The sequence below is a fragment of the Amycolatopsis sp. NPDC043885 genome (assembly GCF_056435685.1).
Genome location: NZ_JBWKEA010000001.1, coordinates 1,683,662 through 1,738,390, shown reverse-complemented (window position 1 = coordinate 1,738,390; position 54,729 = coordinate 1,683,662). Strand labels below are relative to the sequence as shown.

At 68.5% G+C, this 54,729-nt stretch carries 58 protein-coding genes and 1 tRNA gene (2 of these 59 only partly in view); 20 read left to right on the top strand and 39 right to left on the bottom strand.

All coding sequences use genetic code 11. The features are described from left to right. Together AC069I_RS08750 and dnaN are read left to right on the top strand one after the other, a co-directional pair. On the top strand, window positions 1–990 hold the 3' portion of the coding sequence (locus AC069I_RS08750; RefSeq protein WP_425342027.1) for an MFS transporter. Its footprint begins 273 nt before the window's first position; 990 of the gene's 1,263 nt are visible here — the last part of the coding sequence; its start codon lies off the left edge, out of view; the stop codon is at window positions 988–990. A gap of 9 nt (window positions 991–999) precedes the next feature. Next, a complete protein-coding gene (dnaN, locus tag AC069I_RS08745; protein ID WP_478234223.1) occupies window positions 1,000–2,064 on the top strand; it encodes a DNA polymerase III subunit beta in 1,065 nt (354 codons plus the stop codon). A gap of 136 nt (window positions 2,065–2,200) precedes the next feature. On the opposite strand, the gene AC069I_RS08740 is transcribed toward dnaN, so the two are convergent. The 7 genes from AC069I_RS08740 to AC069I_RS08710 all read right to left on the bottom strand — a co-directional run bounded on the left by AC069I_RS08740 (window position 2,201) and on the right by AC069I_RS08710 (window position 6,563). Then, window positions 2,201–2,452, bottom strand: a complete 252-nt coding sequence (locus AC069I_RS08740) for a glutaredoxin family protein (RefSeq protein ID WP_034314716.1) — start codon at window positions 2,450–2,452, stop codon at window positions 2,201–2,203. Continuing rightward, window positions 2,449–3,219, bottom strand: a complete 771-nt coding sequence (locus AC069I_RS08735; RefSeq protein ID WP_478224351.1) for an MBL fold metallo-hydrolase — start codon at window positions 3,217–3,219, stop codon at window positions 2,449–2,451. The genes AC069I_RS08740 and AC069I_RS08735 overlap by 4 nt, the downstream gene beginning before the upstream one ends. Further along, window positions 3,216–4,028 carry an NUDIX hydrolase gene (locus tag AC069I_RS08730; RefSeq protein WP_478265088.1) on the bottom strand — a complete coding sequence of 271 codons (813 nt, stop codon included), beginning with the start codon at window positions 4,026–4,028 and terminating at the stop codon, window positions 3,216–3,218. The genes AC069I_RS08735 and AC069I_RS08730 overlap by 4 nt, the downstream gene beginning before the upstream one ends. Window positions 4,029–4,117: 89 nt before the next feature. Beyond that, the gene (locus AC069I_RS08725; RefSeq protein ID WP_478234225.1) at window positions 4,118–5,266 is read right to left on the bottom strand and encodes a hypothetical protein; all 1,149 of its coding nucleotides are present in this window, start codon (window positions 5,264–5,266) and stop codon (window positions 4,118–4,120) included. Between the two features lie 38 nt (window positions 5,267–5,304). Then, complete coding sequence (locus AC069I_RS08720; protein WP_016337887.1) at window positions 5,305–5,934, bottom strand: hypothetical protein; 630 nt, start codon at window positions 5,932–5,934, stop codon at window positions 5,305–5,307. Continuing rightward, a complete protein-coding gene (locus tag AC069I_RS08715; RefSeq protein WP_125679755.1) occupies window positions 5,934–6,389 on the bottom strand; it encodes a RidA family protein in 456 nt (151 codons plus the stop codon). The genes AC069I_RS08720 and AC069I_RS08715 overlap by 1 nt, the downstream gene beginning before the upstream one ends. 12 nt (window positions 6,390–6,401) lie before the next feature. Beyond that, window positions 6,402–6,563 carry a Sp36 family protein gene (locus AC069I_RS08710; RefSeq protein WP_005166970.1) on the bottom strand — a complete coding sequence of 54 codons (162 nt, stop codon included), beginning with the start codon at window positions 6,561–6,563 and terminating at the stop codon, window positions 6,402–6,404. A gap of 129 nt (window positions 6,564–6,692) precedes the next feature. Between AC069I_RS08710 and AC069I_RS08705 the strand changes: the two genes are divergently transcribed. The 4 genes from AC069I_RS08705 to bagB all read left to right on the top strand — a co-directional run bounded on the left by AC069I_RS08705 (window position 6,693) and on the right by bagB (window position 10,204). Then, window positions 6,693–7,637: an esterase/lipase family protein gene (locus AC069I_RS08705; RefSeq protein ID WP_478265087.1), complete on the top strand. Its 945-nt coding sequence runs from the start codon at window positions 6,693–6,695 to the stop codon at window positions 7,635–7,637. Window positions 7,638–7,798: 161 nt separating this feature from the next. Continuing rightward, entirely contained in the window at window positions 7,799–8,047 is a 249-nt protein-coding gene (locus AC069I_RS08700) for a hypothetical protein (RefSeq protein WP_478224347.1), read from the top strand. Between the two features lie 22 nt (window positions 8,048–8,069). Then, on the top strand, window positions 8,070–9,074 hold the full coding sequence (gene bagA, locus AC069I_RS08695; protein WP_005166973.1) for an ATPase BagA: 1,005 nt from the start codon (window positions 8,070–8,072) through the stop codon (window positions 9,072–9,074). Beyond that, window positions 9,074–10,204: an ATPase BagB gene (gene bagB, locus AC069I_RS08690; RefSeq protein ID WP_478234228.1), complete on the top strand. Its 1,131-nt coding sequence runs from the start codon at window positions 9,074–9,076 to the stop codon at window positions 10,202–10,204. The genes bagA and bagB overlap by 1 nt, the downstream gene beginning before the upstream one ends. Before the next feature lie 63 nt (window positions 10,205–10,267). Here bagB and AC069I_RS08685 read toward each other — a convergent pair whose 3' ends face one another. Then, the gene (locus AC069I_RS08685; protein WP_005166974.1) at window positions 10,268–10,585 is read right to left on the bottom strand and encodes a WhiB family transcriptional regulator; all 318 of its coding nucleotides are present in this window, start codon (window positions 10,583–10,585) and stop codon (window positions 10,268–10,270) included. A gap of 350 nt (window positions 10,586–10,935) precedes the next feature. Here AC069I_RS08685 and AC069I_RS08680 point away from each other — a divergent pair, with 350 nt between their 5' ends. The 3 genes from AC069I_RS08680 (at window position 10,936) to AC069I_RS08670 (ending at window position 14,425) form a co-directional block, all read left to right on the top strand. Then, window positions 10,936–13,110, top strand: a complete 2,175-nt coding sequence (locus AC069I_RS08680; RefSeq protein WP_478224345.1) for a transglycosylase domain-containing protein — start codon at window positions 10,936–10,938, stop codon at window positions 13,108–13,110. A gap of 285 nt (window positions 13,111–13,395) precedes the next feature. Further along, window positions 13,396–14,322 carry a metallophosphoesterase gene (locus AC069I_RS08675; RefSeq protein WP_478265172.1) on the top strand — a complete coding sequence of 309 codons (927 nt, stop codon included), beginning with the start codon at window positions 13,396–13,398 and terminating at the stop codon, window positions 14,320–14,322. A gap of 29 nt (window positions 14,323–14,351) precedes the next feature. Continuing rightward, window positions 14,352–14,425, top strand: a tRNA-Pro gene (locus tag AC069I_RS08670). A 395-nt stretch (window positions 14,426–14,820) separates the two neighbouring features. Here AC069I_RS08670 and AC069I_RS08665 read toward each other — a convergent pair. Then, the gene (locus AC069I_RS08665) at window positions 14,821–15,513 is read right to left on the bottom strand and encodes a class I SAM-dependent methyltransferase (RefSeq protein WP_478265086.1); all 693 of its coding nucleotides are present in this window, start codon (window positions 15,511–15,513) and stop codon (window positions 14,821–14,823) included. Window positions 15,514–15,552: 39 nt separating this feature from the next. Here AC069I_RS08665 and AC069I_RS08660 point away from each other — a divergent pair, with 39 nt between their 5' ends. Then, window positions 15,553–17,397 carry a S9 family peptidase gene (locus AC069I_RS08660; protein ID WP_478265085.1) on the top strand — a complete coding sequence of 615 codons (1,845 nt, stop codon included), beginning with the start codon at window positions 15,553–15,555 and terminating at the stop codon, window positions 17,395–17,397. A 15-nt stretch (window positions 17,398–17,412) separates the two neighbouring features. On the opposite strand, the gene AC069I_RS08655 is transcribed toward AC069I_RS08660, so the two are convergent. From AC069I_RS08655 to AC069I_RS08630, 6 genes are all read right to left on the bottom strand, one after another. Next, window positions 17,413–17,598 carry a 2-hydroxymuconate tautomerase gene (locus AC069I_RS08655; protein ID WP_101611157.1) on the bottom strand — a complete coding sequence of 62 codons (186 nt, stop codon included), beginning with the start codon at window positions 17,596–17,598 and terminating at the stop codon, window positions 17,413–17,415. 9 nt (window positions 17,599–17,607) lie between these two features. After that, window positions 17,608–18,234 carry a TIGR03085 family metal-binding protein gene (locus tag AC069I_RS08650; RefSeq protein WP_478265084.1) on the bottom strand — a complete coding sequence of 209 codons (627 nt, stop codon included), beginning with the start codon at window positions 18,232–18,234 and terminating at the stop codon, window positions 17,608–17,610. 62 nt (window positions 18,235–18,296) lie between these two features. Then, complete coding sequence (gene gad / locus AC069I_RS08645; protein ID WP_478265083.1) at window positions 18,297–19,670, bottom strand: glutamate decarboxylase; 1,374 nt, start codon at window positions 19,668–19,670, stop codon at window positions 18,297–18,299. Between the two features lie 129 nt (window positions 19,671–19,799). Continuing rightward, a complete protein-coding gene (locus AC069I_RS08640) occupies window positions 19,800–20,276 on the bottom strand; it encodes a Dps family protein (RefSeq protein ID WP_034314675.1) in 477 nt (158 codons plus the stop codon). 59 nt (window positions 20,277–20,335) lie between these two features. Further along, on the bottom strand, window positions 20,336–20,758 hold the full coding sequence (locus AC069I_RS08635; protein WP_478224340.1) for an organic hydroperoxide resistance protein: 423 nt from the start codon (window positions 20,756–20,758) through the stop codon (window positions 20,336–20,338). A 138-nt stretch (window positions 20,759–20,896) separates the two neighbouring features. Beyond that, complete coding sequence (locus AC069I_RS08630; protein WP_478234234.1) at window positions 20,897–21,472, bottom strand: NADPH-dependent FMN reductase; 576 nt, start codon at window positions 21,470–21,472, stop codon at window positions 20,897–20,899. Window positions 21,473–21,620: 148 nt separating this feature from the next. Between AC069I_RS08630 and AC069I_RS08625 the strand changes: the two genes are divergently transcribed. Next, on the top strand, window positions 21,621–22,667 hold the full coding sequence (locus AC069I_RS08625) for an alpha/beta hydrolase (RefSeq protein WP_478224338.1): 1,047 nt from the start codon (window positions 21,621–21,623) through the stop codon (window positions 22,665–22,667). Window positions 22,668–22,770: 103 nt separating this feature from the next. Here the strand turns inward: AC069I_RS08625 and AC069I_RS08620 are convergent, their stop codons facing one another. Further along, on the bottom strand, window positions 22,771–23,301 hold the full coding sequence (locus tag AC069I_RS08620; RefSeq protein WP_478234236.1) for a hypothetical protein: 531 nt from the start codon (window positions 23,299–23,301) through the stop codon (window positions 22,771–22,773). 434 nt (window positions 23,302–23,735) lie between these two features. After that, window positions 23,736–25,178 carry a catalase gene (locus tag AC069I_RS08615; RefSeq protein ID WP_478224337.1) on the bottom strand — a complete coding sequence of 481 codons (1,443 nt, stop codon included), beginning with the start codon at window positions 25,176–25,178 and terminating at the stop codon, window positions 23,736–23,738. A gap of 207 nt (window positions 25,179–25,385) precedes the next feature. Here AC069I_RS08615 and AC069I_RS08610 point away from each other — a divergent pair, with 207 nt between their 5' ends. Beyond that, window positions 25,386–26,528, top strand: coding sequence for an MFS transporter (locus AC069I_RS08610; protein ID WP_478265171.1), 1,143 nt, complete (start codon window positions 25,386–25,388; stop codon window positions 26,526–26,528). A gap of 73 nt (window positions 26,529–26,601) precedes the next feature. Here AC069I_RS08610 and AC069I_RS08605 read toward each other — a convergent pair whose 3' ends face one another. The 4 genes from AC069I_RS08605 to AC069I_RS08590 form a co-directional block, all read right to left on the bottom strand. Further along, the gene (locus AC069I_RS08605) at window positions 26,602–26,973 is read right to left on the bottom strand and encodes a hypothetical protein (protein WP_478224336.1); all 372 of its coding nucleotides are present in this window, start codon (window positions 26,971–26,973) and stop codon (window positions 26,602–26,604) included. A gap of 74 nt (window positions 26,974–27,047) precedes the next feature. Continuing rightward, window positions 27,048–28,238 (bottom strand): RtcB family protein, encoded by a 1,191-nt coding sequence (locus AC069I_RS08600; protein WP_478224335.1) that lies wholly within the window; start codon window positions 28,236–28,238, stop codon window positions 27,048–27,050. Between the two features lie 135 nt (window positions 28,239–28,373). Then, window positions 28,374–29,414: an aspartate-semialdehyde dehydrogenase gene (locus tag AC069I_RS08595; RefSeq protein WP_478224334.1), complete on the bottom strand. Its 1,041-nt coding sequence runs from the start codon at window positions 29,412–29,414 to the stop codon at window positions 28,374–28,376. Further along, the gene (locus tag AC069I_RS08590; protein ID WP_478224333.1) at window positions 29,414–30,679 is read right to left on the bottom strand and encodes an aspartate kinase; all 1,266 of its coding nucleotides are present in this window, start codon (window positions 30,677–30,679) and stop codon (window positions 29,414–29,416) included. Before AC069I_RS08590 ends, AC069I_RS08595 begins: the two co-directional genes overlap by 1 nt. A 281-nt stretch (window positions 30,680–30,960) precedes the next feature. Between AC069I_RS08590 and AC069I_RS08585 the strand changes: the two genes are divergently transcribed. Continuing rightward, on the top strand, window positions 30,961–31,557 hold the full coding sequence (locus AC069I_RS08585; protein WP_478224332.1) for a nitroreductase family protein: 597 nt from the start codon (window positions 30,961–30,963) through the stop codon (window positions 31,555–31,557). Here the strand turns inward: AC069I_RS08585 and AC069I_RS08580 are convergent. Further along, window positions 31,518–32,978 carry an MFS transporter gene (locus AC069I_RS08580; protein WP_478224331.1) on the bottom strand — a complete coding sequence of 487 codons (1,461 nt, stop codon included), beginning with the start codon at window positions 32,976–32,978 and terminating at the stop codon, window positions 31,518–31,520. The genes AC069I_RS08585 and AC069I_RS08580 overlap by 40 nt on opposite strands. Before the next feature lie 103 nt (window positions 32,979–33,081). On the opposite strand from AC069I_RS08580, the gene AC069I_RS08575 reads away from it, so the two are divergent. Both AC069I_RS08575 and AC069I_RS08570 read left to right on the top strand, forming a co-directional pair. Next, on the top strand, window positions 33,082–33,921 hold the full coding sequence (locus tag AC069I_RS08575) for a helix-turn-helix transcriptional regulator (RefSeq protein ID WP_478224330.1): 840 nt from the start codon (window positions 33,082–33,084) through the stop codon (window positions 33,919–33,921). 9 nt (window positions 33,922–33,930) lie between these two features. Beyond that, on the top strand, window positions 33,931–34,524 hold the full coding sequence (locus tag AC069I_RS08570) for a hypothetical protein (protein ID WP_478224329.1): 594 nt from the start codon (window positions 33,931–33,933) through the stop codon (window positions 34,522–34,524). Here AC069I_RS08570 and AC069I_RS08565 read toward each other — a convergent pair. Continuing rightward, window positions 34,517–35,410 carry an ANTAR domain-containing protein gene (locus tag AC069I_RS08565; protein ID WP_478234241.1) on the bottom strand — a complete coding sequence of 298 codons (894 nt, stop codon included), beginning with the start codon at window positions 35,408–35,410 and terminating at the stop codon, window positions 34,517–34,519. The genes AC069I_RS08570 and AC069I_RS08565 overlap by 8 nt on opposite strands. Before the next feature lie 139 nt (window positions 35,411–35,549). Here AC069I_RS08565 and AC069I_RS08560 point away from each other — a divergent pair, with 139 nt between their 5' ends. Next, window positions 35,550–36,293, top strand: coding sequence for an ANTAR domain-containing protein (locus AC069I_RS08560; protein WP_478265082.1), 744 nt, complete (start codon window positions 35,550–35,552; stop codon window positions 36,291–36,293). Window position 36,294: 1 nt separating this feature from the next. On the opposite strand, the gene AC069I_RS08555 is transcribed toward AC069I_RS08560, so the two are convergent. The 3 genes from AC069I_RS08555 to AC069I_RS08545 are packed head-to-tail and all read right to left on the bottom strand — an operon-like array spanning window position 36,295 to window position 39,132. Beyond that, window positions 36,295–38,139 (bottom strand): CheR family methyltransferase, encoded by a 1,845-nt coding sequence (locus AC069I_RS08555; protein ID WP_478224326.1) that lies wholly within the window; start codon window positions 38,137–38,139, stop codon window positions 36,295–36,297. Further along, a complete protein-coding gene (locus AC069I_RS08550; RefSeq protein ID WP_478224325.1) occupies window positions 38,136–38,741 on the bottom strand; it encodes a chemotaxis protein CheB in 606 nt (201 codons plus the stop codon). The genes AC069I_RS08555 and AC069I_RS08550 overlap by 4 nt, the downstream gene beginning before the upstream one ends. Before the next feature lie 25 nt (window positions 38,742–38,766). Next, window positions 38,767–39,132 carry a hypothetical protein gene (locus AC069I_RS08545; RefSeq protein WP_478224324.1) on the bottom strand — a complete coding sequence of 122 codons (366 nt, stop codon included), beginning with the start codon at window positions 39,130–39,132 and terminating at the stop codon, window positions 38,767–38,769. Between the two features lie 244 nt (window positions 39,133–39,376). On the opposite strand from AC069I_RS08545, the gene leuA reads away from it, so the two are divergent. Next, window positions 39,377–41,134 (top strand): 2-isopropylmalate synthase, encoded by a 1,758-nt coding sequence (leuA, locus tag AC069I_RS08540; protein ID WP_478224323.1) that lies wholly within the window; start codon window positions 39,377–39,379, stop codon window positions 41,132–41,134. 64 nt (window positions 41,135–41,198) lie between these two features. Here the strand turns inward: leuA and AC069I_RS08535 are convergent, their stop codons facing one another. After that, complete coding sequence (locus AC069I_RS08535; protein ID WP_478265081.1) at window positions 41,199–41,825, bottom strand: peroxiredoxin-like family protein; 627 nt, start codon at window positions 41,823–41,825, stop codon at window positions 41,199–41,201. Between the two features lie 58 nt (window positions 41,826–41,883). On the opposite strand from AC069I_RS08535, the gene AC069I_RS08530 reads away from it, so the two are divergent. After that, window positions 41,884–42,489 carry a TetR/AcrR family transcriptional regulator gene (locus AC069I_RS08530; protein WP_478265080.1) on the top strand — a complete coding sequence of 202 codons (606 nt, stop codon included), beginning with the start codon at window positions 41,884–41,886 and terminating at the stop codon, window positions 42,487–42,489. On the opposite strand, the gene AC069I_RS08525 is transcribed toward AC069I_RS08530, so the two are convergent. Beyond that, window positions 42,446–43,384, bottom strand: coding sequence for a LysR family transcriptional regulator (locus AC069I_RS08525; RefSeq protein ID WP_478234248.1), 939 nt, complete (start codon window positions 43,382–43,384; stop codon window positions 42,446–42,448). The two genes, AC069I_RS08530 and AC069I_RS08525, sit on opposite strands and share 44 nt — an antisense overlap. An 87-nt stretch (window positions 43,385–43,471) precedes the next feature. On the opposite strand from AC069I_RS08525, the gene AC069I_RS08520 reads away from it, so the two are divergent. Further along, a complete protein-coding gene (locus AC069I_RS08520) occupies window positions 43,472–44,395 on the top strand; it encodes an EamA family transporter (protein WP_478265079.1) in 924 nt (307 codons plus the stop codon). Here the strand turns inward: AC069I_RS08520 and erm are convergent. Both erm and AC069I_RS08510 read right to left on the bottom strand, forming a co-directional pair. Next, window positions 44,298–45,032, bottom strand: a complete 735-nt coding sequence (gene erm / locus AC069I_RS08515) for a 23S ribosomal RNA methyltransferase Erm (protein ID WP_478265078.1) — start codon at window positions 45,030–45,032, stop codon at window positions 44,298–44,300. The genes AC069I_RS08520 and erm overlap by 98 nt on opposite strands. 183 nt (window positions 45,033–45,215) lie before the next feature. Beyond that, entirely contained in the window at window positions 45,216–45,914 is a 699-nt protein-coding gene (locus AC069I_RS08510; protein ID WP_478224317.1) for an SDR family oxidoreductase, read from the bottom strand. An 88-nt stretch (window positions 45,915–46,002) separates the two neighbouring features. On the opposite strand from AC069I_RS08510, the gene AC069I_RS08505 reads away from it, so the two are divergent. Further along, window positions 46,003–46,566: a CGNR zinc finger domain-containing protein gene (locus AC069I_RS08505; protein ID WP_478224316.1), complete on the top strand. Its 564-nt coding sequence runs from the start codon at window positions 46,003–46,005 to the stop codon at window positions 46,564–46,566. Here the strand turns inward: AC069I_RS08505 and AC069I_RS08500 are convergent. From AC069I_RS08500 to AC069I_RS08460, 9 genes are all read right to left on the bottom strand, one after another. Then, window positions 46,559–47,200, bottom strand: a complete 642-nt coding sequence (locus AC069I_RS08500; protein WP_478224315.1) for an SDR family oxidoreductase — start codon at window positions 47,198–47,200, stop codon at window positions 46,559–46,561. The genes AC069I_RS08505 and AC069I_RS08500 overlap by 8 nt on opposite strands. Before the next feature lie 140 nt (window positions 47,201–47,340). Continuing rightward, window positions 47,341–48,459 (bottom strand): ABC transporter ATP-binding protein, encoded by a 1,119-nt coding sequence (locus AC069I_RS08495; protein WP_478224314.1) that lies wholly within the window; start codon window positions 48,457–48,459, stop codon window positions 47,341–47,343. Continuing rightward, window positions 48,456–49,451, bottom strand: a complete 996-nt coding sequence (locus AC069I_RS08490) for an ABC transporter ATP-binding protein (RefSeq protein WP_340686321.1) — start codon at window positions 49,449–49,451, stop codon at window positions 48,456–48,458. The genes AC069I_RS08495 and AC069I_RS08490 overlap by 4 nt, the downstream gene beginning before the upstream one ends. A gap of 7 nt (window positions 49,452–49,458) precedes the next feature. Beyond that, window positions 49,459–50,394, bottom strand: a complete 936-nt coding sequence (locus AC069I_RS08485; protein ID WP_034314615.1) for an ABC transporter permease — start codon at window positions 50,392–50,394, stop codon at window positions 49,459–49,461. Then, a complete protein-coding gene (locus AC069I_RS08480) occupies window positions 50,391–51,392 on the bottom strand; it encodes an ABC transporter permease (RefSeq protein WP_063275656.1) in 1,002 nt (333 codons plus the stop codon). The genes AC069I_RS08485 and AC069I_RS08480 overlap by 4 nt, the downstream gene beginning before the upstream one ends. A gap of 87 nt (window positions 51,393–51,479) precedes the next feature. After that, on the bottom strand, window positions 51,480–53,153 hold the full coding sequence (locus AC069I_RS08475) for an ABC transporter substrate-binding protein (RefSeq protein ID WP_478224313.1): 1,674 nt from the start codon (window positions 53,151–53,153) through the stop codon (window positions 51,480–51,482). Window positions 53,154–53,538: 385 nt separating this feature from the next. Further along, window positions 53,539–54,054, bottom strand: a complete 516-nt coding sequence (locus AC069I_RS08470; protein ID WP_478224466.1) for a uridine kinase family protein — start codon at window positions 54,052–54,054, stop codon at window positions 53,539–53,541. 29 nt (window positions 54,055–54,083) lie between these two features. Then, entirely contained in the window at window positions 54,084–54,521 is a 438-nt protein-coding gene (locus AC069I_RS08465) for a DUF2304 domain-containing protein (protein ID WP_016337936.1), read from the bottom strand. A gap of 12 nt (window positions 54,522–54,533) precedes the next feature. Further along, window positions 54,534–54,729 carry the 3' end of a glycosyltransferase family 2 protein gene (locus tag AC069I_RS08460; protein WP_257489823.1) on the bottom strand. It continues 506 nt past the right edge of the window, so only the last 196 of its 702 coding nucleotides appear in the window; the start codon falls outside the window, past its right edge — the gene reads right to left on this strand; the stop codon is at window positions 54,534–54,536.

The window sequence follows — 54,729 nt, the reverse complement described above, 5'->3', positions numbered from 1 at the left end:
ACCACCACGGTGTTTTTCGCGCTGGCGATGACCGCGCTGGTGCTCGCGATCGAGGCGCACGCGCCGACTCTCGTGCTGGTCCCGCTCGCCTTCGGCACCGGGATCACGGAACCGATGGTCGGTTCGGCCTCGCGCGCGCTGTGGACACGGCTGCTGCCCGCCGGGCCGACGCGGAACGCCGCGTTCTCCTACGAGGCCATCAGCATGGAGGTCTTCTTCATCCTCGGACCCGGGTTCGCGGGGCTGCTGATCGCCGCGCCGTGGGCGGGCACCGGGATCGTGACCGGCTCGCTGACCATGATCGCGGGCGCGGTGCTGTTCGCGCTGAGCCCGACCGTGCGCGCCTGGGGTCCGTCGCCTTCGTCGGGCGGCAAACTGCTCGGCGCGCTGGCCAGCCCCGGAATGCGCACGCTCGCGGTCGCCGCGCTGGGCTTCGGTGCCGTGATCGGATTCGTCGAGGTCGCCGTCCCGGCGGCCGCCACCGAGGCGGGGAACACCTCCATCGGCGGCCTGCTGCTCTCGGCCTGGTCGGTCAGTTCGGTCGCGTTCGGGGTCGCGTACAGCCTGCGCCCATGGCCACGTCAGATGGGCTTGCGGCTGCCGGTGCTGCTGGCCGGATTCGGCGCGCTGGTGGCGCTGCTCGCGCTGCCCGGCTCGCTCTGGGGCCTCGCGCTCGCCATGCTCGCCGCGGGCGCGCTCATCACGCCGCAGTCGACGACGCATTCGGCGGCCATCGAGATCGCCGCGCCGAAGGGCACGGCGGCCGAGGCGTTCGGCTGGGTGCTCACCGCGGTGACCCTCGGTCTCGCGTTCGGGCAGTCGATCAGCGGCTACCTCGTCGAGCACGCCGGGCACGAAGCGGCGTTCCTCGCCGCCGGCGGTGTCGGGTTCGCGCTCGCCGCGGTGGTGTGGCTGCTGCGCGGCACCTTCCGCCCGCAGCCGGCCGGAGCCGTCGCCGAGGCCCCCGAACTTGTCGGTGCCGCCCGCTAGCTTGCGGGCATGGACCTGACTGCCGCCACCCGCTCCCTCTCGTCCGCCGTTTCCGCCGCCGCCCGGCTGCTCACGGCCCGCTCCGGCCTGCTCCTGCGCGCCGGGAAGGATGGGCTGACCGTCTGCGGCAGCGACGGTGAACGGGCGGTCCGCCTGACCAGTGACGCCATGGTCCACACCGACGGCGAGGTCCTCGTCCCGGCCGGGCCGCTCGCGGAAACGCTGCGGATGCTCGAAGACGACCTGGTACGCCTGGTCGTCGAGGGTTCGCGGCTGGCCGTGCGGGTCGAGGGCGGCCGTTACGCGCTTCCGCTGCTGAGCCGCGAACTGAACCTCCCGGACATGCCGCCCAAAGTGTCCGAAGTGGACGGTCACGCACTGGTGACCGCGTTGCGCACCGTCGCGGGCACGGCGGCCAAGGACGACGCGCTGCCCATGTTCACCGGTGTCCGCGTGCAGAGCTTCAGCCGCGAGCTGCGGCTGACGGCGTCCGACCGGTACCGGATGGCCGTGGCCACCCTTCCGCTGCGGTCCGAAGGCGAGCCGATCGACGCGCTTGTCCCGGCAGGCCTGCTCGCGGAGACGGGGAAGCAGGCACGCGGCGTCGTCGGCCTGCACGGCGACAAGACCCGCTTCGGGCTGAGCTGGGCGGGAGTCACCGTCACCACCGCCGTACTCGACGCGGGATTCCTGTCGGAGAAGCTGATCGACTCGTCCACTGTGGATACAACGGTCGAGGTCGCCGCCGACGCGCTGGCCGCCGCCGTGCGCCGGGTTGGTGTCTACGCGGACGATCGCCGGGTGCTGACGCTGGAGGTCGGCGACTCACATCTGCGGCTGGCCAGCTCGAAGCAGGACACCGGGGAGGCCGAGGAGACGTTGAAGGCCGAGGTTTCGGGCGGCCGGACGTCACCGTCGTTCCAGGCGCGCTACCTGCTGGACGCGCTGCAGGGTTTCGCCGGGGAACGGGTGCGGCTCGAGATCCAGCCCGGGATGCGGGCCTGCGTCATCCGGGCGGTGGAGCCTGGCGATGTGGAGCTGACGTACTACGTGATGCCGATGCTGGCGCGCTGACACTGTCCACAAGGGACCTATGCCGCAACGCCACCTCGGCGCCCCAAACTCGACGCGGTCACCCCTGCCGAACGCCATGAAAGGTCCTTTCCTTGCGAATTTTGCAAGGAAAGGACCTTTCATGGCATTTGGCGACCTAGGCGGACGCGGCCTTCACGGCGGCCTCGATCTCACCGAACGAAGGATTCACCATCGCCTTCGAGCCCACGAAGACCGTCGGCACGACCTCGTTCCCGTTCGCCACCGAACGCACCCGCGCGGCGGCGTCCGGGTCCTCCCAGATGTTGACCCGCTTCACCTTGAAGCCGCTCTTCGACAGCGGCCGTTCCAGCGCGGCGCAGAACCCGCATCCGGGGCGCCAGTAGAACTCGACCTCGACGTCACTCATTCGCCGTCCTCCGACCTCAGGTAGTCCAACTGTGCCTGCACACTCCACTCCGCGGGCGCCCACAGAGCCTTGTCGACGTCGGCGTAGACGACCTCGACCACCTGGCGCGGGGTGGCGTCCGCGCCGAGCTTCTCCAGTGCCGAACGCACCTGGTCCAGCCGTTCTTCCCGGTGTGCCAGGTATTCGCGCGCGGTCGCGGCCAGGTCGGGCAGTTCGGGGCCGTGCCCCGGCAGACCGGTGGTGCCGCCGGGCAGGCCGATGAGTTTCCGCAGCGAGCGCAGGTAGTCGCCGAGGTCGTGCAGCACGGTGGTGCCGCGGCCGAGGATGGTGTCACCGGTCAGGATCTGCCCGTCGGACACCAAGCAGATCGAGTCGCCGGTGTGGCCGGGCGTGTGCAGCACCGACAGCCGGAGACCGGCGGCCTCGATCACCTCACCGTCAACAAGGGACTTCCCGCCGACGCAGAGCGACTCGTCGAAGGCCCGCACCGGGGCGCCGACGCGCTCGGCGAACCAGGGCGCGCCCTCGGCGTGGTCGGGGTGGTGGTGGGTCAGGACGATCAGCGCGACGGCGCCGGTTTCCGCCAGCAGCGTCAGATGTTCGATGTCCTCGTGCCCGGGGTCGACGACCACGGAACCGGCCGCACCCGGTCCGCGCAGCACCCAGGAATTGGTGCCCTCCAAGGTCATCGACGACGGGTTGTGCTCCAGCAGCACGGAAGCCGTCGGCGTCACCTGGCGCAGCACGCCGTACGCGGGGGCGCTCATGCCGGGTCCAGGACGACGCGGACCTTGTCGCCTTCGCGCACCAGCGTCGGCATGATCTTCGAAATCTCGCGCTCGACGGCCTGCGCCGCGGCCGCCGAGTCGAATTCGCCCAGTTCCGCGAGCGTGATCCAGGTCGGTGGCATGAGCATGCGGCGCCCTTCCTTGGCATCGGCGATGGCCTCGGCGGGCCGCTGCCAGCCGGAGCTGACGGCCTCGGAGGTGGCGCCGTCCGCCTCCTGTCCCTCGGGCAGCACGGCGACGAAGAAGCAGGTGTCGTAGCGGCGCGGTTCCTGCGGCGGGGTGACCCAGTTCGCCCACGGGCGCAGGAGATCCGCGCGCAGCGTCAGGCCGTTGGCTTCGAGGAACGCGGCGAGTGAGAGTTCCCGGGAGATCAGCTTCGCGCGGGCGCCGTGGTAGGGCGTCGTGTCGGTGACGACGGTGTCCCCGAGGCTCGCGAGCAGCACGCCCGACTCCTCGAACGTCTCCCGCACGGCCGCGCACACCAGGGCGCGGGCGAGCGATTCGTCGCAGCCGAAGCGTTCAGCCCACCACGCCGGCTCCGGGCCCGCCCAGCTGACGGAGGTGTCGACATCGCGGGAATCCACGCCACCGCCGGGGAAGACGGTCATCCCGCCGGCGAACGGCATGCCCTTCACCCGGTGCTGCAGGAAGACCTCGACGCCGTCGGCGCTGTCCCGGAGGAGGATCACGGTCGCCGCGTCCTTGGGCGTCACGGGCTCGCCGTCGGCGTTGGCGCGGGTGCCCACCCCGGCCCCCACCGGGATGTCGAATGTCAGTTCTTCAGCCACCCTCGCAACCTAACATCGCAATTCGTCCTCTGGATGCGGTAGTTGCGCGTGCAACCACCGCATCCAGAGGACGAAATGCTCAGAACATGTCAGGAAGACCAGCCGCTGCTGCGCGAAGCACCGTTCAGCCGGATCTTCGCCGCTTCGGCGCGCTCCCGTTCGGCGAGCTCGGCGTGCAGCTCGCGCAGGAGCGCGCGGTCGCGCTCGCTCAGGCTGGGGTCGTCGAGGTCGAGAGCGGGCAGCTCGACGACCTCGTGCATGCTCGGCTTGCCCGTGGCGATCTCGCGGCCCTTTTCGGGGTCCTCCTTGAGCGCCTGGCGCAGCTGCGCCACCTCGGCGGGCGTCAGGTCGGCCGTGCGCTCGGCGCGGGTCTCCGCCCGCGACTTGCGCGGCGGTGCCGACTCCGACGAAGACGAGGACGACGGCGTCGCCGAGGGCGCCTGCTGCACGATCGGCACCACCGGCGCGATCGGCTCGACCGGTTCGTGAGTACTGCTGCTGACCGGCCGCAGCCCGTGCCTGCTCGGCTGCTCCTTGACCGGCTCGGGAGCCGGGCTGGGAGCGGGCGGCGGGGTCACCGGCTCGGACCGAAAGTCACTGGAGTGAGTACTCCCGGTGACCCAGACAGGACTCGCGGCCGACGACGCGGCCTGGTGGTACGCGGACCGCGCGACGCCGGGCCCCGCGACCTCGACGACCGAACGGATCCCCGCGCGGCGAAGCGCGGTGTCCACGCGGAACGCGACCGCGGGCGGGTTGCCCTCCGGGCCGATCTCGACCAGGACCACCCGCTGCGGCAGCGCGCCGGGCACGCTGCCCGCCGGCGTGTTCCGCCACACCGCGTGCACCGACCGGACGTCCGGCAGCACCTGCAGGGTGCGGTCGAGCGCCTCGGCGAGGCCGAATTCGGGCTGGTTCTCGCCGGTGAACCGGTGGGTGAGCACCGGCTCGTCCTCCTCGACGACCAGCAGGTCGTTCGCCAGGGTGGCGTCGGACCTGCTCATCTCGAGGACGAGCGCGAGTTCACGCTGTTCGGCCGAGCTCACCGGGATCTTCCCCGCGATCAGGGTGCCGGTGGTGAGCTCCACCGCTTCGTCGATGTGCGCACGCGCGATCAGCTCACGCGCTTCGGTCAAAGCACTGTCGTCGATCCGACCCGCCAGGGCCAGTAACAGGTTGTGCAGGCGCAGGGGCACCGAGAACCCGTCCATGGGCGGGCCGTCGTGGACCTCCACCATTGCTCTGCTCCCTCCCGGCTCGCCTGGTGGAGCGAGCGTTAAGCGGCGACCAGCCGACTTCCGGTGTCCACCGCGCCCACACAGACCAGCTCGGAGTTGGCGAGCGCGGTGCGGTGATAGCCGGTGAGGTCGATGCTCGGCGGGAGAACCTCGACGCCGGGCTCCTCGTCACCGAGCACGCGCAGGACGCGCTGCAGCTCGCCGGTCAGCCTCGGCAGGCCGTTCGTCGCCGTGACCAGGAGGACTCGTTTCGCCCCACCCTCGCCGACCACACCGAGGTGTCGCCAGCTTTGCCGCACTTCACCCACATCCGGCCGTCCCCGCAACGTCGCGTGGATCAATACGGACACAGAGTCGACGGAGTTCACCCATTCGGGCGCACTCTGCGTGAATGTGTACCTGGTCTCGGTGACGTCGTCTACCCCCAGGGTGGAACTCACCTGATGCCAGTCGGCTCCGTGCGGGATGAGTCCGGCGACTAGCAGGCGATACTCCGTCTGATCCAGGTCGATCCTGTGCTTAAGCAAAGACCTGGGCAGGGTGCGCGCGAGCGTGCCCATCGCGCCCTCGCCCAGCCAGTCACGGAACCGCCACAAGAGCTGGTCCGGCAGCCGTCCGGCCAGCCGGAGCAGGAGCTCGTGCGAGGACCGTTCGATGTCCGGGTCCATCACTTCACCTCCACGATCAGTTCGATCTCGACCGGCGCCCCGATCGGCAGCTCGGCGACCCCGACGGCCGAGCGGGCGTGGATACCCGCCTCGCCGAAGATCTCGCCGAGCAGCTCGGACGCCCCGTTGATCACCGCGGGCTGACCGGTGAAGCCCTCCGCGGACGCCACGAACCCGACGACCTTGACCACCCGCACGACGTTGTCGATGCCGACGACCGAGTCGACCGCGGCGAGGGCGTTGAGGATCGACGTCCGCGCGTACTGCTTCGCCTCTTCGGGGCTGACCTCGGCGCCGACCTTGCCGGTCGCTTCGAGCTCACCGGAGACGAAGGGCAGCTGCCCGGCCGTGTAGACGTGCGAACCCGTGCGGACGGCGGGCACGTAAGCCGCCAGCGGGGCGGCGACGGCTGGCAGCTCGATACCGAGCTCGGCGAGTCGATCGCTCCAGGTCATGACTTCAATCCCTCAGTTCTTCGCTCGTTTGAGGTAGGCGACGTGCTGCTCGCCGGTCGGGTTCGGGAGCACGGTGACGAGCTCCCAGCCGTCCTCACCCCACTGGTCGAGGATCTGCTTGGTGGCGTGGATCAACAGGGGGACGGTCGCGTACTCCCACTTGGTGGCGCTCATGCCCGGGAGCGTAGCCAAACCGGCAAGCGCGCCCGACACACATGCGGAAAACCCTCTCGCGACCGGTTCGCCGAATTCCCGCCGATGTGTTTCACTTCACACCTACTCGGGAGTAGATAGGACGCCGACATGCGGACGACGAAGTCCCTCGCCGCCACCTTCCTGGCCGCGGCCCTTGCCCTGATCTGCGCTTCACCGGCGAACGCCGCCGAGGAACTCCCCGTCCCGTGGACCCTCGCCGCGGCACTGCCCGCGCAGGCGGCGAATCCCGGCGGCCCGCCGCCCGGCTCGAACGACTTCGGCTGCCGTCCGGGCGAGGCCCACCCGAATCCGGTGGTGCTCACCCACGGCCTGAGCGCCAACCAGACGGTGAACTGGCAGACGTTCGCCCCACTGCTCAAGAACAACGGGTACTGCGTCTTCTCCCTGACCTACGGGGTCCCCGGGAAGCCGCTGCCGGTCTACCAGCCCGGCGGCCTCCTGCCGATGGAGCAGAGCGCGAAGGAGCTTTCGGCGTTCGTCGACAAGGTGCTCGGCGCGACCGGCGCGGCCAAGGTGGACCTCCTCGGGCATTCCGAAGGCACGCTGATGCCTTCCTATTACGTGAAGTTCCTCGGCGGGGCGTCCAAAGTGGACAAGTACGTCAGCCTGACCCCGCTCTGGGACGGCACGACCCTGTTCGGCGCCTCGCGTCTCTACGCGCTTTCCGGCGCGCTGGGGCTCGCGACCGGCTTCAACGGCATCCTCGACCCGCTCTGCGGCTCCTGCCGCCAGTTCCTGCGCGGCTCGGAATTCCTCACGAAGCTGCGGTCGGGCAACGGCGTCTTCCAGCCGGGCGTGACCTACACGAACATCATGACCCGGTACGACGAGGCCGTCGTCCCGTACACGAGCGGGATGGGCAAGGGGCCGAACGTGAAGAACATCGTGCTTCAGGACAGTTGCGTGCTGGACCTGGCCGAGCACGCCGGGGTCGCCGCCGACCGCAACGCGGCCGGGCATGTCCTCAACGCGCTGGACCCGGCGCACGCGAAGCCGGTCCCCTGCGTGCCCGCGACCCCCATCGGGAGCTGACCGACCTGGCGTGCTCGAATCCCGAACTCGCGTGCTTGAAGACGGAACTCACGTGCTTGAGGGCGGAACTCGCGTGATCCGTCTTCAAGCACGCGAGTTCCGGGCTCAAGCACGCGAGTTCGGTGCCCGAGCACGCGTGTGACGCGCACTAGGCTGGGCCCGTGGAGACCTGGCGTGTGGTCGCGACCGTCCTGCTCGCCGCGGCCGGGCTGCCGCTGGTGCTGGTCCTGATGGCGAAGGCACGGGACCGCACGGACCGCTCGGCGACGGTCGCGATCACCGGCGCGGTGGCCTTCGTGGCCCTCCTGCTGCTCGGTGTGGTGATGCTCACGGTCCTACCCGGCGCTCTGACCTGGGGCGTCGTCGCGGTGGTCGTGGCCGCGCTCGGCGTCATGATGCTGGCGAGCTGACCGCTCAATTAGGGTGGGACCGGTGAGCACACCCCTTGCCGGCTGGACCGACGAACTCGCGAGAGCCAGGCTGCATTTCGTCACCGGTAAGGGCGGGACGGGCAAGACAACGCTCGCCGCCTCCCTCGGCCTCGCGCTCGCCAAGGGCGGACGCCGGGTGCTGCTGATCGAGGTCGAGGGCCGCCAGGGCATCGCCCAGCTCTTCGACACGGAGCCGCTGCCGTACGCCGAGCAGCGCATCGCGGCCGTTCCCGGCGGCGGCGAACTGCGCGCCCTGCACATCGACGTCGAGGCCGCGCTCCTCGAGTACTTCGAGATGTTCTACAACCTCGGCTTCGCGGGGCGGACGCTGCGGCGGATGGGCGCGATCGAGTTCGCGACCACGCTCGCGCCGGGTCTGCGCGACGTCCTGCTCACCGGGAAGATCAAGGAATGTGTCGGCCGCACCGAATCGGACGGCCGCCACACCTACGACGCCGTCGTCGTCGACTCGCCGCCCACCGGCCGGGTGGTGAAGTTCCTCGACGTCACCAAGGCACTGACCGATCTCGCCAAGACCGGCCCGATCCGCGGCCAGGCCGACGGGGTCGTGCGCCTGCTGCACTCCGGTGAGACCGCGGTCCACCTGGTGACGCTGCTGGAAGAGATGCCGGTGCGGGAGACCGTCGAAGCGGTCGCCGAACTCGACGGCGCCGACCTGCGCCCCGGCGCGGTCCTGGTCAACCGGGTTCGCCCGCCGCGGCTGCCCGCCCGTTCGGTGACCGCCGCCGCGGACGGCCGCGTCGACGCCTCGCGCGTCCGCGCCGGGCTCGCGTCGGCCGGGCTGAACCTGCCCGACAGCACCCTCGACGCGCTGGTCGAGGAAACCGTCGAGCACGCCGTGCGGGTCGCGGCCGAGCAACGCGCCCGCGAGCAACTGTCCGAAGCGGACTTGCCGGGTCTCGAACTGCCGGACCTGACCGACGGGGTCGACGTCGCGGCGCTCTACGACCTCGCCGAAGCGCTGACCGAGCAGGGGGTGCGCTGATGTCGGACGTCTTGGAGGTCGACAGGCTGATCGACGATCCGGAGAGCCGGGTCATCGTGTGCTGCGGGTCCGGCGGGGTCGGCAAGACGACCACCGCGGCGGCGCTGGCGTTGCGCGCGGCCGAACGCGGGCGGCAGACGGTGGTGCTCACCATCGACCCGGCCCGGCGGCTGGCGCAGGCACTCGGCCTGCGGGAACTGGGCAACCACCCGAAGCAGGTGCGGGTCGAAGGCTTCGAACCCAAGGGCGAGCTCTGGGCGATGATGCTCGACATGCGCCGCACCTTCGACGACATGGTGCGCGTGCACGCCGGCCCGGAACGCGCCGAGCAGCTGCTCCAGAACCCCTTCTACCAGACCATTTCCACTTCGTTCTCCGGAACGCAGGAGTACATGGCGATGGAGAAGCTGGGGCAGCTCGCGGCCACCGACGAGTGGGATCTGATCATCGTCGACACGCCGCCGAGCCGGTCCGCGCTGGACTTCCTCGACGCGCCGACGCGGCTTTCCAGCGCGCTCGACGGCCGGATGATCCGGCTGCTCACCGGTCCCGCCAAGGCGGGCGGCTGGGGCTTGCGCAAGGTCGTCAACGCCGGGTTCTCGATGTTCGCGAAGGCGGTCTCGACGATCATCGGCGGCCAGTTGCTGACCGACGCTTCGGCGTTCATGCAAGCCTTCGACAGCATGTTCGGCGGGTTCCGCGAACGCGCGCGCAAGACCTCCGAGCTGCTGCGGTCCGGCGGCACTTCTTTCCTTGTCGTGGCCGCGCCGGAGCCGGACGCGCTGCGCGAGGCGTCCTACTTCGTGGAGCGGCTCTCGGAAGAGAGCATGCCGCTGGCCGGGCTGGTCGCGAACCGGACGCACCCGGTGCTGGCGCCGTTGTCCAGTGCCGAAGCCATCGCCGCGGCCGAGCAGCTCGCGAAGGGCGAGGCCAGCGCTCCGCTGGCCGAAGCCGTCCTTCGCCTGCACGCGGACCGGGTCGCGCTGGCCGATCGAGAGACGCGGCTGCTCGCCAGGTTCACGCGGGCGCATCCCGAGGTCCCGCTGGTGCGGGTGCCCGCGCTCCCCAGTGACGTGCACGATCTCGAAGGCCTGCGCGACATCGGGACCAGGCTGGCCACCCAGTCCTGAGTTTCCGTGAAGGACCCCTTCCCTACCTTGGACTCAGGGAAGGGGTCCTTCACGAAACCATGATCACGAGACTCGGACGCGTACGTCTTCCTCTTCGTCGATCCCGGTGAAACTGCGCTTCGCCGCTTCAAGCAGGTCCGCCCAGCTGGAAACGTCCGGCCGCCGCCGCAGCAGCGCCCGCCGTTCCCGTTCGGTCATACCTCCCCAGATGCCGAAGTTGATCCGGCCATCGAGCGCTTCGGCGAGGCATTCCGTCCTGACCGGGCAACCGAGGCAGACCGCCTTGGCCCGGTTCTGTTCCGCCCCCCGGACGAACAAACCGTCCGGATCGGTGTCGCGGCACGACGCATTGACTCGCCAGCTCGACTGGTTGGTTTCCATACCCCCAGCTCCCTACCCTGGTGTTCGACACACCACGGGAGGACGAAAAGCCTGCGCTCCTGCCCCCATGAGCGTGTCTCCCTGTGTGCTCACGTCGGTTGAGCCGACACCTCCCCGGTGCCGGTGCCTCCGTTCGGCCGAATGCGACTGCCGCTCGCACTCACCCGTCTGTCGGCTTTTTCATACGTGAGACGTTGACGGACTGTAGGGGCCCTCGGTTCCCCCCGCCAAGCCCTAGAATGCCTGGCGTTACCGAACGTCACCTCATGGGGTCGATTTCGTGACCGAATCCCCACTTACAGCGAGGTGACGTCACGGTGGGCTAACGGGATCCGCGTACCCTGGTCCGCGTGCGCAAAACGGACGGTCTGCTGAAGCTCATTGGCCTGTGTGTGCTCGCGGGGGTGCTGGTCGCGGGGATGTTGTTCCCGGTGGCGGGCGCCGCGGGGGTGCTGTCGAACCAGGCGAGCGAGACCGTCGACAAGACATCTTCGGACCTGGCGGACATCCCGCCGCCGTTGGTGACGACGATCACCGACAACACCGGCAAGCAGATCGCGACGCTGTACAAGCAGTTCCGCATCCCGACGAGCGAGACCCAGATCAACGACGCCATGAAGTGGGCGCTGATCTCGGTCGAGGACAAGCGCTTCTACGAGCACAACGGGGTGGACTGGAAGGGCACGCTGCGCGCCGCGGTCAGCAACAGCACCGGCGGCGACACGCAGGGCGCGTCGACGCTGACCCAGCAATACGTCAAGAACTACCTGATCAACGTCGTCTACCGGGACGACAAGCCGGGGCAGAAGCGCGCACAGGAGCAGTCGGTCGCCCGGAAGCTGAAGGAAGCCCGGATCGCGATCCAGCTGGAAACCAAGCTGAACAAGATGCAGATCCTGACCGGCTACCTGAACGTCGTCGAGTTCTCGCGCGAGATCTACGGCGTCGGCGCGGCCGCGAACGCGTACTTCAACACGCCCGTCGAGAAGCTCACGGTGCCGCAGGCGGCGCTGCTGGCCGGTCTGGTGAACAACCCGATCGTCAACGACCCGTGGAAGAACCCGGCGAAGGCGACCGAGCGCCGCAACCTGGTGCTGGACCGCATGGTCGACAACCAGAAGCTCGCGAAGGTGGACGCGGAACGCTTCAAGGCCGAGCCGCTCGGCGTCGTCGAGGGCGGCCCGCAGAAGCCCGCTTCGAACTGCACCGGCGCCGGTCCGGAGAACGGTTTCTTCTGCCAGTACGTCGAGGACTACCTCCTCAAGTCCGGGATGACGAAGGACGACCTCTACACCGGCGGCTACCAGATCAAGACCACTTTGGACGAACGGGCGAACCACGAAGCCAAGATGTCGGCCGAAGCCCAGGTCAAGAAGACCCAGGACAACGTGGCGAACACGCTCTCGCTGGTGAAACCGGGCAAGCAGCGGCACGAAGTCGTGGCGCTGGCGGCGAACCGTGACTACGGGCTCCACGAAGACCAGGGGCAGACGACCTTCGCGTTGCCTTCCGGCGTCTACAACACGGGCGGCGCCGGCTCGGCATACAAGGTCTTCACCGCCGCCGCGGCGTTGGAAGCGGGCGTGGCCGGGATCAACAGTTCCCTCCCGGTGCCCGATCTCTACACCTCTCACGTGTTCGCCGGTGGCCCGAAGCGATGTCCTGTAGCTCCCCGGCCCCCCGCCGGGCCAGGTGGTAACTGGTACTGCGTCGGCAACGCGGGCGACTACAACCCGGCGGGTGGGGCCATGTCGCTGCAGCAGGCACTGGCGACCTCGCCGAACACCGCGTTCGTGAACCTCGAGGACAGGCTCGGGAGCACTGGACCGATCGTGGAGATGGCGCGCAAGCTCGGCATGCGCGACACCATGGCCAGCAACCTCGGCGGTGGCGCCGTCGACCCGAACTCCGACAACCCCGGCGTCAACGCCAGCCAGCTGCAGGCCTTCGGCCCGAGGCCCGGCTGGCCCGGAAGCGCCTCGTTCACCCTTGGCCCCGCCGCGCTGAGCGGCCTGGAATTGGCGAACGTCGGTGCCACGATCATGAGCGGTGGCGTCTGGTGCCCGCCGACCCCGCTGGCGGGTGTCACAGACCGGGACGGAAAGCCTGTTCCCGTCAAGGAAGCCGCTTGCGAGCAGGTGGTCCCCGAAGGTCTCGCCAACACTCTCGCGGTCGGCATGAGCAGGGACAGCCAGCCCGGCGGGACATCGTTCGGGGCAGCGAGCGGCGCCAAGTGGAACCGGCCGGTGATGGGCAAGACCGGAACCACGCAGAGCAACGGCTCGGGGACATACCTCGGAGCCACCCCGCAGCTCGCGGGCGCGGCGATGGTGTTCCGCCCGAAGGGTGGGAATGGCGGCCTCTGCTACCTCGGCCCAGGTAACGTGACCACCCGCTGCGAAAACATGTGGGGCGGGAAGACGCCGGCGCAGACCTGGTTCGGGGCGATGTCGAAGATCCTCGAAGGCCAGGAAGCGCTGCCTCTGCCGCAGCCGGACCCGAAGTACATGGGCGGCGGACGCTGATCGACAAGGGCCGCGTTCACCAGCGCAAATCACGATGAGTCACACAAATCTAACTTTGAGTGAGCGGCTGGCGGCCTAACGGGGAACGGTGGTCGACGAGATCATGTCGGTTGATCGCGACACCCCGCGCCGACCACGGAAGGTGAAGAAAAGAGGCCATTCCAGCGATTTACCGAGATCGCCGGAATGGGGGCGAACGGTCACCACCGAAGAGCACGTAAACTGGACATTGTGAGCACGCTCAGTAACGAAAACACTTCGGGGGCGACGGTACGGCGCTTGGCCGTGGGAACCGTCGCCCTGGGAGCCGCGACCCTCGGTTACGCGGTCGGAATCGAAAGGCGCCGGTGGACGCTTCGCACCGCGGAGCTCCCGGTCCTCGCGGCAGGGGCGAAACCCTTCACGATCCTCCACATCTCGGACCTGCACATGCTGCCCGGTCACGTGAGCAAGCAACGCTGGGTAGCGGCGCTCGACGAACTCGAACCGGACCTCGTCGTCAACACCGGTGACAACCTGTCACATCAGCAGGCCGTCCCGTCCGTGCTGCGCGCACTCGGCCCCCTACTCGAGCGGCCCGGCGTGTTCATCTTCGGGAGCAACGACTACTACGCGCCGAAACCGAAGAACCCCGCGCGCTACCTCATGCCGAAGGGCAAGAAGAAGCGCATCCACGGCGAGCACCTGCCATGGCGCGACCTCCGCGCGGCCTTCGTCGAACACGGCTGGCACGACCTCACCCACGTCCGCCGCACCATCGAGGTCGCCGACCAGTACGTGTTCACCGCCGGCGTCGACGACGCGCATCTCCACCGCGACCGCTACGCCGACATCGCCGGCCCGGTGGACACCGCGGCCGCCGTCCGCATCGGCGTCACGCATTCGCCGGAGCCCCGCGTTCTCGACGAGTTCGCCGGCGACGGCTACGACCTCGTCCTCGCGGGGCACACCCACGGCGGGCAACTCCGCGTCCCCGGCTACGGCGCGCTCGTCACCAACTGCGAACTCGACCGCACCCGCGCCCGCGGTGCGTCCCGGTGGGGCGCCCAGATGTGGCTTCACGTCTCCGCCGGGCTCGGCACCTCGCCGTACGCTCCCGCGCGCTTCGCGTGCCCTCCCGAAGCGAGCCTGCTGACCCTCGTCCCACGGGGTACGACCAGCGACAATCGCCGGAACGCGGCCCCCCGCAAAGCCCGGAACACCGTCCGCTAGACTTCTCCACGACCCGTTAAGCAGTACCCCGGGGTGTGGCGCAGCTTGGTAGCGTGCCTCGTTCGGGTCGAGGAGGTCGTGGGTTCGAATCCCGCCACCCCGACGTTGGATCGAAAGAGCCTTGCTCGCTTTGGCGAGCAAGGCTCTTTCGCGTTGCGGGACCCAGAGGTGTCCTGAAGGTTCCTTTGAGACGCTCGATGTCCCAAAGGCCCCCTTCAGGACACGCATCACCGGCGCACCAGAAGGCCCACGCGAAAGGCGCCGACCACCGGCCAGCCCCCGCCACTCCCAGGGGGGCGACCCCGAGGCCAGTCTATCGGCGAGGGGCGTCGGGGCTGGCCGAAAGAGGGGGCGGCGGGGCTGGTTGTCCACAACGGTGAGCGTCTGTGGACAGCCGAGGGCGCGCCGAGGCCCAAGGGTTCCCAATGTGGCATTGGGGACACTCAACGTCCCCTGTGCCACATTGGGGACACCAGAGAGGGAGGCACCGAAAAGGCCTCAGCGGGTGGCGAGGAGCTCGGTCCAGCACTGGGCGAAATCCCCATCGCCCGAGCGCGCCCACGACCAGGCCGAGCGGGCCGCCGAAGCGAGTTGATCGCGGTCCGGGGTCGTCGCGGTTTCCAGCGCCGTCACCAGCCGCGCCTCCACGGAGGTCGCCAGCGCCCGGTATGTCGTGTCCGTGCGGTAGCGGATTTTCGTTCGCACGCCGGTGAAACCGGCGGCCGTGACCGCGGCGGGCAGCGAGCGTCCGGCGAACGGGTCACCGCCCGCGCGGCGGCACAGCAGATAGTGACCGCGGAGGGCGGCGTCGACGTTCGCCGTCTTCGGCCGCAGCCGAGCCCGGCTCCAGTCCGATGTGGACAGTGCGAGCGTGCCGCCCGGTTTGAGGATCCGCCGGAGCTCCGCCAGCGCGGCGCCCGGCTCCTTCAGATGTTCGAAGACGGCGTGCGCGAAGACCACGTCCACCGAAGCCTCGGCGAACGGCAGCGCGCACGCCTCCGCCACCAAAAAGTCCACTGTGGACTTTCTGTGCCCGTTGTCGATACCGAGGGTGATCGAACCCGGCCCGCAGCCGACGTCGACGCACCCCATCCCCGGTCCGAACAGCGGTTGCGCGAACACGGCCCGCTCGACCGCCTGACGCGCGAACCGCGCGGACACCGCGGCGCGCGGCGCGTTTCCCTCCAGCACCCCGCACACAGTACGGCTCCGGAGTGGCAGGATCGAGGGGTGAGCACGCAGCCAGGCACTGAATATCCGTCCGCGGTGGTCCCGGACCGCCTGTTCGACGACGCCGAAGCCGAGGCCAGGTGGCGGGCCCGCTTCCGCGCGCCGCGCATCTCGGTGCCCGAATGGGCCATCGACGCCCCGGACGCCAACGTCTACGTTTCCAACGCCAGCGGCGTGTGGGAGGTCTACTCCTGGGACCGGTCGACCGGTGAGCACCGCCGCGTCACCGACCGGCCCAACGGCACCATGCACACGACCCTGTCCCCCGACGGCCGCTGGATCTGGTGGTTCAACGACACCGACGGTGACGAATTCGGCTCCTGGGTCCGCGAACCGTTCGCGCCGGGGGCAGCCGCCGAGCGCGCGGTGCCGGGCGTCCACGACGGCTACCCAGCCGGGCTCGAAATCGGCACCAAGGTGGTCGCCGTCGGCGTCTCGACCGACGACGGCAGCGAGCTCTTCGCCCATATCGACGGCGAAACCGCGTCCTTCTACAAGCACGAGGACGACGCCGGGATCGCGTCACTGTCCCGCGACGAGTCGCTGCTCGTGATCTCCCACTCCGAGCACGGTGATTCACGACACCCCGCGCTTCGCGTCCTGTCGACCGACGGCTTCACGACGGTCGCCGACAAATGGGACGGCGAGGGCAAGGGCCTCGGCGCGCTGGAGTTCTCCCCGGTCGCGGGCGACCAGCGGTTGCTGGTGCTGCACGAGCGGCGCGGTCGCGAAGAGCTCCTGATCTGGGACACCGCCGCGGACACCGAGCAGGAGATCGAGCTGGACCTGCCCGGCGAGGTGGTCGCGGGCTGGTACCAGGACGCGCGGGCGCTGCTGGTCGTCCACTTCCACCAAGGCCGCAGTTCCCTCCACCACTACGACCTCGCCAGTGGCGAATTGTCCTCTTTGGACACCCCGCCCGGCCGGATCGGCGGCGCGGGAGTGCGGCCCGACGGCACCGTCGAGTACTCGTGGTCCAGTGCCGCGCAGCCGCCGTCCGTGCGCGCACGGACGGCGGACGGCGAAGACTCGGTGCTCCTCGAACCGCCGGGCGAGCGCGCCCCGGGATCGGCACCGGTCACCGACGCGTTCGTCGACGGGATCGGCGGGCGGATCCACGCACTCGTCTCGCGCCCGGCCGACGCGCCGGAAGGTCCGCTGCCCACGGTCTTCTCCTTGCACGGCGGGCCGCATTCGGCCGACGAGGACCGCTTCTCCGCGTACCGCGCCGTGTGGCTCGACGCGGGATTCGCCGTCGTCGAGGTCAACTACCGCGGTTCGACCGGCTACGGCTCGGCCTGGCGTGACGCCATCGAAGGCCGTCCCGGCCTGACCGAACTCGAAGACGTCGCCGCCGTACACGACTGGGCCGTCCAAAGTGGACTTTCGGATCCGGCCAAATGCGTGGTGAACGGCGCTTCGTGGGGCGGGTACCTGAGCCTGCTGGCACTGGGCACCCAGCCGGCGCGCTGGGCGGCGGGGATCGCCGGAGTGCCTGTCGCGGACTACGTCGCCGCGTACGAGGACGAGATGGAGCAGCTCCGCTCGTTCGACAGGGCGCTGTTCGGCGGTTCGCCGGAGACGGTGCCGGCGGTGTACCGCGAATGCTCGCCGATCACCTACGTCGAAGCCGTGACGGCGCCGGTGCTGGTGCTCGCCGGGGACAACGACCCGCGCTGCCCGATCCGGCAGGTCGAGAACTACCTCGACAGGCTCGCGAAGCGGGAGATCCCGTTCGAGTTCTACCGGTTCGACGCGGGCCACGGGTCGCTGGTGATCGCCGAGACGATCAAGCAGACCGCGATCGAGGTGTTCTTCGCGCTGCGGGCGGTCGGGCTTCGCTGACCCCGGCGAGCGAGGTCAGCGCTCGGAGAAGAGAGTCCCGCCGGACGCCCAGTGTTCGGCGGGAATCTCGTTGATCGTCACCCAGACGCCTTCGGCTTTGCCGCCGCAGGTGCGGACGAAGGCGTCGGTCACCTCGCGCACGAGGGCCTGCTTCTGTTCGGCCGTGCGGCCGGGGAACATCGAAACACTGATCATCGGCATGAACGGACTCTAGAGCCCGCGATCGTGCTTCCGCAGACGGTCGACGGCGTAGGCGTCGCCCTCGAAGGTGAGACGGACGGCGTCGCGGCCGAAGACGAACAGCAGCAGTTCGAGCGGCGCGCCGATCACGGTCACCGTGTCCGGGCCTTCCTTCACCCGCGCTTCGCGGCCTTCGGGGGTCTTCAGGATCACGCCCACCGGTGATTTCCGCAGGTTCAGCTTCGAGGCCTGCTTCGCCGACTTCCAGGCAGCCGCATCCCGCGCGGAGTCCGCCGGACGCGGTTCCCAGCCTGGCTGTCCGCGCCGGACATCCTCGTGGTGGATCAGGAATTCCGCGCTGTTCGCCAGCTCGTCGAGCGCGGCGATCGACGTCGGCCAGTACCAGGCGGGGCCGGACCGGACCTTGCCGACGACCTCGGACCAGGGTCGCGCGGCGTAGGAGTCCTGCACTCGCTGGGTGTACGACGCCAGCGCAGGGACCAGGATGCCGGGCGCCGCGTCGGGCCGCTGCTCGCGGACCAGCAGATGCGCCGCGAGATCCCGCGTCTTCCAGCCCGCGCACAGGGTCGGCGCGTCCGGGCCGACCTCTTCGAAAAGCTCGCTCAACGCACGACGTTCGTCTCCGGCGACTCCCATACCCCACGACGTTACGCGCCGGTAGGGCGCGGGGAAATCCGGCGTGACGCAGGGCACCCGGCTCAGTGATGGAACGCGGTCCGCGGTCGCGGGCCGTGATCGAGCTCGGGCAGCAGCCGCCGGAGATCGGCGAGCAGCAGATCGGCGAGGTCGTGCGTGAAACCGTTGCGCACCACGATCCTCAGCACCGCGAGATCGGTCCGGTTGTCCGGGAACGTGTACGCCGGGACAAGCCAGCCACGCTCACGAAGCCGCCGTGACACGTCGAAGACGTCGAAGCCCTCTACATCCGCCTTCGTCGTGAAGGCGAACACGGGCAGCTGATCGCCTCGCGTCAGCAGTTGGAAGGGGCCCAGTCCGGCGATCCCGTCCGCCAGCTGGGTCGCGACGTCACGCGAAGCCTGCTGCACGGCACGGAAACCTTCGCGGCCGAGCCGGACGAACGTGTAGTACTGCGCGGCCACCTCGGCGCCGGGACGGGAGAAGTTCAAGGCGAAAGTCGGCATGTCTCCACCGAGGTAGTTGACGGTGAAGACGAGTTCTTCCGGCAACGCCTCCTTGTCGCGCCACACCACCCAGCCGACGCCGGGGTAGACCAGGCCGTACTTGTGCCCGGAGGTGTTGATCGACGCCACCCTCGGCAGGCGGAAATCCCAGCTCAGCCCGGGGTCGAGGAACGGCGCGATCATCGCGCCCGAAGCGCCGTCGACGTGCACCGGGATGTCCCAGCCGGAGCGTTCCGCCAGGCCGTCGAGCGCGGCCGCGATCTCGGCGACCGGCTCGTAGCTGCCGTCGAACGTGGACCCGAGGATCGCGACGACGCCGATCGTGTTCTCGTCGCAGCGGGCGATCGCCTCGTCGGCGGTGAGGTGGAAACGGTCGCCGTCCATCGGCACCAGCCGCGGCTCGACCTCCCAGTATTCGCAGAACTTCTCCCAGCAGACCTGGACGTTCGCGCCCATCACCAGATTCGGCTTCCCGGTGCGGCCCAGTTTCGACCAGCGGCGTTTCAGCGCCATCCCGGCGAGCATGCAGGCTTCCGACGAACCGGTCGTGGAGCAGCCCATGATCGCGGCGGGATCAGGCGCGTGCCACAGATCTGCGAGGATGTTCACGCAGCGCCGTTCGAGTTCCGCGGTCTGCGGGTACTCGTCCTTGTCGATCATGTTCTTGTCGACGCATTCGGCCATCAGCTCGCGGGCCTGCGGCTCCATCCACGTGGTGACGAACGTGGCGAGGTTCAGCCGGGCATTGCCGTCGAGCATCAGCTCGTCGCGCACCAGCTGGAGCGCGACGTCGGGCGGGAGCGGGTCCTCGGCGAGGCTGTCGTGCGGGAGACGGATGTTCGCGGCGAGCGCGGGATACGCGCCGGCGTGCAGGGGGTTGGCCCCGCCCTTGCGGTCCGGATCGGACGCGGTTCCCTTGTGCAGCACCATGGATCGAACGTAGCCCGGGACGCCGACGGGGGCATCTCACCGACCCGGACGTGCAAGGAAAGGTCCTTTCCTCGCAAATTTTGCAAGGAAAGGACCTTTCATGGCACTCGTGAGGCGAGAGAGGGCGGGTCAGGCCTGCTGCGCCTGCCACATCCAGTGCGCCTTTTCGAGTTCCTGGGTGATCTCGATGAGGAGATCCTGCGTGACCAGGTCGCTCTTGTCGGTCTCGTCGATGCGCTTGCGCAGCCGCTCGATCAGCGCCGCGAGGATGTCGACGATCGCGGCGACCGTGGACTCGACGGACTGCCAGTTGTCGGGGTAGTCCGGCAGTCCGGAGCTCTCCACGACGGCCTTCGCCTGGCCGTTCGGCGAGATGCCGATGGCGTTGGCGCGCTCGGCGACCTCGTCGACGTACTGGCGCGCGGTGGCGACCAGCTCGTCGAGCTGCAGGTGCGCGCTGCGGAAGTTCGCGCCGACGACGTTCCAGTGAGCCTGCTTCGCGATCAGCGACAGATCCACCAGATCGACCAGAGTGGCCTGCAAGGCGTTACCGGTGATCTCCTTGTCGGCGTCGCTCAGCGGACTCTTGATCGGAGACTTGCCCATCTTCGGTCTTCCTTTCGGAAATCAGTCGGTTCGGGAATGGACCTCTGCCGCGGACGGGATCAGACCGTCGCGGACAGTACGACCTCGATGTTGCCGCGGGTCGCGTTCGAGTAGGGGCACACCTGGTGCGCCTGCTCGACGAGCTGATCGGCCTGCGCCTGCTCCAGGCCGGGCAGCGAAACCTTGAGCGCCACGCCGAGACCGAAGCCCTCGCCCTGCTTGAGCACGCTGACCTCGGCGGTCACGGTGGAGCCGTCCAGCGTCACCTTCGCCTGGCGCGCGACGAGCTGCAACGCGGAGTGGAAGCAGGCGGAATAGCCGGCGGCGAAGAGCTGCTCGGGGTTGGTCTTGTCCCCACCCGGCCCGCCCATCTCCTTCGGGATCGCCAGCGACTCGTCGATGACGCCGTCAGAGGACGTGACCTCACCGTTGCGGCCGTCGCCGCGAGCGGTGGCCACAGCGGTGTACAGAGCCTCAGCCATTCTTCGCCTACCTCCTGGTCTCAAGACACGCCCCGTTGAGCGTCTCTTCGGTGTCAACATCCCGCAACCGCGAAACCTTGCCACCCCATGGCAGGCGTCACGTCCGGGAATTACCCGGACGACGACCGGAGCAAACGACTAGTGACCGGCGCGACTCAGCGCGAACTCGGCGACCTGGCTTCCGATCAGGCGAAGCGTGCGGACGCTCTTCTCGTCCGAGGCGCCGCCGGCTTCGTCGAACTTGGTCTCCGCGGTGTTGATCGAACCACCCAAAGGGGTGGCCCAGCCGCGCAGCGCGTGCGTGATCGTGCGCAGCTGCTCCAACGTGGTGACCGCGGCCTGCCAGCCGTACGCGACGGCGGCGAGGCCGACCGCGCGGCCGTCGAGATACGGACGGGTGTCGTCGCGCAGGTCTTCGGCGTAGTCCAGGGCGTTCTTCACCAAGCCGGACAGCGCGCCGTGGTAGCCGGGCGAGACGACGACGATCCCGTCGGCGCGGCGGATCGCCTCGACCAGCCGGGTGGCTCGCTCGTGCCGCTCCCCCAGCGCGGTGTCGTAGAACGGCAACACCAGCTCGGGCCCGGGAATCAGCTCGGTGGTGACTCCGGCTTCGGACGCGGCGCCGAGCGCGATGCGCAGCGCACGCTCGGATTGCGAACCCTCCCGCAGAGAGCCGCCGATCCCGAGGACATGCACCGCGTTCGTCGAAGTCACGCTTTCGAGGCTAGCCCCTCTACTTAAGTGGAGGACCAGGATCTGAAACGGAGGCCTGCGTCACACCCGTTCGCCTCAACCGCCCCGTTCCCCGCTGGACGGCATACCTACTCGAAAGTAACCTGACGGGAAGCCCTCAGGAGGAAGCATGGCGATACCGCTCCAGATCCGTGCCGAGGCCGCGTTTTCGCAGCTTGCGTTCTGGCTCCCGAAGCCGGTCAGACGGGCCATCGCGGGACCGCCCCTCCGCCTGGACGGACAGGAACTCGCGCTGGACGCCCAGCTCCTGCTCCGCCTGCAGAAGCTGGCGAAGGCGTCGCTGGTGCGAGGGACCGTCGAAGAGTCGCGCACCATGCTCCTGACGAGCAGGCACCTGGTCAGCGGGCCGACGATCGAACCGGTCGCCACCAGGGAACTGCTCATCCCCACGGGTGACGGCGACGTGCCCGCCACGCTCTACACGCCGGCCGGGCTGCCGGATCCGTCCGGGCTACTGGTGTTCTTCCACGGCGGTGGCTGGGTGGTCGGCAGCCGCGTCTCCCACGACAACACCGTTCGCTACCTGGCGAAACAGGCGGGTGTGCGGGTTCTTTCGGTGGAGTACCGGCTCGCGCCGGAGACCCGCTTCCCCGGCGCCACCGAAGACGCGATCGCGGCGTTCGAGTACGCCTTCGCGAAAGCGCGGGACCTGGGCGCAGACCCGGCGCGCATCGCCGTCGGCGGTGACAGCGCCGGTGGGAACCTCGCCGCGGTGACCGCGCAGCAGGCAGTGAAACGCGGCGGCGGGGTCCCGGCGTTCCAGCTGCTGTTCTACCCGGCGACCGATTTCACCGTGCGCCGCCGCTCCCGGGAATTGTTCGCGGAGGATCTGTTCCTGACCGACACGGATATGACGTGGTTCGAGGGACATTACGTGCCGAAGGGCACCGATCTGTACAACCCGAAACTGTCGCCGCTGCACGGTGACGTTTCCGGATTGCCGCCCGCGTATATCGCGACGGCCGGTTTCGATCCGCTGCGCGACGAGGGCGAGGCCTACGCGGAGAAATTGCGGAAAGCGGGTGTTCCGGTGGCGCTCAGCCGCCAGCCGGATCTGATCCACGGGTACATCAACTTCCTCGGCGTCGGACGGCGGTTCCGTGAGGCGACGGCCGAAGCGGCGGGAGCCTTGCGGCTGGGTCTCGCGCCGAAGTGAAAGCCAGAGCCCGAGTGAGGAGAAATGTCCCCACTCGGGCTCCGGCCCCCATATCGTGGCCCGCCGCCCTGCACGGCGAACCCTGACGACTCCCGGTCTCCTTCTAGGGTGTGGGAAGCGGTACGGGCGGGACCGGCAGCGGCGGGACAGGGAGTCCGCCGAGCAGGCCACCGAGAATGCCGGTCACGGCCGCGAGCAGGGCTTTCACCAGGTCGCTGACGATCTTCAGCGGTCCGGGAAGGTCCGGGAGCGAGGGGATCGGCACCGGCAGCGGCGGCAGCTGTCGCGCCTTGGCCGTCGGGTCGGCCAGCAGCCTGCTGGACTCGACGGAACGGCCCTGGGCCAGGTCTCCGAGCTTCTGCGTTTCGGTCTGGATCTGGTAGCGCTTGCCCGCGGCGATGTCACCGAGGACGGGGCTGAGCTTGTCCAAGTCCGCCCGCGTTTTGGCGACGTCGCCGGCGTAGGCCACCTTGGTGAGACCGTCTCGCATCTGCAGCACCTGCGCGGCGAGCGCCTGTGTGTTCGACGAGCCCTTCCCACCATCGGTGCCAGCCGTAGCGGCGCCGGCCGAGGCCACCGCCAACAGACTGCCTGCGGCGACCGCGGCAATCGTCCGGGCAATGTTGCCTTTCATTCCCTTACCTCCTGGCCTCTGGGACCTGACGAGGTAAATCGATACCCCCCGTATCGGCCGAACACCACCCGATCACCGGTTGGAACACTTTTCTAACCCTTACGTGCCGGATTCATTCCCGGGTAAGACTCCCGCAATTGATTAACGGCGAAATCTTGCGCCTCCCCCTGAAGATCATCCTTTTCCCGCCGATTTATGACCACCTGTGACCGGTCGACACCGTGGTGCGGCTCGTTCACCCACAGCGGTGTAAACGGTGATCGTTTGGCTTCATCACTCCGTCGGACAGGCGTGTCGCACTGCTCCACTCGGGGTGTCCCCCACTCACGCCACGCCCTCTTCTGGTTTCACATGCGAGTGGGGAAATGGAAACGCCCCCGGTGCGCGCACCGGGGGCGTTCCGTGGTGGGAGCAGCCTCTCCAGGAGAGGTCCTTTACTCGCGGAAGGCGTCCGCGACCTTGTCGCCGAGGTCCTTGTCGACGTTCCGCCAGTACTCGAAGACCCGCTCGAGCACCGGGCGCGAGACGTCGTTCGAGGCGTGGCCGATGATGTTGCTCGCGAGCCGCTCGCGCTGCGCGTCGTCCATCACGTCGCGGACGAGCGTGCCCGGCTGGCCGAAGTCGTCGTCCTCGGCGTGGAGCTTGTACGCCGACCGGATGACCTCGTCCTCGACGCCATAGCCCGAAGCGGTCTCGGCGGCGATCTCCGCGTTCGCGTGCGGACCGCCGTACGAGTTCGGCGCGTACACCGGGTCGCCCGGGTTGTTGTAGCGCATCGCGCCGTCGCGCGAGTAGCTGTTCACCGGGGACTTCGGCGCGTTGACCGGCAACTGCGTGTAGTTCGCGCCGATCCGGTAGCGGTGGGCGTCCGGGTACGCGAACAGGCGGCCCTGCAGCATCTTGTCCGGCGACGGGCCGATGCCCGGCACCAGATTGGACGGCTCGAACGCGGCCTGCTCGATCTCCGCGAAGTAGTTCGCCGGATTGCGGTCGAGTACCCAGCGGCCGACCTTGATCAGCGGGTAGTCGCCCTTCGGCCACACCTTGGTCAGGTCGAACGGGTTGAAGCGGTAGTCCGCGGCCTCGGCGTACGGCATCACCTGGACGTACAGCGTCCAGCTGGGGTGATTGCCCTGCTTGATGTTCTTGAACAGGTCGCGGATGTAGTAGTCCGAGTCCTCGCCGGCGATCCGGTCCGCGTCGGCCTGCGTGAGGTAGCCGATGCCCTGGTCGGTCTTGAAGTGGTACTTGACCCAGAACTTCTCGCCGCCCGCGTTCTCCCACAGATAGGTGTGCGAGCCGAAGCCGTCCATCTCGCGCCAGTTCGACGGGATGCCGCGGTCGCCCATCAGCCAGGTGACCTGGTGCGCGGACTCGGGCCGCAGCGTCCAGAAGTCCCACTGGATGTCGTGGTCGCGCAGATGGTTGTCGGCGCGGCGCTTCTGCGAGTGGATGAAGTCGGGGAACTTGATCGGATCGCGGATGAAGAACACCGGGGTGTTGTTGCCGACGAGGTCGTAGTTGCCCTCGGAGGTGTAGAACTTCACCGCGAAACCGCGCGGGTCGCGCCACGTGTCGGGCGAGCCGTTCTCCCCGGCGACCGAGGAGAACCGGACCAGGCTCTCGGTGCGCACGCCCGGCTGGAACAGCGCGGCCTTCGTGAACTGACTGACGTCCTCCGTGACCTCGAGGAAGCCGTGCGCGCCGCCGCCTTTGGCGTGGACGACGCGTTCCGGCACCCGCTCACGGTTGAACTGGGCGTTCTTCTCGATCAGGTAGTGGTCCTGGAGCAGGATCGGGCCGTTGGCGCCTACGGTCAGGGAATCGTTGTCGCTCGCGACGGGGATGCCCACGTTGTTCGTGGTCGGCAAGGTCACGCCGATGCCTCCTGGTTCGTGGTGGTGAGCGGTCAGTCCTCCTCACCCTCTCGCCTAATCTGGAATCAGTCAAGAAAACACCCCGTACCGGGTGACCTTGGCTACGCGAAAAAAACTTGCACGCGCGTACCAAGTTACGTTCTCATCGGACGTATGGCCCTCGCTCCGTATCGTCGCGTGTTAGCCGTGCCCGGAGTTCCCAGCTCGATGCTGTTGATGTTCCTGGCCCGGCTCCCGATGACGGCCATGGGCGTGACGATGACGCTGTACGTGGTCAACGACCTGGGCCGCGGCTACGGCGCGGCCGGGCTGGTCGGCGCCGCCACCACGCTCGGCAGCGCGATCGGGGCACCGCTCGTCGGCCGGTACGTCGACCGCTACGGGCTGCGGCCGGTGGTCGCGATCTGCGGACTGGCCTCGTCGGCGTTCTGGATCAGCGCGCCGCATCTGCCGTATCAGGTGCTGCTCGCGGTCGCGCTCCCCGCGGGAGTGCTGTCGGTGCCCGCCGGCACGCTCGCGCGGCTGGTGCTCACCGCGCTCGTGCCACTCGAACAACGGCGGGCGGCCTACTCGCTGGACACGATCCTGGTGGAGGCGTCGTTCATGATCGGGCCGTCGGCCGGGATCATGGCGATCACGCAGCTGCCCGCGGTCTACGCGCTCACCGGGATCGGGGTCTGCTTCGCGCTTTCGGCGACGCTGATCTACCGGCAGAACCCGCCGATCCGCGCCGAGGCCGACGCCGAGGTGTTCGCCGGGGAGCGGCCGACCGTGCGGAGCTGGCTCACCGGACGGCTCGTGATGGCGATGTTCATCGCCGCGGGCGCGCTGTTCTGCCTGGTCGGCATGGAGCTCGCCGCGCTGGCGACGCTGCGCGCGAGCGGTGACATCGCCTGGTCCGGGCTGCTGATCACGCTGATGTGCGTCGCGTCGGTCCTCGGCGGGGCGATCCACGGCGCGGTCCGGCGGTCGCTTTCGCAGGGCACGCTGATGGTGCTGCTCGCGGTGCTGACCCTGCCGGTCGGGCTGATCGCCGAGCCGTGGTGGCTGCTGGCGATCGTGCTCTTCCCGAGCAACGTGCTGTGCGCGCCGACGCTCGCGGCGAGCACGGAGACGGTCAGCGCCGCGGCGCCCGCCCGCGTGCGCGGGGAGGCGATGGGCCTGCTGGACGCGGCCAGCCGGATCGGGCTGGCGATCGGGAGCCCGATCATCGGGTTCGTGATCGACCACTCCAGCCCCGGCTGGGGCTTCGCGGCCTCGGCGCTGGGCGCGCTGGCGATCGCTTCGGCCGGCCTGTTCTGGCGCCGCTCCCGGACCCCCGCCCAGGTGCCCGCGCTCACTTCCTCCTGATGCGTTTTCTTCCTCTGAATGCGGTCGTTGCACGCGCAACTACCGCAGTCAGAGGACGAAATGCGAAACAGGGCTAGGCGCAGACCTTCCGGAGGGCTTCCAGCTGCTCGAGGTTGCGCTTGGTCCAGTCCGCGACCTTGCCCGCGTCCTGGATGTTCTCCTTCTGCACCTGCAGGTACGAGTCGGCCATACCGGTGAGCGCACCCGCCACGTTCTGCTCGCCGACGCTGCCCGCCAGCTCACGCAGGCGCTTCTCCTTGTCCGCGGCGCGCTCCTTGAGCGTCGCCGGGTCCGGATTGAGGTCGGCGAGGCTGAGCGCCTCGGCGCAGGCGCTGACCTTCGTCGCCGCCTTGTTCGTCTGATCGACCGCGTTCGTGACCTCGCTGCAGCCCGCCAGCGAGAGCCCGGCGGCCGCCAGGAGCGCCGCGATTCCCAACCTCTTCATACGGTCAAGCCTAGCGATTTCGTGGGTGGTATGTCGGGTTCCCCCGGCCACCACCCACGAACCGCCCCGGTAATTCAGCCCTTCACGCAGACGACCTGCTTGAGGTGCGCGACCACCTCGACGAGATCCGTCTGCGCCTTGATCACCGTTTCGATGTCCTTGTACGCGGCCGGGATCTCGTCCACCACACCGGAGTCCTTGCGGCATTCCACGCCGGCGGTCTGCGCGGCGAGGTCCTCGGCGGTGTACAGCTTCTTCGCCTTGTTCCGCGACATCCGGCGGCCCGCGCCGTGCGACGCGGACTGGAAGGACGACTCGTTCCCGAGACCGCGCACGATGTACGAACCGGTGCCCATGCTGCCCGGGATGATCCCGAGATCGCCCGAACCCGCGCGGATCGCGCCCTTGCGGGTCACCAGAAGGTCGACGCCGTCGTAGGTCTCTTCGGCGACGTAGTTGTGGTGACAGCTGATCGCGTCGTCGAAGGTCGTCTGCGGCACGACGTCCTTCAGCGCCTGCTTCACGAGCGCGACCATGGTGGCGCGGTTGCGCGCCGCGTAGTCCTGCGCCCAGAACAGGTCGCGCCGGTACGCCTGCATCTCGGGCGTGCCCGCGACGAACACCGCGAGATCCGGGTCCGGCAGGTCCGCGTTGTGCGGCAGCTTCCGCGCGACGGCCATATGCCGTTCCGCGAGTTCCTTGCCGATGTTGCGGGAACCGGAGTGCAGCATCAGCCACACGCGGCCTTCGTCTTCGCCGCCCTGTTCGAGGCAGACCTCGATGAAGTGGTTGCCGCCACCGAGGCTCCCGATCTGGCGCGACGCGCGGTCGTGCAGCTCCTGGACGCCGGGATGCAGGTCGCCGAAGGACTTCCAGAACGCGTCCCAGCCACCGACTCCGTGCACCTTCGCCGGGTTCACCGGGGTCTTGTGCAGGCCGAACCCGACCGGGACGGCCGATTCGATCCGGCGGCGGAGCTTCAGCAGGTCGTCGGGCAGGTCGGCGGCGGTGAGCGAGGTCCGCACCGCGCTCATCCCGCAGCCGATGTCCACGCCGACGGCGGCCGGGGACACCGCGTCGCGCATCGCGATCACGCTGCCGACGGTCGCGCCCTTGCCGTAGTGGACGTCGGGCATGACCGCGACGCCGTGCACCCACGGCAGGTTGGCGACGTTGTGCAGCTGTCGCATGGCTTGGTCCTCGACCGACGTGGGGTCTGCCCACATCCGGATCGGAACCCGCGAGCCTTCGACCGCCGTGTACATGATTTTCCCTTCGTGGAAACGTTTGTCGCCGTTGAGCATGCACGGGCCGAAGGCCCCCGACAACGCAATTACGACGTGAAGGCCCCCTTTCCTCGGCTGAGCCGAGGGAAGGAGGCCTTCACGCGCAAGCAGGCGTCAGGAGTTCGCGGCGACCAGTTCCGCGATCTGCACGGCGTTGAGCGCCGCGCCCTTCCGCAGGTTGTCGTTCGACAGGAACAGCGCCAGACCACGACCGCCGTCGACGCCCGGGTCCGTCCGTAGCCGCCCGACGTACGACGGGTCCTGTCCGGCGGCCTGCAGCGGCGTCGGGATGTCCGACAGCTCCACGCCGGGGGCGCCGGTCAGCAGTTCGGTCGCGCGGGCGACCGAAAGCGGCTGCGAGAACTCGGCGTTGATCGAGATCGAGTGCCCGGAGAACACCGGCACCCGCACACAGGTGCACGAGACCAGCAGCTCCGGGATGCTCAGGATCTTGCGGCTCTCGTTGCGGAACTTCTTCTCCTCGTCCGTCTCGAACTCACCGTCGTCCACAATGGACCCGGCCAGCGGGAGGACGTTGTGCGCGATGGGCCGCGCGTACTTCTTCGGCTCGGGGAAGTCCACCGCCGCGCCGTCGTGGGTCAGCGCGCCCGCGTTCGCCGCCGCCGCGGCGAGCTGGCCTTCCAGCTCCTCCACGCCGGCGAGCCCGCTGCCGGACACGGCCTGGTAGGTGCTGGCGACCAGCCGCACCAGACCCGCTTCGGCGTGCAGCGGCTTGAGCACCGGCATCGCGGCCATGGTGGTGCAGTTGGGGTTCGCGATGATCCCCTTGCGCGCCTCCTTGACCGCCTCCGGGTTGACCTCGCTCACGATCAGCGGGACGTCCGGGTCCATCCGCCACGCCGACGAGTTGTCGATGACCGTGGCACCGGCCGCGGCGAACCGTTCCGCCTGTGCCTTGGAGGTCGCGCCACCGGCCGAGAACAGCGCGATGTCCAAACCGGACGGATCCGCGGTCGTCGCGTCCTCGATGACGATTTCCCCGTCACGCCAAGGAAGCTTCGAACCGGCGGACCGCGCCGAAGCGAAGTACCGCATTTCGGCGACCGGGAAACCCCGTTCGGCCAGCAGACGGCGCATGACGCCGCCGACCTGACCGGTCGCCCCGACCACGCCTACCCGCAAACCTTCCGGCATCAGCGACCACTCCCCGCGTAGACGACGGCTTCTTCATCGCCGCCGAGTTCGAACGCCTCGTGGATCGCGCGCACCGCGTCGTCGAGCTGCGCGTCCCGGATCAGCACCGAGATCCGGATCTCCGAGGTGTTGATGATTTCGATGTTGACGCCCGACTGGGCGAGCGCCTCGCAGAACGTCGCCGTGACACCGGGGTGCGAACGCATCCCCGCGCCGACGAGCGACACCTTGCCGACATGGTCGTCGTAGAGGACCGACTCGAAGCCGATCTCGTCCTTGATCTTCTCCAGCGACTGCACGGCCTTGGCCCCGTTGGCCTTCGACAGGGTGAAGGTGATGTCGGTGCGGCCCGAGACGGTGCTGGACACGTTCTGCAGCACCATGTCGATGTCGATCTCGTTGTCGGCGATCACGCGGAAGATCCGGGCGGCGGCACCGGTCGTGTCGGGCACTCCGGTCACCGTGATCTTGGCTTCGGAGCGGTCGTGCGCCACACCGGTGATCAACGCTTGTTCCACGGGGATCTCCTCGATAGAACCGGTCACCGTGGTGCCCGGCTTGTCACTGTAGGAAGAACGGACTCGGATCGGGACGCCGTAGCGGCGCGCGTACTCCACCGAACGCAGGTGCAGGATCTTCGACCCGCTCGCCGCCAGCTCCAGCATCTCCTCGTAGGCGATGGTGTCGAGCTTGCGCGCGTCGGACACGACCCGGGGATCGGCGGTGTACACACCGTCCACATCGGAGTAGATCTCGCAGACGTCGGCGTTCAGCGCGGCGGCCAGCGCGACGGCGGTGGTGTCCGAACCCCCGCGGCCGAGGGTGGTGATGTCCTTGGTGTCCTGCGACACGCCCTGGAACCCGGCCACCAGCGCGATGTAGCCCTGGTCGAGGGCTTCCGTCACCCGGCTGGGGCTGACGTCGATGATCCGCGCGTTGCCGTGCACCGACGTCGTCACCACACCGGCCTGCGAGCCGGTGAACGACCAGGCCTCCGCGCCCTGCGCCGAAATCGCCATCGCCACCAGGGAGTTGGAGATACGCTCACCCGCGGTGAGCAGCATGTCCATCTCGCGTTCCGGCGGCGCCGGGTTGACCTGCTGAGCCAGGTCGAGCAGCTCGTCGGTCGTGTCGCCCATGGCGGAGCAGACGACGACCACGTCGTTGCCCGCCTTCTTGGTGGCGACGATGCGTTCCGCGACGCGTTTGATCCGGTCGGCACTTTCCAGCGACGAACCGCCGTACTTCTGGACCACGAGGGCCACGCCCGAACCTCCTCGACGGGCCGGGCGTGCTCCTGGTGGGCACCGAGGAGCCCCCGCGTCCCTTATTTGGGCGAAAGCCTACCGGGGTGACGCGCGCTCGCCACCCTCGTAAGTGGTCCTGACCACCACTTCGAGGACTCCTGGAAGTAAATCTTCCTTAACACCAACGAAATAGTCGGAGGGCTTTCGCTTTAGTGACGGAGAGCACCCCTTGTTATCCATCCATGCCCCCGCCTCCACCCTCAAACGAGGAGCTCCGCTCCGCTGTATCTTCCCGAGCCATGCACAAACCCGCCGACACGAGTACCCCGATCGCGTCGATCCTGGCCCACCGCTGGAGCCCGCGCGCCTACGACGAGTCAGCGATCGTCACCGAAGACCAGCTCCGCGCGCTGCTCGAAGCGGCCCGCTGGGCGCCGTCGTTCGGCAACACCCAGCCCGCCCGCTACCTGGTCGGCCTGCGGGGAACGCCGTCGTTCGACCGCATCCTCTCGACGCTCAACTCGGGCAACCGGGCGTGGGCCCATCGCGCCGGGCTGCTGCTGATCGGCGTGATGGTGACCACGAACGAGAAGGGTGAAGTCCCGTACGCCGAGTACGGGCTGGGGCTGGCGAGCGAGAACCTCGTGCTCCAGGCCGTCGACCTCGGCCTGATCGCACACCAGATGGCGGGCTTCTCCGCCGAAGCGGCGAAGGACTTCTTCGGCCTCCCTGACGACGTCGTCCCGAAGGTCGCGATCGCCGTCGGCTCGCCCGCGGACCCCTCGGTGCTCGAAGAGGACTGGCGCATCGAGCGCGAAAAGGCGCCGCGCGAGCGAGTCCCGCTGGCTGAATTCGCCTACGCCGACGCCTGGGGCACGAGCGCTTTCGACGGCTGAGGGAGCCAGCGAAGGGCGAGAATGCCGAGCCCGACGTGCAGCAGGCTCAGCACCGCGACGGCGGTGTGGAGGCCCGCGACGAAGGCCTCCTTCGCGTCAAGAGCGGCTGTGGGCGCGATCTCGAGGGTTTCGCCGAGTGTCGGCGCGAGGTCCGGGCCCGCCAGCCGGAACACCAGCGCGGCGAGCGAGCCCATGAGCGCGATCCCCAGCGCGTTGCCGATCTCGTTACTCGTTTCGGCGATCGCGCCCGCCGCTCCCGCGCGCGCGGCGGGCACCGCGGCGACGGCCGTGTCGGCCACCACGCTGAACGAGATGCCGTAGCCGACGCCGGCGACCACCGTCGACGCGACGTACCAGCCCGCTCCGCCCGTGACACCGGTCATGAGCAGCAGGGCGAGCCCGGCGGCGATGGAGAAGTGGCAGACGATCAGCGCCGCGCGTGCGCCGATCCGGTCGACCAGCGCGGGCGTGACGACGCACATGATCGTGAGCACGGCCGCGCCCGGCAACGCCAGCAGCGCCGCGTGCAGCACGGGCAGGCCGAGCACGGACTGCAAGTGGATCCCCGACAGGTACGCGGCCGCCGACCACGCCGCCAGCGGCAGCAGCCCGGTGACGATCGCGATCGTGAAGACACGGTCGCGGAACAAGGAGAACTCGACCAGCGGGTACTCGAGACCCCGCTGACGCCGGGCGAACCACACCAGCAGCCCCGCCCCGGCGACGGCGGCGGAGACCGCGGTGACGGACAGTCCGTCGGCGGCCGCGTGCTTGATCCCGTAGATCGCGAGCAGCAGGCCGGCCGCGGAGAGCACGACGCTCAGCACGTCGACGCGTCCCTTCCCGGTGGCCCGCACCTCCCGCAGCAGCACTGGCGCGAGCGCCAGGAACACCGCGATCACCGGGAGGTTGACCAGGAAGACCGAGCCCCACGCGAACCGTTCCAGCAGGACACCGCCGACGACCGGGCCGATCGCGAAACCGGCGGCGAACGCGGCCGCGAAGATCCCGATGGCCCGCGCCCGGCGTCGCGCGTCGGGGAAGAGCTCGCTCAGCACCGCCAGCGCGGACGGCAGCAGCGTCGCTCCCGCCAGCCCCATCAGGGCGCGGAACGTGATGAGCAGCTCCGGGTTCGGGGCGAACGCGGCGCCCGCCGAACCGATGCCGAACACCGCGGCGCCGATCATCAGCAGCTTCAGCCGCCCGTACCGGTCGCCGATATTGCCGAACGCGATCAGCAGCGAGCCGACCGCGAAGCCGTAGACGTCGAGGATCCACAGCGCCTGATCGGCCGTGGGGGTGAGCGCCTGGCTGATCCTGGGCATCGCGAGGAACAGGATCGACCCGTCCATGGAGACCAGGAACACCGGGCAGAGGATCACCAGCAGGCCGAACCAGGCCCGGGAGTGCTGTCGTGTCATGCCCTCGACGCTGTACCGGCTTCGAGTGAGCAGCCATCCCCGTGCCGTGGGTACACCCGGCGGGTACACCCACGCGGCGGGCGGAGAACTTAGGCTCGGAGTCATGGAAAGCCTCGGCGTATACCTCAAGAGCCGTCGTGATCGCGTGACGCCCGCCGAGATCGGCCTGCGCACGTACGGCACTTCGCGCCGTGTACCTGGTCTACGCCGCGAAGAGCTCGCCCAGCTCGCCGGAGTGAGCGCCGGGTACTACACGCGGCTGGAGCAAGGACTGGCCGAAACCGCTTCACGGCAGGTGCTCGACGCGCTCGCCCGCGCACTCCGGCTCGACGACGTCGAGACCGGCCATCTGCACAACCTCGCCCGGCAGACTTCGCTCCCGAAGCTGTCGGACCCCGGCCCGGAAGACCCGCACCCGCGGGTCCTCGCGCTGCTGGAGAACCTCGGCGAGGCCGTGCCCGCCCTCGTCTTCGGCCGTCGCGGCGACGTGCTCGCGTGGAACCACGCCGGACACACGCTCATGGCCGAACACCTGGATTTCGACGCGCCGAACGATCCCGAACGGCGGCCGTCGCTGCCGCGCATGTTCTTCCTCGACCCGCTGACCCGCGAGCTGCACCGGAACCGGGCCGAACTCGCACCGATCCACGTCGCCTATCTGCGGTTGACCGCGGGCCGCTACCCCACCGACGCCCGCCTGGCCGCGCTCATCGGCGAGCTTTCGATGCGCAGCGACGAGTTCGCGTCACTCTGGGCGACCGGCGACGTGGCTGATTGCACCGTCGGCGCCATGCACCTGCGTCACCCGACGGTCGGCGCGGTCAGCGTCGACTACCAGGTGTGGCTCCAGCCCGACAGCCCCGACCACCGGCTGGAGATCTACACGCCGAAGGACCCGGGATCCGCCGACGCGCTGAAGATCCTGACCCACTTCGATCGCTAACCTGGGGTCATGGGGGCCTTTCGCAGCGTTCTCCGCAACGAATCCCGCACGATGGCCGGACTCTGGCTGTATCTCAGGCGCCGGAAGGACGGCATCGACGGGGACGCCGTCGCGGTGCCGTACGGCGCGAACGGGAAGTCGATCTTCATCGTGTTCGCGGTGGTGAGCGCCGCCGAAGCGGGTCTCTTCTGGCTGATCGACTTCGGCCTCGTCGTCGACCTCCTGCTGCTCGCCCTTGGCGTGTACTCGGCGCTGCTGGTGTTCGGGGTCTACGCCGGCACCGTCGTCCGGCCGCACGTGATCTCGTCGCGCGAGGTGCGGGTGCGCTACAGCTCCTTTTACGACGTGCGGATCCCCAGGGAGAACGTGGTCAGCCTGCGGAACGTGAAGGAAAGCCACGATCCCCTCAAGGCGAAGGCCTTTCGCGACGGAACCTGGCTCAGCTACGACAACTTCTACGAGACGAACCTGGTCGCCGAACTGCGTGAGCCGATCACGGTGACCCGGCCGCTCGGCAAGACCGAGACCGTCCGCGTCGTCAAGTTCCAGGCGGACGACCCGAAGGCCGCTGTCGAGGCTTACGAACGGCTCGGTGTCAGCTGAGCCGGTACGTCCTGGCGACGATGGCACGGGCGAGCTCGGTGACGCTCTCGTTCCGTGCGAAGGCGTGCGCGCGGATGAGGACCAGAGCGTCGGCCGCCGAGCAGTCGTGGGTGGACATCACGACCCCGGTGGCCTGGTGCGCCACGACGCAGAGGTCGACGTCGCCGAACAGCGGATGCACCGGCAGGCCGTCGTCCACGTCCAGGCGCACCGCCGGGTCCAACGCGGTGCTGGTCAGCACGTCGGCGAGCACCCCCACCGACCGGGCCACCTCGGCACCCGGTTCGGGCTCGGGCCGGTACGCGGTGACGTTGCCCATCGGCACCTCGGCGGGGCCAAGCCGGGCCGACACCACCGATCGGACGCCGAGTTCCCTGGCCGCCGGGCCGAACTGGGGCCACCGGCTCACGAGTTCCGGCTCGCCGCAGACCCCCGGTCTCCCCGTCGTGTCCCGGGCAGGTCCTTCGCCGAGGGCGTATTCGAGGTCGTGCGCCCTGGCGGCGATGGGATCGGACACGACGACCGAAGCCTCGCCCCCGCCGGTGCTGAACAGGGACACCGCCAGGCTCCGGAGGCCGGTCGCCTCGGCGGCGACCGTCATGAACGCCGGGGGCACGCCCGCCGGTTCCTCCGGTAGGTCCGCCCAGCGCCCGACGGCGTCGAGGTAGCCGGCGTGCATGTCCGCCGCGGCCCGGTGCTTGCGCTCGGTGGCGCGGTGCAGCTCCGCCATCCGCAGATGAAAGGGCCGCATCGAGACGGTGGCCGTCTCCATCAGGCTTTCGTGCCGCCTCGCGACTGCCGCCGCTCGATCCGCCCGCCCGCGCTCGGTGTCGATCAGTCGGCGCATGGCGGTCGGGTCGTACCGACCACCGGTGCCGTCCCACATGGGCTGAGCGTACGCCCGGCGACGCCCGCGGAGAGGACCCGAACGGCTGAGCCCCGGCGGGTTCCCCGTCAGCGGGCGGAGGACTAGCGTTGATTCCCCAGCGCCCTCGAAACCGTATTTCGCAGGAAGGCCGGATTTCATGCAGAACCGGGAAAGATGGGTCGCCGACACGTTGGTGGAGCTGGCCGACACCTTGGCACCCGCGCTCGACCCGAAAGACTATTGGCTCTGTGTGACGAACCGTTACGCAGAACTGGTTTCGTCCTCTTCGGTCCGGCTCGTCGCGGCAGGCGACCACCCGATCACGGTACACACCGATGAACGGCTCGAAAGACCGTCGCTCGCCCGGATCCTCGCCGAGGAAGGCCCCGGCGTGGACTGCCGCGCAGGGCGTGAGCCGGTCGTCAACGTGCTTCTGGACGAGGCGGGAACACGCTGGAAACGACTGGTCCCCGCCGCTCTCTCGCTCGGTTTCCGATCGGTACACGCGTTCCCGTTCAGCCGCCGCGAAGACGTCCTCGGCGACGTCACGATCCTGACCACGGAAACCGCTCCGCTGCCGGTGGCCGACCTGCGGGTCGCGGTCGCGCTCGCCGACGCGGCGACGATCGGCATGCTCAACCACCGCGCGATCGCCGGCCTGACCAGGACCTCCGAACAACTGCAGGTGGCGCTGGACAGCCGGGTGATCATCGAGCAGGCGAAGGGCATCGTCTCGGCTCGGCTGGAGATCGAGCCGGGCGAAGCGTTCCGCCTGTTGCGCCGCTACGCGCGCGGCCACAACCGCCGGATCAGCGACCTGTGCGAACTGATCGTCACCCGTCGCGTGACGGCGTCCGATCTGGTGGGTTCACTCCCCAGGAACACGACGCGCGGGCGCTGACTCACCCCCGCCGCTTTTCCATCAGCAGCACCACTCCGCCGCCCGGTCCCCGCAGCGGCGAGGAGCTGACCGAAACGACGAGTGACCTGCCCTTCCGGTCCACCGCGTCGATCTCGACCCGCGCCGCCCGATGCCCGGTCTCGTTGCAGACCTCGACGGTGTCGCGGAGCCCGGCGGTCGGCAGGCCGAAGTCGAGGCCGAAGAAATCCTGCCGGTAGACCTCGTCGGCGCGCATACCCCACAGTTCCTGGGCGCCCCGGTTCCAGCTGCGCACCTGGAGATCTCCGTCGAGCACGACCACGCCTGCTTCGACGCTCGAAAGCACTCCTTCGAAGAACATGCGCGTCTCGTCGAGTTCCGCGGTGCGGATGCGCATCTCCTCGTTCATGGTTTCGAGTTCTTCGTTGCCCGACTGGAGTTCTTCGTTCGTGGTCTCGAGTTCCTCGTTCGTGGACTGGAGTTCCTCGTTCGTCGTCTCGAGTTCCTCGATGCTCGACTGGAGCTCCTCGTTGACCGTTTCGAGTTCCGCGTTCGTCGACTGAAGTTCGGCGTAGGCCGTCGCCAGGTCCTCCTGCACCCGTTTCACCTCCTGCTGGAGCCTGGTCGCCTCGGTGGTGTCCACGAATGTGATGGCCACGCCGATGTCCTCGCCTTCGATGGTGATCAGCGGCCGGACGATGATGTCGAGGTACTGCGTCTCTTCCGTGCTCTTCTGGCGCCGGACGGAATCGATCCGCACGCTGCGGCGCTCGGCGTGGGCCTGATCGATCACCGAGCGGAGTTCGATCGGCCGGTAGGAGATCTCCAGATCGTGGAACGGCCTGCCGACGTCGTCCGAGGACAGCCCGAACTGCAACCGAGCCGAGCCGTTGATCAGGGCGACCGTGCCGTCACGTTCGACGCCGAGGACCGAATCGGGTGACGACGCCAAGGCGAGTTCGGTGACGTGACGTCGCCGGTTGGCGTCCCGCACCCCCGCGCCTGCCCGGACGTCGAACCGCGCGGGCTTCACCGGCATACCCCCCGTTCGCAGCTTGAAAACCCGGTTACGGATGTTGGCCGCGTCGAATCGGATGCCGTCGGAAAGCAGCATTTCGGCCTTCCCGAGGAACAGGTAGCCACCTTCGTTGAGCGCGAAATGGAAGCGCTCGATGATCTTCGCCTGCGCCTCGACGTTGAAGTACATCAGGGTGTTGCGGCAAGCGAGCAGGTCGACCCGGGAGATGGGGGCGTCACGCGTGATGTCGTGTCTGCCGAAGATCACCCGACGCCGGAGGTCTCGCCGGAAGGCGAACAGATTGCCGGTCGGCTCGAAGTACTTCTTCTTCAGTCCTTCGGTCAATCGATCCAGCGCTTTCGAGGAATACAGCCCCGTCCTCGCCTCGCGCAGGGCCTCCTCGTCGACGTCGGTCCCGTAGATCTTGACCCGCCTCGTGGTCTCCTCGACACCGAGGTGCTCGGCGAAGATGATCGCGAGGGAATACGCCTCCTCGCCGCTGGAGCATCCGGCGCTCCAGATACGGATCTCACCTTCGCCGACCCTCGCCACGATTTCGGGCACGACGGTCGTCTGCAGGTAGTGCCAGGCTTCGGGATCCCGGAGGAAACTGGTGACGTTGATCAGGATGGTGTTGAAGAGTTCCAGGAACTCTTCGGCGTTGATCTCCAGGAAGTCCCGGTATTCGGCGTATCCGTCGATCTTCACGGCCTGCATCCGTTTCCGGATCCGGCGAGCGAGGGAGGTCCGCTTGTAGCCGGTGAAGTCGAAGCCGCGGGAATCCCTGATGAACGTCAGCAGGTCCTCGAGCCCGCGATCGTCGTGGATTTCGCCGTCCGGCGCGTTCATAGCGTCCTCGTTCCCTTGACCAGGCCGACGAGAGCACCGGCGATTTCGTCCAGCGGAAGCACCAAGTCGACCGGCACGGCCTTCACCACGGCCTGGGGCATGCCCTTGAATTCGGCGGTCGCCGGATCCTCGGCGACAACGCTGCCGCCCCGCGCCTTCACCATCGCGGCCCCTGCCGAACCGTCGGACCCTGTCCCGGTCAGGACACAGACGAGGGCGGCGGGACCGTAGACGGCGGCGACGGATTCGAAGAGCAGATCGACCGACGGCCGTACGAACTTCACCTGTTCGGTCGCCGAAAGCTCCAGCACACCGCCGGGTCTCACCAGGAGATGCCGGTTCGGCGGTGCCATGTGGACGACGCCGGGCTCGAGGACGTCCCCGGTCTCGGCCAGCTTGATCCGCAGCCGTGACCGCCGGTTGAGGATATCGGCGAGAACCGTGTCGTGCCGGGGATCGAGATGCTGGACGACGATCAGCGGCACGCGGAAATCGGCGGGCAGCTCGCCGAGGATCGCCATGAGCGCCTTGACTCCACCCGCCGAGGAACCCACGGCGACGATCTCGTAAGCCATCGCCTCGTGACGGTCGGGGGCGGGCATACCCCCCAGCGTAGTGCTCCGTGCGCTAAGCCGGACCGCCGACGCGTCGGATGATCCTGGCGAGGATTCCCGTGACGACCATCCAGAAGACCGCGGCGATGCCGTAGTTGATCAACACGCGGAGCTTGGCGTCCTCGGGCATGAAGAGATCCTTGAAGCCCAGCAGGAGCCCGTCGGCCCAGCCTCGGACGAACGACACGATGCCGTTGCCGGGGTTCGCCTCGCCGATCACGAAGACGACGTGCAGCACCAGGATGGCCGCGAAGATCAAGCCGGCCCAGCGGACGACGTTCGCCAGGATCCCGGCCGCACGACTGCCGCCCGCTCGCCAGTCGACCTTGCGCCTGGTCGCCTGATCAGCGGTTTCCTTCTCTTCAGCGTGCTCGCCCATGCCGGGCAGTGTGGCACGCCGCCTGGTCCGATTGCTACCCGCGAGTAACCCGAATGGGCGCCACTTGAGTCACGGTTCGATCGCGGCCCGGGTTTCCTTTCGGGAGATCACGCGGTTAAGGTGGCGTCGTGGCTCGAGCTCTCCTGCTTCGCTGCCGCGACGGGGCCTGATCGGACCGGCTCCCCGTCGCGGGGCTTCGTGGTGCCGGTCGTCGCACCCGATTCTTCAGGAGAACCGTCCCCTCATGAGCATCCGCAAGCCCACCCGTCCTGCCCCTTCCGAGCAGGCTTCGTGGAATACCCAGCGCGGCACTTCGATGCCCGTGCACCGCTATCGTCCCTGGTACGACCTGATCGAGGACATCTCGCTGCCCGACCGCACCTGGCCGGACAAGCGCATCGACACCGCGCCGCTGTGGTGCGCCGTCGACCTGCGTGACGGCAACCAGGCCCTGATCGACCCGATGTCGCCCGCGCGCAAGCGCAAGTTCTTCGACCTGCTGGTCCGCATGGGCTACAAGGAGATCGAGGTCGGCTTCCCGGCGGCGTCGCAGACGGACTTCGACTTCGTCCGCGAGATCATCGACGAGGGCGCCATCCCGGACGACGTCAGCATCCAGGTGCTGACCCAGTGCCGCCCGGAGCTGATCGAGCGCACCTTCAAGGCGCTCGAAGGCGCGCCGCGCGCGATCGTGCACATCTACAACTCGACCTCGATCCTGCAGCGTCGCGTCGTGTTCCGCGAGGAACGCATCGGCATCACGAAGATCGCTTCGCAGGCCGCCGAGCTGGTCGTCGACTACGCCGCGAAGCAGCCGGACACCGACTTCCGGTTCCAGTACTCGCCGGAGTCCTACACCGGCACCGAGCTGTCGTACGCGCTCGAGGTCTGCAACACCATCACCGGGATCTGGCAGCCGACGCCGGAGAAGCCGGTCATCCTGAACCTGCCCGCCACCGTCGAGATGGCGTCGCCGAACGTCTACGCCGACTCGATCGAGTGGATGCACCGCAACCTGGACCGCCGCGATTCGGTGATCCTGTCGCTGCACCCGCACAACGACCGCGGCACCGGCATCGCCGCCGCCGAACTGGGCTTCCAGGCCGGCGCGGACCGGATCGAAGGCTGCCTGTTCGGCAACGGCGAGCGCACCGGCAACGTCGACCTGGTCGCGCTGGGCATGAACCTGTACAGCCAGGGTGTCGACCCGCAGATCGACTTCTCCGACATGGACGAGATCAAGCGGACCGTCGAGTACTGCAACCAGCTGCCGGTGCACGAACGCAGCCCGTGGGCCGGTGACCTGGTGTTCACCGCGTTCTCCGGCAGCCACCAGGACGCGATCAACAAGGGCCTCGACGCGCTGAAGGCCGCCGCCGACAAGGTGGGGACGCCGGTCGACGAGCACCCGTGGGAGGTCCCCTACCTGCCGATCGACCCGAAGGACATCGGCCGCAACTACGAGGCCGTGATCCGGGTGAACTCGCAGTCCGGCAAGGGCGGCGTCGCCTACATCATGAAGGCCGAGCACCAGCTCGACCTGCCGCGGCGCCTGCAGATCGAGTTCTCGAAGGTCGTCCAGCGCCACACCGACACCGAGGGCGGCGAGGTCGACCCGGCCACGATGTGGAACGCGTTCTCGGCCGAGTACCTGGAGCTGAAGACGCCGCTGGAGCTGGTGCGCCAGCACGTCAGGGACAACGGCGACGGCGAGTACGACATCACCGCCACCGTGCGGGTCGAGGGTGACGAGCACGAGGTCACCGGCCGGGGCAACGGCCCGATCGCGGCGTTCTTCGACGCGCTGTCGACCGTCGGGTTCGACCTGCGGCTGCTGGACTACAGCGAGCACACGCTCTCGCCGGGCGACGACGCGCGGGCCGCGTCGTACATCGAGTGCGCGATCTCCGACCGGGTGTACTGGGGGATCGGGATCGACCCGTCGATCGTGACCGCTTCGCTGCGGGCCGTCATTTCCGCGGTGAACCGGGCTCACCGGTAGTTTTCGCTTCGCGCGTGAAGGCCCCTTCCCCTCGGCTGAGCCGAGGGGAAGGGGCCTTCACGCGCTACAGGGCCTTCACGGCGGCCAGGATGTCGGCCGGATCGGTGCGCGTCGTGTAATCCGGGTGCACGTCGATGTACCGGATGACCCCCTCGCCGTCCACGACCAGGACGGTCGGATAGGGCAGCTCCCATTCCGCCGCCCCGTTGATCTTCTCGACGTCGCCGATGAGCGTGTCGAAGGCCGGCTTCGTCTCCGGAGCCAGCCGGAACGTGATGCCGAGCGCACGGCCGAGCTGGTTGTCCACATCGGACAGCACGGCGAACTCGAGATCCTTCGTGGACAAGGAGTCGTCCGGCAGCTGCGGGCTGACGGCGACCAGCTTCACGCCCAGGTTCTCCAGCTCCGGCAACAGTTCCCGCTGATACGTACGCAAGGCCAGGTTGCAGTACGGACACCACGCGCCGCGGTAGAACACCACGACCGCGGGGCCGTCCGCGACCCGGACCCGCTCGCCGCCGGCGTCCGGCAGCACGAGGTCCGGCATCGCCGTTCCCGGCTTCGCGGCCTCCTCGGCGACCACCCCCACGAACGTCGCACGGTCGGCCTTGAGCACCTCGGCGACCTCGGCCGGAACGTGGCTCGCGACGGATTCCCGCAGCTCGGCGAGGTCGGTGTTGAGATCCCCCATCGACAGCTCCTTCGGTTGTACTGATCGGTACAGTGAAGCCGACTGTACTATTCGGTACATGAGTGGTCAACCGGCGAAGACCCCGCAGGGGCGGATGACGAGGGACGCGATCGTCGACGCGGCGGCGGAGCTGATGTACGTCAACGGCGTCGCCGGGACGAGCGTCGACAAGGTGCTCGCGGCGAGCGGCGCCGGGAAATCGCAGATGTACCACTACTTCAAGAACAAGGATCAGCTCGTCGAGGCGGTCATCGCCCGCTTCCTCGAAAACATCCTCGGCAATCAGCCGACCATCTTCGAGCTGCACGACTGGGCCGATTTCGACCAGTGGGCGAGCGAGATCCTGGCCATCCAGACCACGCCCAAGGGACCGATCGCCTGCCCGCTGGGCAACCTCACCGGCGAACTCGGCGACGACCCCCAAATGGCCCCGCTGCTGGACAAGGCCTACCGCGAATGGGAGTCACATCTCCAGCGCGGACTGGAATCGTTGCGAGAAAAGGGAAAACTCGCCGCGGACGCCGACCCGGCGAGGCTCGCGCAGGCCGCGCTGACCTGCGTGCAGGGCGGCCTGCTGATGGCCCACCTGCGCCACGACGTCACGCCGATCGCCGACGCGCTCAAGATCGCGTTGGACCACCTGAGGAGTCACGCTCGCCCGTGAGCGCGCCGACCTCGCCGGCGAGCGCGTCGAGCACCTTCGCCACCGCCGGCCGGGAAGCCGCCCCGATCCGGTAGACCGCTTCCACGTGCCGCGCCGCCTTGATCCCGGCGAGCGGGCGGCAAACGAGGCCGCTGCCGCGCCGAGTATCCATTGTGTACCGGGGAAGCAGCGCGATCCCGTGCCCGGCGGCGACGAGCCGCTCGGTGATGCGGAAATCGTTGATGCGCTGGACGACCTGCGGGCGCACCCCGGTGCGGATGATCAGCGACTGGAGGATGTCGTCCACCGGGAACCCGGCGTTGACGCTGATCCAGCGTTCGTCGGCGAGTTCGGCCAGCTCGATGCGGCGCCGCTTCGCCAGCCGGTGCCCGGCGGGGAGCGCGACGTCGAGCGGTTCACGCAGCAGATGCCGCGTCTCCAGCCGGTCCGAGCCGAGCGACGGCGCGTGCTCGTCCCGGTGCGCCACCACGATGTCGTAATCCGCGACGAGCCCGGGGACCTCCGGCGGGGTCATGTCGACGTCGCGCACGATGACGTCCAACCCGTCGAACTCCGCCGTCCGGTGCAGCAGCCCGGGCAGCAGCATCAGCCCGGCCGACTGGAAGATCGCCACCCGGACCCGGCCGCGCGGGGCGCTGCGATAAGTGTCCAATTCGGACTCCGCGCGCTCCAGGGCGGCGAGTACGTCGTCCGCGCGGGCGACCAGCGCGCGACCCGCGTCGGTCAGCCGCAGTCCTCTTCCGGCGGGTTCGGTCAGCGCGAGACCGACGTCACTCTGCAAGGCGCGCAGCTGCTGGGAAACCGCGGACGGCGTGCAGTGCAACGCCTTCGCGGCCGCCGTCACGCTGCCGCGATCGGCGAACTCCCGCAGGGTCCGCAACCGGCCGATGTCCATACCGCCAGCATATGTGAAGCCGAACTGAACGATCGCTGCAAATATTCTCGCTGGTCCTAAAGGGTCGCACCACGTAAGAGTGAAGACATGCCCGCCCGCGATCGTCTGCTCGCCCTGTTCGTCGCCGTCCTCTGGGGCTGCAACTTCCTCGCCATCCACGCCACTCTCGGCCAGTTCCCGCCAGTCTTCGCCGGCGGGCTGCGCTTCGCGGTCATCGCCATCCCGACGATCCTGTTCGTGCCGTGGCCGAAGGTGAAGATCCGCCACCTGCTCGGCTACGGGCTGGGCTTCGGCACCGGGCAGTTCGTGTTCCTCTTCATCGCGATGGACACCGGCATGCCGACCGGTCTCGCGTCGCTGGTGCTGCAGGCGTCGGCGCCGTTCACCGTCCTGCTCGGCGCCGTCTTCCTGCGTGAACGCGTGTCCGGACGGCAGCTCACCGGCATCCTGCTCGCCGTCGCCGGGATGGCGACGATCGCCTGGCAGCAGGCCGGGAACGCCGCCCTGCTGCCGGTGATCCTGACCCTCCTCGGCGCCCTGAGCTGGGCGTTCGGCAACCTGAGCACCCGGCAGGCGGCACCGGACAACCCGCTGAACTTCGTCCTCTGGATGTCCGTGGTGCCGCCGCTGCCGATGTTCGCGCTGTCGCTGGTCATGGAGGGCCCCGCCGAGATCGGCCACTCGCTGAGCACCCTCGGCACCACCACCGGGCTGATCGGCCTCGGCGGCCTCGCCTACGTGGTGCTGTTCGGCACGATCGTCGGCTCCGGGATCTGGACGTCGCTGATGCGCCGCAACCCCGCGGGCGTGGTCGCGCCGTTCTCCCTGCTGGTGCCGGTCGTCGGGCTGTCGATGGCGTTCCTGGTCCTCGACGAACGCCCCTCACTGGCAGAGATCCTCGCCGCGGCCGTGGTCATCGGCGGCGTCCTGTTCGGTTCGACGAAGCGCCGCGTGCGCGAACCGGATTTCCTCGCCGAAGCCGAAACGCCTCAGCCCACTGGTGTGCGGTGAGGCTTTTGGGCACGACTTCCTTGCCGGGGCAGGTGAACACCCGCCGTACGAAGTCCTGGTAGCGCACACGATCCGCGTCTTCGACGAGCGGACGCTCGCGGCGGGTCATGGTGAGCAGACCGCCGTCGACGCCGGGCCGCGGGCGGAACGCCGTGGCGGGCACCCGGCCGGCCAGCCGGAAGTCGAACCACGGCCACCACTGCGCGGTCATCATGGTCGCGCCACCGACCCCGGCCCGGCGGCGCGCCACCTCCCACTGCATGAGCAGGACGGCGTCCGTCCAACCGGGAGCGGCGAGGACGTGACGCAGGGTCGCGGTGGTCAGGTGGAACGGCAGATTGCCGACCAGTACGTGTGGCGTCTTCGGCAGGGGGAACCGCAGGTAGTCCGCGGTGACGATCTTCGTCGAGGGCTGGACGCGGCCCGCCAGCCGGGCGGCTCGGCGGTCGTCGACCTCGACGCCGGTCAGTGGCCTGCCGAGCCGTTCGAGCGGCAAGGTCAGCGCGCCGTCGCCGGTGCCGAATTCGATGACCGGCCCGTCCGTACCGTCGACGAGCTTCACGACGGTTTCGATGATGTTCCGGTCGATGAGGAAGTTCTGGCCGAGTTCATGACGGCCAGGACGCTGTGTGCGCAAGGGATCTCCGCGGCTTCGAGGTGAGCCGGGCAGCACGAGGCCTGCCCGGCGATGACTCGCTCGGGCGGCGGTTCCTTGCTTGACGCCGGGGATCCGCCGCTAGTTGCGGCGGGTCCTGGTGAACGCGGAAGCACACATGGCGGCGAAACTACCTCGGGCCGGAGGCCTCACGCCAATCGTTTTCTACGCGCCGATCCGGCTGGTGCCGAGGTGCTCGACCGGGCCGGACAGCGCGGCCTTGACGTGGCGGGTGAGGTCGTCGGTGAGCACCTCGGTCTCGCCCTTCTCCAGCCCGTCGACGACCTGGCGGGCGACGTCGCGCGGGTCGTTCTTGGGGATGTCGAGGCCCTGGGTCATGTCGGTGTCGGTGTAGCCGAGGTGGACGCCGACGACCTGTGTGCCCCGGTCGGCGAACTCGATGCGGAGCGAATTCGTGAGAGACCAGAAGGCCGCCTTCGACGCGCCGTAGGAGCCCGAGCCGGCCGCCCACGACAGGATGGAATGCACGTTGACCAGCGCGCCGCCGCCCTTGAGCTGCGGCGCAAACGCTTGCGCGATCCGCAGCGCGCCGAAGACGTTCGTTTCGAAGACCGGGCGGTGCGCGTCGACGTCATCGGTCAACAGCGAACCGAGGCCGAGGACTCCGGCGTTGTTGAAGACGATCGTGGCGTCGCCCGCCTTCTCCGCCAGCGCGCGGACGGATTCGGGGTCGGTGACGTCGAGCGGGAGCGGGACGATCCGCGGGTCGGTCTCCTCGCGCGGCGACCTGGCGGTCGCGTAGACCTTGGCGGCACCGCGGGCCAGCAGTTCGGCGACGAACGCCTTGCCGAGCCCGCGCTGCCCGCCGGTGACCAGGGCGACGGCGCCTTCGATGGAGGTCATGACTGTGCTCCCTTGACAGAAGTGTTTATTGTTTGCCTCTGTCGTCAGCATGGCGACGCGCGCCGACAGAGTCAAGTACGCTTGACCTATGTCATGGACCGCGACGGACCGATACCGGTTACGCACCGCCCCCTCGGGGCTGGCGCTCGTTCAGGACTTCCTCAACACGAAGGCGATCAAGACCTACGGCCTCGACCTGCTGAACGACACCGACCTGACGCGGCCTTGGGCCGCCGAGGCGCTGGCGGAATGGTCGCGGGCACGGGACGCCGAGGTGCCCGAGATCACGCTGGGGCCAGGCGACCTTCGCGCGCTTCGCGACCTGCGAGAGACCTTCGTTTCGCTCGTGGAAGACGGGGACGCTGACTTCGGCAAACCGGTCAAGGCGGATCTGACGCTGCGGGACGGCGTCGTCCGGCTGTTCCCGTCCGGTACCGGACGGCAGTGGCTCGCGTCGGCGCTGTGGACGGAGACGCTGCTCGCGCAGCAGGCCGGGATCTGGCCGCGGCTGAAACTGTGCCGTCTCGACGGCTGCCGTTCGGCCTTCTACGACGTCTCGCGCAACAACAGCGGGGTCTGGCACGACGTGCGCACCTGCGGGAACGTCGCCAACCTGCGGGCGGCCCGGGAGCGGAAGAGAGCGCTCAGCTGAACGAAGCCAGCGCCGAGGGGATCGGGATCTCGCCGCCGATGACGTCGAAACCCTGGTTCTCGGTGAGCGGCTCCTCCAGCGTGGCGACCAGGACGGCGGCGACGTCCGCGCGGGAGACGCGGCCCGGTTCGAGGTGACCGCCGAGCTTGACGCGGCCGGTGGGCTGGTCGTCGGTGAGCGTGCCGGGCCGGACGATCGTCCAGTTCAGGCTGGAGCGCCGCAGGACACTGTCGGAGATCTGCTTCGCCATCAGGATCGACCGCACCAGGCGATCGCCCTGGTCCGGCGAATCCGCGAACTGCGCGGAAAGCTGCACGAACCGCGAGACACCGGCCTTCTCGGCGGCGCGGATCGCGGTGATCACGCCGTCGCGGTCGACGAGGTCGACGGAGGCCTGATCTGGATCGGGTGCGCCGATCGCGCTGATCACCACCTCGGAACCGGCGAGCGCCTCGACGAGGTCTTCCGCGTCCGCGGTGACGTCCGCGACCACGGTTTCGGCGCCGAGACCGGCGACCTCCTCCGCGCGGCGACGACTGCGCAGCCCCGCCCGCACCTGATGGCCTCGGCCCCGCAGAAGCCGGACCACGTGGATCCCCGTCCGCCCCGACGCTCCCAGCACTGTGACCCGCATGACACGAGTCTGCCCGAAGGCGGCCTTCCGCGCTGGTCAGGCGACTGCCCGCATTCAGTCCTCTGAATGCGGAAGTACAGGAAGGCCCCCTTCCTGTACCCAGACGCAAGGAAGGGGGCCTTCATGTACTTCAAGCGGGACTAGAGGATCTCCGCCGCCGAGCCGACGTCCGGCAGCCCGCCGACGTCGGGGTTCAGCTCCCCGGCTCCGACGAGTTCCGCCTTGACCTCGTGCGGTTTGATCCGCCCGTCGCGGATGTCCTCCGCGTAGTGGCAGGCGACCCGGTGCCCGGCGCCGATCTCCCGCAACTGCGGGCGGTCGGTGTCGCACAGGCTCTGCTGTTTCCACGGGCATCGCGTGTGGAACCGGCAGCCGGACGGCGGCCGCGCCGGCGACGGCAGGTCGCCGGCGAGCAGGATCTGCTCCCGGTTGTCCTCCACCGTCGGGTCCGGCACGGGGATCGCCGAAAGCAGCGCCCGCGTGTACGGGTGCAGCGGGTTCTCGTACAGCGTGTCGGCGTCGGCCTCTTCGACCAGCGAGCCGAGGTACATCACGCCGATGCGGTCGGAGATATGCCGCACCACCGCGAGGTCGTGCGCGATCACCAGGTACGTGAGCCCGAGCTTCTCCTGCAGGTCCTCCAGGAGGTTGACCACCTGCGCCTGCACCGAGACGTCCAGCGCGGACACCGGTTCGTCGGCGACGATCAGGTCCGGCTCGACCGCGAGCGCCCGCGCGATCCCGATGCGCTGACGCTGGCCGCCCGAGAACTCGTGCGGGTACTTCCGCAGCGAGGACTCCGGAAGACCGACGGCGGCGAGGAGTTCGCGCAGCCGCTTGGCCGTCGCCTCCTTGTCCTTGGCGAGGCCGTGCGCCTTCATTCCTTCGGTCAGAATGGATTCCACCGACTGCCGAGGGTCCAAAGAGGACATCGGGTCCTGGAAGACCATCTGCATCCGGCGGCGGGCCTTGCGCAGGTCCTCGCCATTGAGGCCCGCGACGTCGGTGCCGTCGAAGACGACGTTGCCGTTCGTCAGTTCGGTCAGCCGGAGGATCGCCCTGCCCAAAGTGGACTTCCCGCAGCCGGATTCCCCGACCAGACCGTAGGTCTCACCCCTGCGGATGGCCAGATCGACGCCGTCCACGGCGTACACGTACCCGACCGTCCGGTCGATCACGATGCCGCGTTTGATCGGGAAGTGCACCTTGAGGTCGTTGACCTCGAGCAGTACTTCCTGCTCCGGTACCGCGTGCGTCATCGGACCCCTCCTCGTGCGGCCACGGCCGGGATCACCGGGTTGTGGCAGCGCAGCAGTCCACCGCGATCGGGGGTCAGCTGCGGTGAAACCTCCCGGCACACGCCGAGAGCGTTCGGGCAGCGGGGCGCGAAGGCGCAGCCGCCGTCCCACGGGATGTTGTCGGCGACGGATCCCTTGATGGGGATCAGTTTCTCGCCGCGGCCCGCGTCGAGCCGCGGGATCGAGGCGAGCAGGCCGTGCGTGTACGGATGCCGCGGCTCGGCGAACAGCGAGTGCCGCTCCGCCCGCTCGACGATCTTGCCGCCGTAGAGCACGTTTACCTCGTCGCAGAGACCGGCGACGACACCGAGGTCGTGCGTGATCATGATCAGCGCGGTCCCGGTGTCCTGCACCAGTTCCCGCAGCAGCGCGAGGATCTGCGCCTGGATCGTCACGTCGAGCGCGGTGGTCGGCTCGTCGGCGATGAGCAGCCGCGGACGGCACGCCAGCGCGATCGCGATCAGCGCACGCTGCCGCATCCCACCGGACAGCTGGTGCGGGTACTCGGAAAGCCGCCGCGTCGGGTCGGGGATGCCGACCTTGTCCAGCAGCTCCGCCGCCTCCACCGACGCCGCCTTGCGCGCCATCCCGCGGTGCCGCTCCAGCACCTCGGTGATCTGCAGGCCGATCGGGATGACCGGGTTCAGCGAGGACAGCGGATCCTGGAACACCATGCCGAGGTCACGGCCGCGGCGGTCCCGCATTTCCTTGTCCGACAGGCGAAGCAGATCCGTGCCTTCGAACGACACCGAACCGCTGACCTGGTTGCCGCGTTTCGCGAGCAGCCGCATGATCGCCAGCGAGGTCACGGACTTGCCGCAACCGGACTCACCGACGAGACCGACCGTCTGGCCGGGTTCGACGTCGAAACTGACCTCGTCCACCGCGGTGAACGGCTTCTCGCCGCGTCGCTGGAAAACGACCTTGAGGTCGCGTACTTCGAGGAGTGCCATCAGAAAGTCACCGCCTGTTCTTCGGATCGAGGGCTTCCCGCAGGGACTCGCCGAGCAGCGTGAACCCGAGCGCGACGATGATGATCGCGATGGCCGGGTAGTACGCCAGCTCGGGGCGGATGTCGAGGAACTGCCGAGCGCTGCGGCTCAGCATGATGCCCCATTCCGCCCGGTTCGGGTCCGGGTCGCCGAGACCGAGGAACGACAGCGCCGCCGCCTCGAGGATCGCGGTCGCCAGGGTCAGCGTGGCCTGCACGATGACCGGGCCGAGCGAGTTGGGCAGCATATGCCGCAACACGATCGCCCCGCGTTTGACGCCGAGCGACGTCGCCGCGAGCACGTGGTCGCTGTTTCTCTGCGCGAGCATCGAACCGCGCAGCAACCGCGCGAAGATCGGCACGCTGACCATCGACACCGCGACGATCACGGTCCACTGGCTCGGCTTCTGGAACAGCGCGGCGACCGAGATCGCCAGCAGCAGCGACGGCACGGACAGCATGACGTCGACGAGCCGCATCAGCACGGTGTCGACCCAGCCGCCGAACGCACCGGCGAGGCCACCGATGATCATGCCGACCACGACGCCGATGATCGTCGCGAGCACACCGACCAGCAGCGTGTTCTGCGCGCCGACCAGCAGCCGCGAAAGGTAGTCGCGGCCGAAGTCGTCGACACCGAGCGGGAAACCGGGCTGAGCGCCCGGGATGATGCCCTGGCCGAGGATGACCTGGCTCTGCAGATACCGCTCGTAGGGATCCTTCGGCGCCAGGAGCGGTGCGAAGATCGCCACCAGCAGGAACAGGCCGGTGATCACGGCGCCGGTGATGGCCACCGGGCTCCGCATCATCCGGCGCAGCGCCTCGCCACCGAGGCTGTGGCCCTTCGCCGACGAAGCCGCGAGCTTGTCGATCGGCTCCTTCTTCTTGTTCAGCAAGGTGTTCATCGGACACGCACCCTCGGGTCGATGAGCCCGTACGAGATATCGACCAGCATGTTCACCAGCACGTAGACCAGCGCGCCGAACAGCAGCAGCGCCTGCAGACGTGGGTAGTCACGCCGCTCGATGCCTTCGGCGAGCAGGAAGCCGAGGCCGCGGAAGTTGAACACCCGCTCGGTCAGCACGGCGCCACCGAGCAGCGCGCCGGTCTGGAGGCCGATGACGGTGACCACCGGCAGGAGGCCGTTGCGGAGCACGTGACGGCGCCGCACGATCGGCTGGGTCAGGCCCTTCGAGTTGGCCGTGCGGATGAAGTCCTCGTTCAGCACGTCCAGCACCGAGGCCCGGGTGATCCGGACGATGACCGCGAGCGGGATCGTGGCCAGCGCGAACGCCGGGAGGATCAGGTGGGTGAGCGCGTCCCAGGCGGCGTCCCATTCCTGGGTGATGATGCCGTCGAAGACCGCGAACCCGGTGACGGTGGTGGCGTCGAGACCGGCCATCTGACGGCCCTGCGAGGGAAGTCCCAGCGGGGCGGCCAGCAGGTCCTGCATCATGTAGCCGAGGAAGAACACCGGGACGGCGACGCCGACCAGGCTGAGCACGATGATGACGTTGTCGACGGCCCCGCCGCGGAAGCGGGCGGACAGGTAGCCGAACGGGATGCCGAGGCCCACCGCGATGAGCATCGCGCAGAAGCCGAGCTCGATCGTGGCGGGAAGGAAGTTCCCGATCTCCGACATGACCGGCTGGGCGGAGACCAGCGAGTTGCCGAAATCGCCGGTGATCGCCCGGCCGAGGAACTTGAAGTACTGGACGAAAATCGGATCGTCGAGGCCGAGGAGCTTGTTCAGGTCGGCGATCTTCTCCGGGGTCGCCTTGTCACCCAGGAGGGCGCCGGCGGGGCCACCGGGCAGGGACCGGAGCCAGGCGAAGATCAAAATGGACAGGATCAAGAGCGTCGGTATCGCTTGTAGCAGCCGACGCACGAGAAAACGGAGCACGTGCGTTCCTTTGTTGCCAGCCCGGGAATGGGCCACTAGGGGGTGGGCGCGGTAGCGCCCACCCCCTAGTGGCTCAGTGGTGGTGGATCAGTTGACCGTGACGGTGTAGAAGCGCTCGTCGGTCAGCGGGCTGGCCACCAGGCCCTTCACCTTCGGGCCCACGACGATCGCCGGGGGGCCGTAGGAGATCGGGATGGCGGGCAGGTATTCCATGATCTTCTGGTTCACTTCCTGGTACGCCTTGGTGTGCGCCTCACCGGCGGGCGCGGCGTCCGCGGCCGAGATGGCCGAGAACAGCTCCGGGTTGGCGAAGCCGAACTCCGGCTTCTCGCGGCCGAAGAAGGTACCGACGAAGTTACCGGCGTCGTTGTAGTCACCGGTCCAGCCGAGCAGGTGCACGTCGTGCTTGCCCGCCTTCTGGACGTCGTCCTTGTAGCCACCGTTCCACGGCTTGGCGACCGGCTCGACCTTGATGCCCATGGCCTTCATGTCCTCGGACAGCGAGGTGAAGATGTCGGCCGGGTTCGGCATGTACGGCCGGGTGACCTCGGTCGGGTAGTAGAACTTCAGGGTCATGCCTTCGGCGCCGGCTTCCTTCAGCAGGTCTTTCGCCTTCTGAAGGTTGTAGTCGTACTTGGTGACGTTCTCGTTGTAGCCGTCGATCGCCTTCGGCACGAACTGGGTCGCGGTCTCGGCGCCCTCGGGGAGCTTCGACTTCACGAACTGCTCACGGTTGAGGCCGTAAGCCAGCGCCTGGCGGACCTTGAGGTCCTTCAGCTTCGGGTTGTTCTTCTGGTTGATGCCCAGGTACAGGACGTTGAACGACGGGCGGATGAGCACCTGCTCGCCGTCGTTGCGCAGCAGGCCGTAGTCCGCGGGCGACGGGTAGTCGTAGCCCTGGATGTCGCCGGCCTTGAGCGCCTGCTTGCGGGCGTTCTCGTCCGGGATGACCTTGAAGACCAGCTTGTCGAGCTTGGCCGTCTGGGTCGGCGAGTCGGTGGCCTTGACCAGCGTGATCTCACCCTTGGCCTGGTCCCAGCTCTCGAACTTGAACGGGCCGGTGCCGGTGGGGTGCTTCAGCGCGTACTCCGGGTAGGAGAACGAGTCACCGCTCTGGGTGACGGCGTCGGCGTTGTACTTCTTCAGCGCGTCAGGGCTCTGGATCGAGAACGACGGCAGCGTGAAGGCCGCCGGGAAGGCGCCCTTGGCCTTGTTCAGGTTGAGGACGGCGGTGGACTCGTCCTTGACCTGGCAGTCCTTGAAGACCGGGTCACCGGAAGCGTCGCCCTCGTTCTTGGCGAAGCCTTCGAAGACGTCGCCGTAGTAGATCATCTGGCTCTGGGCGGCGGCGCCCTTCATGTTGTACATGCGGTTGAAGTTGAAGCAGACCGCCTCGGCGTTGAACGGGGTGCCGTCGTGGAACTTGACACCCTTCTTCAGGGTGAAGGTCCAGGTCTTGCCTTCGTTGCTGCCTTCCCACTTCTCCGCCAGACCAGGCTCGAGGTCCGCGGTCCCCGGCTTGTTCATGATCAGCGTGTCCATCATCTGGCGGATGATGCGGAAGGTCTCACCGTCGTCGTTGAAGAGCGGGTCGAACGTCTTCGGGTTACCGGCGGCACCGAAGACCATCGTGCCTCCCGAGCCACCCCCTGCGCCTTCTTCACGCTTCGATTCGGCACAGGCGGAAATGGAGACCGCGAGTGCGCCGGCAAGCCCGATCAGGGCCACACGGCGTGCTCGGGTCACCCGCAGTTGCTGCATCTGGCACCCCTTGAGGAGATTTTCGGTGTTTAGGCACCGTCCGGTCGGTCGGAAAGTCGAGCTCCACGGACGATCGGTGTGCCCGCCGACACTAGCGGGAACTCAGCCCGCACTTAAGCACGCGAGGTTACGATCGCGCTACACGACGGCCAATACGACCGCAAAGTGTCCGCAATTCCGGACGGAGTGTAATCAATTCCGGACCACTAACGCGCAGAGTGCCGGGTCACTGACTCAAATGGGTGCTTACCGCTACAACCAATGGGTCACTGACAAAACAGGACATTCGCGGGTATCGGGCCGCCTCTCGTGAGTGGTAAGGCCGGTTCTAACCGTCCTTATCACTCACGACCGCCTGTACCGATACCGCCACTCGGCACGGGCCTTACCACTCCAGAGGGGTGATCACGCGATCCGCCGCGGCCCGGGTCCCGTCGACCGCGAACCACCCGCGCTCGAACAACTGCCAGCGCCGCAGTTCCGCCCGGGACCCCTCGCCGTCACGCTCGACGCCGCGGTCCAGCCGTTCGGCCTCGCTCCCGCCGTCCAGCCAGGTCAGCAGGGACAACGCGGGCCGCATCCGCGCGCGGCCGCTGGAAACGCCCTCCAGCACCAGCACCTCGGGGACCGGGATGTCGATCTCTTCACCCGGCAGTGGGACGCCACTGGACCAGTCCACTCGCCGGTACCGGCCGACCCTTCCCGCGCGCAGCGGTTCCAGGACACCGGTCTCCAGCCGCGGCCACCACGAAACGGGTTCGTCCCAGGTGGCGAACTCGTCGGTGCTCACCAGCGCCACCCGGACACCACGACCGGCCAGTTCGGCCACGATCTTCCCGGCCAGCGTGGACTTCCCGGAGCCGGACGGGCCGTCGACGGCCAGCACGCGGACGGCGCCCAGCCTCGGCGGGGCCGCGAGAAGGGCGTCGATCAGCGTGCGCGTGCGGGGCTCACTTCGGGGAGCCCCTTGACGTTGTCGGGCGTGGCCGTCCTGGCTTCGAGCGCGGCGACCCGTTCTTCCAGGTCACGCTGGGCGTCGGCGAGTTCGCAGCGGAGCAGCGCGATCTCCTCGACGGAGGTCCGGACCTCTTCTTCGAGATGCCCGACTTCGGTCGACAGATGCAACGCGACCAGCGCCAGCACCACGCCGGCCAAGAGGAATACGAAGTTCGACGGCGTCTGCACGCCGGTTATCCGTGCCATGAAGTCGGCGGCCTGCGGAACGAGGGCGAGCACGACCACGCCGACGGCGAGGACGAGCCAGACACCCGCGTACTTTTCCCGCAGTTTCCGCCGTCGCATCATCTCGAGGACGACGAACAGCACGAGACAGGCGACGACGATGCTGAGAATGCGCCAGCCAGCCATAATCAGCTCCTTTTACGCCGAATCCGACGAGTCGACGGCGGGACGGCGGCGCACCAGCGCCAGCAGCAGGGCGAGTCCGGCGCGGCCGAGGTAGATGGCCGATTTCACCGGCGAATGGCTCGGCGTTCCGGCCGCCCGTTCGCGCATGATCACCGGGATTTCCTTGATCTTCAGTTCGGCGCGGATCGCCATCACCAGCGATTCGACC

What these genes read in the sequence shown, in the direction of transcription:
- AC069I_RS08475 (WP_478224313.1), bottom strand. Translation starts at nt 53,153, where the DNA reads ATGCAGCAACTGCGGGTGACCCGAGCACGCCGTGTGGCCCTGATCGGG.
- AC069I_RS08485 (WP_034314615.1), bottom strand. Translation starts at nt 50,394, where the DNA reads ATGAACACCTTGCTGAACAAGAAGAAGGAGCCGATCGACAAGCTCGCG.
- AC069I_RS08610 (WP_478265171.1), top strand. Translation starts at nt 25,386, where the DNA reads ATGCTGTTGATGTTCCTGGCCCGGCTCCCGATGACGGCCATGGGCGTG.
- AC069I_RS08530 (WP_478265080.1), top strand. Translation starts at nt 41,884, where the DNA reads ATGAGTGGTCAACCGGCGAAGACCCCGCAGGGGCGGATGACGAGGGAC.
- AC069I_RS08710 (WP_005166970.1), bottom strand. Translation starts at nt 6,563, where the DNA reads ATGAGCGCCACCAAGTGGGAGTACGCGACCGTCCCCCTGTTGATCCAC.
- AC069I_RS08640 (WP_034314675.1), bottom strand. Translation starts at nt 20,276, where the DNA reads ATGGGCAAGTCTCCGATCAAGAGTCCGCTGAGCGACGCCGACAAGGAG.
- AC069I_RS08705 (WP_478265087.1), top strand. Translation starts at nt 6,693, where the DNA reads ATGCGGACGACGAAGTCCCTCGCCGCCACCTTCCTGGCCGCGGCCCTT.
- AC069I_RS08600 (WP_478224335.1), bottom strand. Translation starts at nt 28,238, where the DNA reads ATGTACACGGCGGTCGAAGGCTCGCGGGTTCCGATCCGGATGTGGGCA.
- AC069I_RS08570 (WP_478224329.1), top strand. Translation starts at nt 33,931, where the DNA reads ATGGGGGCCTTTCGCAGCGTTCTCCGCAACGAATCCCGCACGATGGCC.
- AC069I_RS08635 (WP_478224340.1), bottom strand. Translation starts at nt 20,758, where the DNA reads ATGGCTGAGGCTCTGTACACCGCTGTGGCCACCGCTCGCGGCGACGGC.
- AC069I_RS08685 (WP_005166974.1), bottom strand. Translation starts at nt 10,585, where the DNA reads ATGGAAACCAACCAGTCGAGCTGGCGAGTCAATGCGTCGTGCCGCGAC.
- AC069I_RS08495 (WP_478224314.1), bottom strand. Translation starts at nt 48,459, where the DNA reads ATGACGCACGCGGTACCGGAGCAGGAAGTACTGCTCGAGGTCAACGAC.
- AC069I_RS08465 (WP_016337936.1), bottom strand. Translation starts at nt 54,521, where the DNA reads ATGGCTGGCTGGCGCATTCTCAGCATCGTCGTCGCCTGTCTCGTGCTG.
- AC069I_RS08725 (WP_478234225.1), bottom strand. Translation starts at nt 5,266, where the DNA reads ATGGTGGAGGTCCACGACGGCCCGCCCATGGACGGGTTCTCGGTGCCC.
- AC069I_RS08595 (WP_478224334.1), bottom strand. Translation starts at nt 29,414, where the DNA reads ATGCCGGAAGGTTTGCGGGTAGGCGTGGTCGGGGCGACCGGTCAGGTC.
- AC069I_RS08565 (WP_478234241.1), bottom strand. Translation starts at nt 35,410, where the DNA reads ATGTGGGACGGCACCGGTGGTCGGTACGACCCGACCGCCATGCGCCGA.
- AC069I_RS08505 (WP_478224316.1), top strand. Translation starts at nt 46,003, where the DNA reads ATGTCATGGACCGCGACGGACCGATACCGGTTACGCACCGCCCCCTCG.
- AC069I_RS08715 (WP_125679755.1), bottom strand. Translation starts at nt 6,389, where the DNA reads ATGACCTGGAGCGATCGACTCGCCGAGCTCGGTATCGAGCTGCCAGCC.
- leuA (WP_478224323.1), top strand. Translation starts at nt 39,377, where the DNA reads ATGAGCATCCGCAAGCCCACCCGTCCTGCCCCTTCCGAGCAGGCTTCG.
- AC069I_RS08560 (WP_478265082.1), top strand. Translation starts at nt 35,550, where the DNA reads ATGCAGAACCGGGAAAGATGGGTCGCCGACACGTTGGTGGAGCTGGCC.
- AC069I_RS08500 (WP_478224315.1), bottom strand. Translation starts at nt 47,200, where the DNA reads ATGCGGGTCACAGTGCTGGGAGCGTCGGGGCGGACGGGGATCCACGTG.
- AC069I_RS08625 (WP_478224338.1), top strand. Translation starts at nt 21,621, where the DNA reads ATGGCGATACCGCTCCAGATCCGTGCCGAGGCCGCGTTTTCGCAGCTT.
- AC069I_RS08655 (WP_101611157.1), bottom strand. Translation starts at nt 17,598, where the DNA reads ATGCCGATGATCAGTGTTTCGATGTTCCCCGGCCGCACGGCCGAACAG.
- AC069I_RS08605 (WP_478224336.1), bottom strand. Translation starts at nt 26,973, where the DNA reads ATGAAGAGGTTGGGAATCGCGGCGCTCCTGGCGGCCGCCGGGCTCTCG.
- AC069I_RS08740 (WP_034314716.1), bottom strand. Translation starts at nt 2,452, where the DNA reads ATGAGTGACGTCGAGGTCGAGTTCTACTGGCGCCCCGGATGCGGGTTC.
- AC069I_RS08490 (WP_340686321.1), bottom strand. Translation starts at nt 49,451, where the DNA reads ATGGCACTCCTCGAAGTACGCGACCTCAAGGTCGTTTTCCAGCGACGC.
- gad (WP_478265083.1), bottom strand. Translation starts at nt 19,670, where the DNA reads ATGGTGCTGCACAAGGGAACCGCGTCCGATCCGGACCGCAAGGGCGGG.
- AC069I_RS08650 (WP_478265084.1), bottom strand. Translation starts at nt 18,234, where the DNA reads ATGGGAGTCGCCGGAGACGAACGTCGTGCGTTGAGCGAGCTTTTCGAA.
- AC069I_RS08585 (WP_478224332.1), top strand. Translation starts at nt 30,961, where the DNA reads ATGCACAAACCCGCCGACACGAGTACCCCGATCGCGTCGATCCTGGCC.
- AC069I_RS08720 (WP_016337887.1), bottom strand. Translation starts at nt 5,934, where the DNA reads ATGGACCCGGACATCGAACGGTCCTCGCACGAGCTCCTGCTCCGGCTG.
- AC069I_RS08735 (WP_478224351.1), bottom strand. Translation starts at nt 3,219, where the DNA reads ATGAGCGCCCCCGCGTACGGCGTGCTGCGCCAGGTGACGCCGACGGCT.
- AC069I_RS08525 (WP_478234248.1), bottom strand. Translation starts at nt 43,384, where the DNA reads ATGGACATCGGCCGGTTGCGGACCCTGCGGGAGTTCGCCGATCGCGGC.
- AC069I_RS08520 (WP_478265079.1), top strand. Translation starts at nt 43,472, where the DNA reads ATGCCCGCCCGCGATCGTCTGCTCGCCCTGTTCGTCGCCGTCCTCTGG.
- AC069I_RS08580 (WP_478224331.1), bottom strand. Translation starts at nt 32,978, where the DNA reads ATGACACGACAGCACTCCCGGGCCTGGTTCGGCCTGCTGGTGATCCTC.
- AC069I_RS08575 (WP_478224330.1), top strand. Translation starts at nt 33,082, where the DNA reads ATGGAAAGCCTCGGCGTATACCTCAAGAGCCGTCGTGATCGCGTGACG.
- AC069I_RS08545 (WP_478224324.1), bottom strand. Translation starts at nt 39,132, where the DNA reads ATGGGCGAGCACGCTGAAGAGAAGGAAACCGCTGATCAGGCGACCAGG.
- AC069I_RS08535 (WP_478265081.1), bottom strand. Translation starts at nt 41,825, where the DNA reads ATGGGGGATCTCAACACCGACCTCGCCGAGCTGCGGGAATCCGTCGCG.
- AC069I_RS08510 (WP_478224317.1), bottom strand. Translation starts at nt 45,914, where the DNA reads ATGACCTCCATCGAAGGCGCCGTCGCCCTGGTCACCGGCGGGCAGCGC.
- AC069I_RS08555 (WP_478224326.1), bottom strand. Translation starts at nt 38,139, where the DNA reads ATGAACGCGCCGGACGGCGAAATCCACGACGATCGCGGGCTCGAGGAC.
- dnaN (WP_478234223.1), top strand. Translation starts at nt 1,000, where the DNA reads ATGGACCTGACTGCCGCCACCCGCTCCCTCTCGTCCGCCGTTTCCGCC.
- bagB (WP_478234228.1), top strand. Translation starts at nt 9,074, where the DNA reads ATGTCGGACGTCTTGGAGGTCGACAGGCTGATCGACGATCCGGAGAGC.
- AC069I_RS08550 (WP_478224325.1), bottom strand. Translation starts at nt 38,741, where the DNA reads ATGCCCGCCCCCGACCGTCACGAGGCGATGGCTTACGAGATCGTCGCC.
- AC069I_RS08620 (WP_478234236.1), bottom strand. Translation starts at nt 23,301, where the DNA reads ATGAAAGGCAACATTGCCCGGACGATTGCCGCGGTCGCCGCAGGCAGT.